A 56,548-nucleotide genomic window follows, 5' to 3' on the forward strand; every position below is an offset into this window, starting at 1 on the left:
GAGTGATAAAAGCAAAGAACGGCGTTCCGGTGGGGAACGCCGTTCTTTGCTTGAAAAAACTTACTTGTTCCAGATGCACATGCGGGCCGCGGTGTTGATCTCGCCCAGCACGCTCAGATCCATCTGAATGTTGCAGGTAACGGTGAGTGCCTTGTTCACATCGCTGCCGGTCAGCACCGAGGCGGGCATGTTCTTGATGGTGAGCACGCCGGTGCCCTTGGCAACATCGCCGGAGACGGTGCCGGTGTAGGTCACATCACCAATGGTCAGGCCGGACAGATAGCCGGTGACACCCATCTTGCTTACCTGCTGGATGGGCAGGGTGAGCGTGTAGGTGCCGTTGGACTGGCGGGTGAGGGTGACATCACGGCTGGCATCGATGCCGGTGTTGGCCATGGATTCCTTATCGGATCTTTCTTTCCAGAATTTAATGCCTACGTTCAGGCTGGAAGCAGCGCTTGCACCAAAGGTGAACATGCACAGCAGCAGCACTGAGAGCAGGGCGGCGCTTACGCGCTTATAAGTGTTCGTCATGAATGATCTGCCTTTCCTGCCACAGAGGCGGCGTTGAACAATTGCGGTAATACCGGTTTGTCAATGCTAAAATAGCATGGCTGTGCAAAATTGTCAATCCGCTTCGTGAAGCTTTCACAGAAATGTTGCACATTGATAAAATATGGTGGGCGAAAATGACGAAGAACCGCCCCTCCGGCAGGAGAAGCGGTTCTTGAAAAATCAGCGCTTAAAGTTCAAAGTCGGGGTCGTCCTTCAGCACATGGATCTCGCTCATAAAGGGGCTCTGCTCCGGGTCGGCGAAGGGAGCTTCCTTGACGTACTTGTTCAGCTGGATGGCCGTGCGTGCGGGGTCGGCAATGGTGCCTGCGCCGCCGATGCAGCCGCCCGGGCAGCCCATGCCTTCCAGCAGGTAGCCGTTGTACTTGCCAGCCTTGGCCAGCATGAGCAGCTTCTTGCATTCGGCAAGGCCCTGTGCAGATGCGATCTTGACATCCATATCCGGGTGCCATTCCTTGATCTTATCGGCAACAGCCTTGGCAACGCCGCCGGACTGTGCAAAGCCGCGGCCTGCTGCGGATGCAGCGTGCAGAGCTTCGGCCTCGTCCACTTCCAGCAGGCTGGTGTCCACATCCTTGGCCTCGATGATACCGGCCAGCTCTTCAAAGGTGAGCACGAAGTCCACATCGGAGCGGACGGTGCGGCGGGAAGCTTCCAGCTTCTTTGCGGCGCAGGGTCCAATGAAACACATACGGGCCTCGGGGTCCTTCTGCTTCATCATGCGGGCGGTGAACACCATGGGGGTCATGGTCATGGAGATATTCTTGGCAAGATCCGGGAAAGCGGTCTTTGCCATCATGCTCCATGCCGGGCAGCAGGAAGTTGCCATGAAGTTGAGCTTCTCGGGCACTTCCTCCAGGAAGTCGTGTGCTTCGTCCACGGTGCACAGGTCGGCACCAATGGCAACCTCCACCACATCGTAGAAGCCGACGGCCTTCAGGGCGGCCTTGAGCTTGCCGGTGGAAGCCAGACCCGGGAACTGGTTGATGAAGGCGGGAGCCACCAGCGCGTAGATGCGGTCGCCGCGGTTGAAGCCCTGGATCAGCTGATAGATCTGGCCCTTGTCAGCAATGGCACCGAAGGGGCAGTTGACCAGACACTGGCCGCAGGAAACGCACTTGCTGTAATCGATCTCGGCACGGCCCAGCTCATCGGAGTGGATGGCACCCATGCCGCAGGCTGCAGCGCAGGGACGCTCGGTCTTGACGATGGCGTTATAGGGGCACACGCCGACGCAGCGGCCGCACTTGATGCACTTGTCCTGATCGATGATGGAACGGCCGCTCTCCCATGTGATGGCCTTCTTGGGGCACACTTCCATACAGGGGTGGGCAAGGCAGCCCTGACACAGGTCGGAGACCTTGACCAGCTTTTCCGGGCAGCGGTTGCAGGCAAACTTGATCACGTTCACCAGCGGGGGATCATAATACTTATCGGCGATGGAAGCATCCTCCAGACCGGAGACGACGCTGTTGTGCTCGTCCATGCGGCGGGTGGGCAGACCCATGGCCAGACGCACGCGCTCCTCAACGATGGCGCGCTCCAGAAAGATGTCCTTGCGCAGCTTGCCTTCCTCGCCGGGGATGATGGTGTAGGGGATCTTGCGCATCAGGTGGTTGGCCTGCTCGCCCTTGACGTTGGCGTAAGCCATGCGTGCCACCTCGGTGAACACCTGACGGCGGATCTGGATGACCGTGGTATTGATTCCTCTGAAACTCATTCCAATTCTCTCCTTGCTTTGCTAAAAACAAACGGGCTGCACCCGGCTGCCGACAGCGTTCTGCCGCGCAGGGCGGGCGCGTTACAGGGCACATTGGTAACGCACTGCTGCAAACAGCGCTGTGCCCGGGATGATCCACCTTCATTTTAGCATAAAGCGTGCCGGATGAAAAGGGATAAAACGCAAAATTTGTTAAAAATTTGTTGTATTCGTCCTCGTGTACAGAATCAACAGTTTTAAGCGCAGAAACTCAGCAAAGTGCTGCACGCACACGCTCGCCGTCGTATTCGCCCAAGCGTACATGCACGATCTGCCCGCTTTCGTGGCCGGGGGCGGATACCACCACCGGAATGTACAGCCGGGTGTAGCCGGTGAACAGCGTGCCGGAAAGCGGGGTCTCCAGCAGCACATCGTCCTCGGTGCCCACATAGGCGGCCAGCACTTCGCGGCGCACCTCCTCGGCGATGCCGTTCATCACGCGGCTGCGCTCCTGCTTTTCCCGCTCGTGCACCTGCTCCGGAAAATCGTAGGCCGGGGTGCCGCTGCGGCGGGAGTAGGGGAACACATGCACCTTGAGAAAGCCGATCTTTTTCAAAAATTCGCAGCTCTCTTCAAAGTCGGCCTGCGTCTCGCCGGGGAAGCCGCAGATGCAGTCGGTGGTAAAGCTGACCGGGCGCTCCCCGTAGGCGGCGCGCAGCTGGTCCACCACCTGTGCATACTGCTCGGCAGTGTACACGCGGCGCATCCGGCGCAGGGTGGCAGTGCAGCCGCTCTGCAGGCTCAGGTGGAACTGCGGGCAGAGCTTTTCCACCGCGGCAAGGCGGGTGATGAACTCCGGCGTGAGCATATCCGGGTCCAGACTGCCCAGACGGATGCGCTGGATGCCCTCCACCTGAGCACAGTGCTCCACCAGCTCCACAAGGTTGGTGCCGGTATCCAGACCATAGCTGGGCAGGGAGATGGCACTGAGCACCACCTCGCGGTAGCCGGAAGCCGCCAGCTGGCGCAGTTCGGCTAGGATGCTGGCTTCGTCGCGGCTGCGCACCGGGCCGCGGGCCCGGGGGATGACGCAGTAGGCGCACTGGCGGTTGCAGCCGTCCTCTACCTTGATAAAGGCACGGGTGTGGGTCTCGAACCGCTCCACGGGCAGCTCTTCAAATTTTTCGCCGCGCTGGTGGGGCGTGATGGCCACAATGCGCTCATGGCCGTCCAGCAGCTTGAGAACGTTATCTAAAATGGCCTTGCGGTCGCCGTTGCCGCACACAAGGTCGGCCTCGGTGAACTGGGCGGCTTCCTCCGGGAAAGCCTGCGGGTAGCAGCCGGTAAGCACCGTGACCGCGCCGGGGTTCTCGCGCTTTTTGCGGCGCAGCCACTTGCGGCTTTTCTGGTCGCCAAAGTTGGTCACGGTGCAGCTGTTCACCACAAAAACATCCGCAGGCTCGTTCTCCTGCGCAATGGTAAAGCCGTTGGCGCGGAACATCTGTTCCAGCGCGCCGGTCTCGTTCAGGTTGACCTTGCAGCCAAGGGTATAAAAACAAACTCGCATGAGGGGGTATCCTTTCGACAAAAAACGGGGTGGTGTTTGCATTGCTCTTTATTATATATCACAGCGGCGGTGCGGCGCAAGACCGGATGCACAGCAGCAGGCATTTTTTGCTGGAAAGCGGGCAAAACAAAAAGAGACGGGCAAACGCCCGTCTCTCGAGAAAGCTTTTGGAAAATTATTTCGTCGATTCCTTCAGAGTTGCCTTGACGTAAGCAGCAGTCTTTTTGGTATCGTCTGCCTCAACATACTCAATATCAGCAACTTCGACGTTCTTGGCACCCTTCATAGCAATCTGAGTGTTCAGATTGGCGATGCAGGACTTCTTGTCCTTGTAAGCGTCAGCGGGCCACAGGACGGTCTTCTTGTTCTTCAGAATCTCCAGAGCGGCCTTGACCTTATCATTTTCAGCCTGACCTTCTACGGCCTCGAACTTGACCTCGGTAGTAGAAGTGAAAGCACAGCCGGTGAACATGGAAGCGCTTGCAGCAGCAACAACGGTCAGACCAGCCATCTTCAGGAAAGAACGACGAGACAGAATCATAATAGTATCCTCCTAAAAAATAATTCCACAAATTAAAGCAATACGGCCTTTTTGGGCCATCTCCAATTTACACTATAAGGTGGGCAAAAGTCAAGCCCTTTTGTAGAAAAAGACAAAATAAAAAATGCAGGCTGCGGTGCGGGCGCAGGATATTCTAAACAAAAAGGCCCCTGCATACTCTCTCAGCAAGAGACATTGCGCAGGGAGGGACCGAAATGGAGCGGAAAAACTTGGCGCTTTTGTGTGCAGGGGTGGTGTGCTTCTGGCTGTTTGCACTGGCCTTTGGCACGGCGCAGGGCAATGGGCTGCGGCAGCAAAACCCGGCGGTGCAGGCGGCTGCAGACCAGACCCGGCCGGTGCAGCCCGCGGCGGCACAGCCTGCCTTGGAGCTGCCCTGCCGCGCCGCCTGCCTGATCGACCAGCAGACGGGCACTATATTATATGAAAAGAACGCCGACCAGCAGATGCCCATTGCATCCATTACCAAGGTAATGACCCTGCTGCTCACCTTTGAAGCCGTGCACGACGGCCGCATTGCCATGGACACGCTGGTGCCGGTAAGTGAACACGCCTACCACATGGGCGGCAGTCAGATCTGGCTGGAGCCGGGGGAGCAGTTCACGCTGGACGAGATGATCAAAGCCATTTGTGTGTCCTCCGCCAATGATGCCGCTGTGGCTGTGGCAGAGCTGGTGGGCGGCAGCGAGCCGGGCTTTGTGCAGATGATGAACGCCCGCGCCGCAGAGCTGGGCATGGTGAACACCACCTTCCACAATGCCTGCGGGCTGGACACCGAAGGGCATCTTTCCACCGCCCACGATGTTGCCATCATGAGCCGCGAGATTTTGAACACCTGCCCGGAGGTGCTGCACTATACCGGCATCTGGACGGACACCCTGCGCGGCGGTGCCACCCAGCTGGTGAACACCAATAAGCTGCTCAAGCGCTACAACGGCATCACCGGCCTGAAAACCGGCACCACCAGCGGCGCGGGCGTGTGCATCAGCGCCAGCGCCACCCGCGACGGGCTGGACCTGATCGCCGTGGTGCTGGGGTCGCTCTCCAGCTCGGAGCGGTTCACAGCGGCCACCACCCTGCTGGACTACGGCTTTGCGGCCTACGCCGCTGTGCCGCTGCCCGCCATGGAGGACCGGCCTCTTCTTATAAAAGTAAAGGGCAGTGCAGAGGAAAGCGTACCGCTGGACTACACCGCTCTGCCCGAAACGCTGCTGATGCCAAAGGAAAGTGCCGCCGCCCTTACCGCGCAGCTGGATCTGCCGCAGGAGCTGGAAGCACCGGTGCAGCTGGGCCAGACCGTTGGCACGGTGCGCATCCTGAGCGGGGAGACTCAACTGGGCGAGTACGAGGTGCGCGCCGCTGCCGATGCTGAAAAAATGGACTTTGGCATCGCATTCGGCCTGTTGTGGGACGCTTTGACCGGCTGCGAAAGCTGAATGCACGCTTCAGCGTACAAAAGCGCGCTGCAGTAAGCTGCGTGGAACTGTCTGTGTGAACAATTCTGGATGAAGAAACAAAAAAACACTATTAAAATTGTATGAAATCCAAGGATTTTGACCTTGACTTTGCCCGGAGGGAACGGTACACTTATACCAAGATATTTCCTCGCAGGGCAAAGGCCCGGCAAATCGTTTGGAGGTTATAATAAAATGAGTGTCGCACTGAACACCAAACACCTCTCCAGCTTTATCAGCGAAGAGGAATATGCAGCCATCTATCCGCAGGTGGAAGCTGCCCATAACCAGCTGGAAGCAAAGTCCGGCCCGGGCAATGATTTCCTCGGCTGGATGTATCTGCCCCGTGATTATGATAAGGAAGAGTTCGCCCGCATCAAGGAAGCCGCCGCAAAGATCCGCGAGGATTCCGATGTGCTGGTGGTGGCCGGCATCGGCGGCAGCTATCTGGGCGCACGCGCTGTCATCGAGGCCGTCAAGGGCCAGTTCCACAACGAGCTGGAAAATGGCCCCAAGATCTACTTCTGTGGCAACAGCATCAGCCCCACCTACCTGAACAACATCATCAGCCTGTGCAAGGGCAAGCGCTTCTCCATCAACGTCATTTCCAAGTCCGGCACTACCACCGAGACTTCTCTGGCATTCCGCGTGCTGCGTGAACTGCTGGAAAAGGAGATGGGCGTGGAAGAAGCCAACAAGCGCATCTACGCCACCACCGACCGTGCCAAGGGCACCCTGAAGCAGCTGGCCGACGCACAGGGCTGGCCCACCTTCGTGGTCCCCGACGACGTGGGCGGCCGCTACTCCGTGCTGAGCGCTGTGGGCCTGCTGCCCATTGCTGCTGCCGGTATCAGCATTGACGACCTGATGAAGGGCGCTGCCGATTCCATGGAGCGCTTCTCCGTTCTGAGCAAGGACAACGACGCTTACAAGTATGCTGCCATCCGCAACATCCTGTACCGCAAGGGCAAGAGCGTTGAAATTCTGGAATGCTACGAGCCGGACTTCGCCCTGATGAACGAGTGGTACAAGCAGCTGTTCGGCGAGAGCGAGGGCAAGGACAACAAGGGCCTGTTCCCCGCAAGCTGCATCTTCTCCACCGATCTGCACTCTATGGGTCAGTTCATTCAGGAAGGCTCCCGCACCATGTTCGAGACCATCGTGGACGTGAAGAAGCCTGCACAGGATCTGTTCATCGACCCGCTGGAAGGCAACTTTGACGGCCTGAACTTCCTGGCAAACCAGAACATGAGCATTGTCAACCGCAAGGCCATGGAGGGTACCATTTTGGCACACACCGACGGCGGCGTGCCCGAGGTGCTGATCGAGGTGGACGACCTGACCGCTTACAATGTGGGCTACCTGATCTACTTCTTCTGGCGTGCATGTGCCTGCAGCGGTTATCTGCTCAGCGTTAATCCCTTCAACCAGCCGGGCGTTGAGAGCTATAAAAAGAATATGTTTGCTCTGCTGGGCAAGCCGGGCTACGAAGGCCTGACCGCCGAGCTGGAAGCAAAGCTGAAGTAAATAAAAATGATCTCCCGCCGCAAGGCGTGGAAAATACAGGAGGACTGAACTATGATTAAACTGATTGTTGGTACCAAGGGCTCCGGCAAGACCAAGGCTATGATCGACCAGATCAATGATGCGGTCAAGACCTCCAAGGGTAACGTGGTCGTCGTTGAAAAGGGCATGAAGCTCACCTACGACATCGCTCCTGCTGCACGTCTGATCGACCTGGACGAGTACAAGATCTCCGGCGGCGAAATGCTGTACGGCTTTGTTGCCGGCCTGATGGCAAGCAACTACGATATCACCGACCTGTACATCGACGGCATCCTGAAGGTGCTGGATCACGACATCAACCGTCTGGGTGTTGTGCTGGACGAGATGGCAGCCATTGCAGGCGACAGCGTGAAGGTGACGGTTACCGTCAGCGCTGACGAGGCTGCACTGCCCCACGATGTGAAGAAGTACCTGTAATTCCGGAAAATCGGGATCTGAACCACTTTGAACAGGCAGAGAACCGGGAAATTTAAATTTTTTCGGTTTTCTGCCTGTTTTGGTGTTGACAAAGGGCTGCGTTGGCGCTATACTAACAAAGCAGCCTTTTAGAGGTGTACTATGCAATTTGACCTGAGAAAGTTTATCGCCACCGGCAGACAACCCTATCATGCAGAGTTTCAGTGTGATTTATCTGCACATGATTATGCCGGGGCAAGGATCCCGCAGCCGGTCACCGTTGTTTTTGAAGCGGAGACGGACGGCGGCGAGGTCCGGATGACACTGCGGGCAAACGCATCGGTGCACGGAGAGTGCGCCCGCTGTCTGGACCCGGTCATTCGGGAGGAGACGGTCGATACGGAGTGGACGGTAAAGGAACGGGATCTGGATGACCCGGATTTTGACCTTCCGCTGGACGAAAAAGGACATCTGGATGTAGATGAATGGCTCAATCAGGAGTTTATGTTCCAGATCCCCACGGTGCTGCTTTGCAGTGCCGACTGCGCCGGGCTTTGCCCCGTGTGCGGCAAAAAGAAGGCGGAATGCACCTGCCAGCCGGCAGAGCATACCGAAGCTCCCGTAGACACAAGGCTCGCAATCCTTAAATCACTGCTGAACTGATAAACCCATCAAGGAGGTGCAAAAATATGGCAGTACCTAAGAGACATCTTTCCAAGGCCCGCCGCGACAAGCGTCGCAGCAATGTTTGGAAGCTGGAGGCCCCCGCACTGGTCAAGTGCAGCAACTGCGGCTCTCTGAAGCTCCCCCACCAGGCATGTGGCAACTGCGGTTACTACAAGGGCGAGGAAGTCATCAAGAAGGCCTAATTTGCGCGTAATTGGTGGCATAATGGTGTTATGTACAGAAGGGGAGGGCGCATGCCTTCCCCTTCTTGTTCTGTCTGAAAGGAGGTGGATGCGGTGGCAATGAAGATCGCACGGGTGGAACCCGGCAGCGAAGCGGAGGTGCTGGGCCTTGGCCCGGGTGACGAGCTTTTGAGCGTGGACGAAAACGAGCTGAACGACAGTCTGGACTACGATTTTTACACTGACAGCAAAAGCTTCCACCTGAAAGCAAGGGTGGCAGACGGCATCCGCGAGTGGGATGTGCAGCGCACGGAGCGCGGCCCCTTTGGCTGCGATTTCCAGACCTATCTGGGCGATCAGAAGCACTCCTGCTCCAACCACTGCATGTTCTGCTTCATCGACCAGCTGCCCCCCGGTATGCGCGAGAGCCTTTACTTCAAGGACGATGACGAGCGGCTTTCCTTTTTGTTCGGCAACTATATCACCATGACGAACATGCAGGACCACGAGATCGACCGCATCATCAAGATGCACATTTCGCCCATCAACATTTCAGTGCACACCACGAACCCGCAGCTCCGTGTGCGGATGCTGGCCAACAAGCGCGGCGGCGAGGTGCTCAAGTATCTGCCCCGTCTGGTGGAGGGCGGCATCGCCGTCAACTGTCAGCTGGTGCTGTGCCGCGGCATCAACGACGGCGACGAGCTGCGCCGTACCCTCTCCGACCTTTTGGAGCTGACCCCTATGGTGCAGAGCATCGCTGCGGTGCCCTGCGGTGTGACGGACTACCGCGAGAAGCTGTTCAAGCAGACACCGTATGATGCAAAGACCAGCGCCGAAGTCATCGACATCATGGAAGAATTCGGCGATGAGTGCAAGCGCCGCCACGGCAAGCGCATCATTTATCCCAGTGATGAATGGTACCTCAAGGCAGGCAGGCCCATCCCGCCGGAAGAGTTCTACGAGGACTTCGACCAGCTGGAAAACGGCGTGGGCATGATGCGCCTGTACGCCTCGGAATTTCTGGCGGAGTTGGAAAAGCCCCACCGCATCTACGGCACCAAAAAGATGGACGTGGTCACGGGCGAAATGGCTTCGCCGCTCATCCGCCAGATGATGGCTGAGCTGCACCGCCAGTACCCCATGGTCGAGGTGACGGTGCACACTATCAAGAACAAATTCTTCGGCGGCAATGTGGGTGTGGCCGGGCTTGTAACGGCGACCGATATCATTGCTCAGTGCGAGGGCAAGCTGACCAGCGGCACGCTGGGCGTGCCCGCCGTGATGCTGCGGGAGGAAAAAGACACCTTTCTGGACGACATCACCACCGACCAGCTGGCCCAGCGCCTTGGCGTGAAGGTGGAGGTGCTGCCGACCTCTGGCGGCGACGAAGCCCGCGCCCTGCTGCGCAGCGGCCTGCACATTGCAAGGAGAAGAAGAGCATAAAAGAAAACCCTCTCCGTCATCGCTGCGCGATGCCACCTCTCCCGAAGGGCGAGGTTTTATGCATCTTTCGGCAGAAGTGATAAAAGCTCCCCCTTTCGGGGGAGCTGGCGCGGCGTAAGCCGTGCCTGAGAGGGTTGTAAGAAAGGAGGAACCCCTATGAGCAAACCGATCGTAGCAGTGGTGGGCCGTCCCAACGTGGGCAAATCCACCCTGTTCAACAAGCTGTGCGGTCAGCGCCTTGCCATTGTGGAGGACACGCCGGGCATTACCCGCGACCGCATTTTTGCCAACTGCGAGTGGAACGGCCATGACTTCCTGCTGGTGGACACCGGCGGTATTGAGCCCAAGGCTACCGAGGGCATTCTGGCCCACATGCGGGAGCAGGCCCAGATCGCCATTGACACTGCAGACTGCATCATCATGGTGGTGGACGTGCGCGACGGCCTGACCGCCGCAGACGAGGATGTGGCCCACATGCTGCGCCGCAGCCACAAGCCCATCATTCTGGCCGTGAACAAGTGCGACAAGGTGGGCGATGCCCCCATGGAGATGTACGAGTTCTACAACCTCGGCTTTGACGAGGTGATGCCCATTTCGTCCGTGCACGGCCACGGCACCGGCGACCTGCTGGACGCTGTGTGCGCCCATCTGGACTTCAGCGAGACGGTGGTGGAAGAGGACCGCATCCCGGTTGCCATCATCGGCCGCCCGAATGTGGGCAAGTCCAGCCTGACCAACCGCATTCTGGGCGAGAACCGCATGATCGTGGCAAACGAGGCGGGCACCACCCGTGATGCCATTGACACCCCGGTGGACAACGCTTACGGCAAGTTCATCTTTACCGATACCGCCGGTCTGCGCAAGCGCAGCAACATCACCGACGGTCTGGAGCGTTATATGGTAGTGCGCGCACTGGCCGCTGTGGAGCGCAGCCGCGTGGCGCTGATCCTTGTGGATGCCACCGTCGGTTTTACCGAGCAGGACAGCAAGGTGGCCGGTTATGCCCACGATCAGGGCAAGGCGTGCATCATCGTCGTCAACAAGTGGGACGCGGTGGAAGGCAAGGAGACCAACACCATGGAGCTGCAGCGCCGCGATTATGCCGAGTGCTTCAGCTTTATGGGCTATGCTCCTATCATCTTCATCTCGGCTCAGACCGGCTACAACGTGAACAAGCTCATGCAGCTGATCCGCGATGTGGACAGCCAGAACGGTGCCCGCGTGCCCACCGGCGTGCTGAACGAGATGCTGGCCCGCGCCACAGCCCGGATGCAGCCGCCCAGCGACAAGGGCCGCCGCCTGAAGATCTTCTATCTGACTCAGGCATCCACCCGCCCGCCCACGTTCGTGGCCTTTGTGAATTCGAAGCAGCTGTTCCATTTCAGCTACCAGCGGTATCTGATCAACCAGATCCGCGAGAACTTTGGTCTGGAACACACTCCCATCCGTCTGGTGATCCGCGAGCGCGGCTCCGGCGAAGTGGGCGCAAAGGACGTGTAAGCGCCCGCAAAGGAGGCATCCGTTTCTATGATGAAAGCGATCCTGATCGCCGCAGCCACCATCCTGCAGGCGTACCTGCTGGGAAGTGTGGATACCGGCATCCTCGTCAGCAAATTCGTATATCATGACGACGTGCGCAATCATGGCAGCGGTGCGGCCGGCATGACCAACATGCTGCGCACCTTTGGCAAGAAGGCTGCCGCCATGACCGCGACAGGCGATGTGCTCAAGGGCGTGCTGGCCGTGTGCATCGGCCGGTGGCTGTTCCACATGCTGCCCGCCGATGCTGGTGTGTCGCCGTATCTGGGTGTCTATCTGGCCGCTATCTTTGCAGTGCTGGGCCATCTGTACCCGCTGTACTTCGGGTTCAAAGGCGGCAAGGGCGTGCTGGTGGCAGCTGGTGCCATTCTGGCCATCCAGCCGGTGCTGCTGCCGTTTCTGGCCATTATCTTTCTGGTGTGCCTGATCCCCACCGGCATGGTGTCGCTGGGCAGCGTGGCCATGGCAGCACTCTACCCGGTGCTGACCATCATTTACGGTTCCCTGCAGGGCTATGCCGCCGGTGATATGCTGGTGTGCGCCATTGGCTCCGGCTTTATGTCCGGCATGGTGATCTATATGCACCGCGCCAATATCCAGCGCATCCGTGAGGGCAAAGAGTACCGCTTCGGAAAGCACAATAAAAAATAAAAGCATTATAAAATGCCCCGCAGCCTGCTGGTTTTCCGGCAGTGCTGCGGGGCATTTTTGTTTATGTTATTTTGGTTCCGGGGCGGCCTGCTCAAAATCGTACTCGTCAAAAGTCTCTTCTTCGGAAGGAATGGCCTCGGCCACCTCGGCCTTGGCGCGCTCCTTCAGGCGGGAGAGAAACGCATCGGCGGGGATGCCGCTCTGGCGAGGTGAAAGATCCGGTGCCGGATGGCCGTCCGGCAGGTGGGCACCAAAGGCCGGCACAAAGAAGAACTTGCGCACAATAAAGATCAGGGCGATGGCTCCCACGCTGAGCAGGTTTTCCAGTGCGGAGTCGTGGCCCACTACCAGATGACGGGCAATGGCGTAGAGCAGCACTTCCAGACTGCTGCCGGGGCTGTGCTTGGCCAGCATTTTGATGAACTCGATGCCGATCACGATGTCAAGGCTCCGCTCCAGAAAAATGCGGATCTCCACTTCGTTACCGTCAAACAGCAGGCCGGGCATCCACTTGATGAGCGGCACAGCGCTGAGCAGCAGGCCGATGAGCACAAGGCCGGAGAGCAGGATTTCCAGCAGGCTGGATGCCTGAATGATGCGGTTGCGCAGCTGGGTGCGCCAGCAGCTTTCCACATGGGAGGAGGAATTGTCCATATTGAGCCTTCCTTTGCAAAAAAGTTTCAACATTCATGTGTAATATTGTAACAGAAATGCAGAAAGCTGTCAATTGCTGGAAGATTAAACGGCACTGTTCGCTGCAGTGGCGGGTGCCACCGCTACATAGCCGGATTTTTTGATGCAGTCCTGTCCGGCGGCGGTATCCAGCCAGTCGTAAAGCTGGCGTTCCGGGCTGTCGGCGGCAGCGTCCGCATGGAGAACGGCATAGAACTCGTTGCACAGCGGGTAGCTTTCGCTGGCGATGGTGTCGTTGGAAGGGGTCACGCCGTCCACGGCCAGCAGACGCAGGCCGGGCTGGGAGTACATCTGGTCGATGTAGTAGTAGACCGAGAAGCCGATGGCATTGGCGCTGTTGTTGTAGGCGGCGATGCTGTCCACCAGCTCACCCATGGCAGCGGGAGCCAGCTCGGTGGGCGGGTCCATCAGTTCGCCGCCCTGAATGAGCAGCTTGCGGAACAGGGTCTGGCTGCCGGAGTCTTCGCCCCGCTGGAAGGGCACGATGGCAAGATCCTCGCCGCCCACTTCTTTCCAGTTGGTGATCTTACCGGCATAGATATCCTTCAGCTGCTGCCGGGTCAGGCTCTTGACCGGATTGTTCTCGTTCACGATGAACACCAGTGCGTCCCGGCCAATGGGTTTCTGTTCCAGCTGGGCGTTTGCTTCTTTCAGCTCTTCCTTTACGTAGTCCGGCGCTTCGTAGACCACCAGCATCCTGGCAGTGTACTCCTCATCCGGGTACAGGCCGAAGTTTTCCCACGCATAGGCCGTGGTGCTGACCGAAATGCCGCTCTGGGCTACTTCCAGATCGATGCCGGTGGTATCGGCCATCATCTGGGCCATCAGCGGGATGCAGGCAGTGCTGCCATCCAGCTTGGGAAAATCTTCCACGGTAAACAGCCCGATGGGTTCAAGCTCGCTCACGGAAGAAGCGGGTGCTTCCGGCGAGGTGGAAGCGCTGCTGGCGGGGGTGTCATCCCCCTTGCAGGCAGTGAGAATGCCTGCGGCAGAGCAGGCGGCAAGGCCAAGCAGAAAGCTGCGGCGGGAAATTTTAGCATTTTTCATAAGGCGTTCCTCCTATTGGGTCAGTAGCCCATTTCATCGTCGGCGTTGATGGAAGAGAAGATGCTTTGGCAGTAAAGCCATTTGCCGTTCGTATCCATCCAGCCGTAGTAAAAGCCGCGTTTTGCAACGAACACGTGTTCTGGCAGCTGGTTCAGGCTGTTGTCGTAGTAGCTGTAGCAGCTGCCAAGGCCATAGAACACAATGTTGCCGTTTTCATCCAGCACGTCACACATTGAGCCGTTGCTGCTGGGCGCGTTGGCGTTGCCACAGTACAGCGGCCTGCCCTCCGGTGTGGTGATGAGATAGTTCAGGGCATAATACTTGTCCTGCAGATGGGTCAGGTCGGAGACAAGGCCCTCGGGGCCGTACACGCGGGTGGCGGTGGTCTCAAAGTTATCGTTATCCCGCAGCTCCAGCCAGACGTAGCCGTCACCCTTGTTATCCATCATCACGCTTTGCTGGCCCTCCACTGGCTCCACGGTGGTATCAGTGATCAAATCGCCGGTTTCGGTGTTGAACACCTTCAAGCGTCCGTCCTCATAGTAAAGGGCGATGGTGTCGCTCATGACGCTGGAGGCGTACAGCGGTGTCACCTCACCGGTAACAAGGTCGTGCAGATCATAGCCGAAGTCGCCGCTCGTGCGCCATGTGACCACATAGCCCGGGAAATAGCTGCTGGGCTGGTCGTCGAAGGTGCCAATGAGGGTGCGGTCCACGGTGGCGAGATCCCGCAGCTCGTAGCGGCCATCGCTGGTCTCGAAGCAGGCGGTGCCGCTGCCGCATACCTGTCGGAAGCCGGTGAAGCCTTCGCCTGTGGCGGGGTTATAGAGCGTTTCGTCCGTTGGCTCGCCGCTGGCGTGGCAGGTGTCCAACTCCACCCAGTCGGTCAGAACGTCCGGTGCATAGGGAAGGCTCAGGGCAGTAGTGGCATCTGCGCCGTAAGTCTGTGTACCGTCCTTCGTCTGTATAATGACCCAGCTGTGCAGGGCGGGTTCATCGTCCCATGCGTCCTCGGCAAGGTCTGCTGGGCGGGCATAGCAGGTGAACACCAGCCCGTCCCCGCACACGATGCAGCGGTATGCGCCATCCGGCACGGGCAGACGTTCGCCGGTGGAAAGGTCGATCACCTGACAGGTGCCGTAATCGTCGTAGCCGTTTTCGTAGCTGCCGTTCACGGCGTGGGCTTCCTGCAGCACCAGCAGACCGTTCTGCATGGAGGCGTTCTGCTCCCCCTCAAAGGTTATGACTTCATTGCCGTCTTTGTCAAACAGGCCGCTGCGCCGTCCGCAATAAGCGTCCGGGTCGGCCCAGGTGCGGAACCAGTAGTTGGTCTCACCGGTCACGGTGTCCTGCAGAAGGTTCACGTTCTCGCTGCGGAAGGACTGGTACAGCACCTTGCTGCCGCACAGAACGGTGCAGGCACCGCCGGAATTGTCGTAACCGTAAAGTATCCGCAGCTTTCCGTCGTCCAGCCGGGAGCTGTCGTAAAGCGGATCCCCATGTGCATCGGTGGGCACTGAGAAAGCAGGAGCAGCAGGCTTGCCGGAAGCGGGCGGCAGCACGCTGCAGCTGCAGCCAAGGGTAAGGCACAGGGCAGCGCATACAGCAGCGCTGCCTATGCGGCAAACGTTACGCTTCATAAAGATCACTCCTTACAGTATGGAAAGGAACAAAGTTTAAAAGAAAGCCGGAAAGGTTTTCCAGTTCAATTATAATACGAAACAGCCGCGCATTCCATTGCAGGAAAACGCGGCTGTTGATTACAGTTTTATGACAGACTTTCAGGACTGTGCTTTGGCTTTTTCAGCATCGTCCATCCGGTCCAGCTGCTTGAGGAAGGCCAGCAGGAACGGCAGGGAAACAATAAAGGTGAGCGCATCCGCAATGGGCTGGCAGATCTCTACGCCCACAAGGCCGAAAGTGCGAGGCAGAATGAGGATGAGCGGAATGAAGAACACGCCCTGACGGCAGCAGGCCAGAAAGGTGGCGCGCCCGGCTTTGCCCACGCTCTGGAAGGTCATGTTTGCCACCACAATGATCGGATGCAGCAGAATGGCAAGGCACTGATAGTGGAAGGCGGGCAGCGCCACGGCGGTAACTTCCGGGTCGTCGCGGAACAGGCGGATGAGGGCATCGCTGTTGACCCAGCACAGGCTCACCAGCACCACCAGCATACAAAAGGCTGCACCTATGGTAAAAACTGCGGCTTTTTGCACCCGGCGGAATTTGCGCGCACCGTAGTTGAACGCGGCCACCGGCTGAAGACCCTGCCCAACGCCAATGGCTACCGAGATGATGAACATGAAAATACGGGAAATGATGCTCATGCCGGCCACAGCGGCATCGCCATAGCTGCGGGCGGCAATGTTCAGCAGCATGCCGCCGATGCTCTGCAGGCCCTGACGGCCAAAGCTGGGAGCACCGCCGATCAGGATCATGCCGAACTCCCGCGCTTCACGGGTGACGGCAGTAATACGGAACTGACTGACGGTTTTGCCCCGCAGGAACATGGACAGCAGGATGCAGAAGCTGATGCTTTGGCTGAGAGCCGTAGCAATGCCTGCACCGGCGGTGCCAAGGCCCAAGCCGAACATAAAGATGGGGTCCAGCACAATGTTCAGCACGCCGCCGGTCACAAGGCCGATCATGGCAAAGTTCGCCTTGCCCTCATAGCGCAGGATGTTGTTCATCACAAGGCTGGAGATCATAAGCGGGGCTGCAATGAGGATGGGCCGTGCATAAGCGCAGGCGTGGGGCAGAATGGTCTCGGTGCTGCCCAGCAGCATCATGAAGCTGGGCAGAGTGGCAAGGCCCACAACGGCCAGCACCACGCCAACGGCCAGAGCAGTAAAAAAGCTGGTGGAAGCAAAGCGGGTGGCAGCCTCAGTGTTCCGGCTGCCAAGGCTGCGGCTGATGATGGTGCCGGAGCCGTGGCCCAGTGTAAAGCCAAGCGCCTGAATAATGGCCATCAGGCTGGAAACAATGCCCACCGCACCGGAAGCGCTGGTGGAGATCTGGCCCACAAAAAAGGTATCGGCCAAGTTGTAGATGCTGGTGATGAGCATACTTAAAATGGTAGGGGCGGCAAGACCGAGGATCAGCTTTGGAATGGGTGTCTCGGTCATTTTTTTGTATTGCTGAATGTTGAGCTCGTCTGCTGACATGAAAGAACCTCCTTTTATCATAAGGAATAGGTCAAGAAAAGCCGCCCAGCAGCAGAGCGGCGGATAATTTGAATGTGTGCACGGGATGCACGTTCCATAGTATAACGCAGCTGCGGCAAAAAGTCGAGAGCCGAACCGGTACAGAATGGTGCCTGAAATGCCCATGGAGCGGGAGAAAAACGGACGGAAAGCTTGACTGTTTTTGTCTGTTTTGCTAAAGGCTGGTCGAATTGCTTGTAGAAAATCACGATATGTGGTATCATTTACCATAAGGGAAACAAAAGAGCCTGTGCATCTGTACAGGCTGCATACAAAATACAAGCGGCAGCCGCAGGCAGAGCCGGGCGGCTGCAATCCATAGGAGGAACAAACCATGAAAACTGTTGCACAGACCGTGATCGAAGCCGATCACTTTTACACCATTGCCGCGCACACCGGAAACGTCATTCAGGCCGTGGAGGGCACCAAGGAAGCCGGTACCGTCCGTCTGGGCAAGTACGAGCATAAGCCTGAGCAGGAGTGGAGCTTTATCCGCGTGGGTGACGGCGTTTACCGCATCCGCAACCGCGCATCCGGCAAGCTGCTGGACCTGACCATGACCGGCACCGCCAACGGCACCTGGCTGCACCTGTGGGAGGATGTGGGCGGCACCTCTCAGATGTGGACTGTTCAGCCCACCCCGGAAGGAACTGTGCGCCTGCGCTCTTCCTGGGCCGGCGGCAAGTGCGTGGACACCGTTGGCATGGGCGCTGCGGTTGGCACTGTGCTGCAGATCTGGCAGGAGGTGTCCGGCGCAGATGACCAGCTGTGGACCATTGCCGAGGTGAAGGAGCGCGCAAAGCGTGCCGCAAAGAAGGCCGAGGCGCCTGCTGTGGAGGCTGCCGCTGAAGCTGCCCCCGCTGCAGAAAAGGCACCGGCCAAGAAGACTGCGGCCCGCAAGCCCCGCACCACCAAAAAGGCGGCTGCCGCCAAGGCAGAAGCTGCAGAAGAGGGGAAGGCAGAGACCGCAGCACCGGCAGAAAAGCCCGCAAAGCCTGCCCGTAAGACCGCCGCAAAAAAGACCGCCGCCAAGGCTGCCGAAAAAGCAGAGCCTGCAAAGGCAGAAGCACCTGCAGAGGAGAAGCCCGCTGCGGAGAAGCCCAAGCACAAGTGCGCACCCCGCAAGAAGAAGGAGACGGTCTGATCTCGTTCTGTTGATTTGTTAAAATGAAAGCGCCCGCCGGAGGTCCAGCCCTGCCCGGCGGGCGCTTTTGGTTATTCTGGAAGCTGCTTTAAAACAAAGCGGTTTTTATCAAATTCCAGCAAACCTTCGTCCCGCATTTTGCACAGCTCTTTGGAGAGGGCGCTGCGGTCCAGATTGAGGTAGTCGGCCATCTGCTGGCGGTTGAAGGGCACCTCGAACTCCATCCTGCCGCAGCGTGCTGCCTGTGCGGAAAAATAGGTCAGCAGCCGTCCGCGCACAGTCTTGGGCGTTGTGCAGAAGATGCGCTGCGAAAGGCTGAGGTTCTTGCGCATGGACACCGCCAGCAGGCGGCGCAGCAGCTTGTCTTTCAGCGCTGGCTCGATCCGCGCATCGGTAAGGGCGGCAGTGTGCAGGAACAGTATTTCGCAATGTTCGGCCGCAACAGCATCCACCATCAAGGCCTCGCCGCAAAAGGCGTAGGTCTCGGCAAAGGCCTGCCCGGCACCTACGCTGCTCAGGATGCTTTTGGTGCCCCAGAGATCCAGATTTTCAATGTGCACGGAACCACGCAGCACAATGCCGATCTCCCGCACGCAGCTTCCGGCGCGGAAGATGACCTCGTGCTTTGCAAACTGCCGGGTGCGCAGGTGCCCGGCAGCGGCAAGGGTATCCAGCTCGGCTTCTGAAAGATCCTGAAACAGGGGCGACGCGATCTTTTTCATAAAAATCCTCTTTCTGTGGTTATAACAACCGAAAGCACGGTCTGATTATAGTATACTCAGAACATCAAAGCAAGGAGGATTTTTCCATGATCCGCAAAATCATTCATATAGACGAAGAAAAATGCAACGGCTGCGGTGCCTGCGTCACCGCCTGCCACGAGGGTGCCATCGGCCTTGTGAACGGCAAGGCCAAGCTGATGCGGGACGACTACTGCGACGGCTTTGGCGACTGCCTGCCCGGATGCCCCACCGGTGCCATCACCTTTACCGAGCGCGAAGCCGCCGCTTATGACGAGCAGGCTGTGCTGGAAAACAAGCAGAAAAAGGCCGCTGCCGCTCAGCAGCAGGCACAGCCCGCCGCACCGGCGTTCCATGGCTGCCCGGGCAGCATGATGAAACAGTTCCACCGTGAGCAGACCGCACCTGCCGCAGCCGCAGTGCCCATGCAGTCCCAGCTGGCACAGTGGCCTTGCCAGATCAAGCTGGTGCCGGTGAACGCGCCCTACTTTGACGGTGCCAAGCTGCTGATCGCCGCCGACTGCACCGCCTATGCCTACGCCAATATCCACGAGGAGTTCATGAGGGGCCATGTGACCATCATCGGCTGCCCGAAGCTGGATGCTGTGGATTACAGCGAAAAGCTGACCGAGATCATCCGCAGCAATGATATCAAGAGCGTGACGGTGCTGCGCATGGAGGTGCCCTGCTGCGGCGGGCTGGAGCACGCTGCCATCACTGCTCTGAAGAACAGCGACAAGTTCATCCCGTGGAATGTAGTCACCTTCTCCACCGATGGCCGCATCCTCGACCGGTAAAATGACAGAACAAAAGCCAGAAACGACTGTTGCCGTTTCTGGCTTTTGATGTTTGCGGAAAGATCAGCCCGCGTTCTGTACACTGTTGGCAGCGGTCTGCACGAACTGCAGCACGCTCTGGATGGTATCGCGGATCTGCACCAGCGTCTGGATGTCTTCGTCCTTCATGCGGGATGTGGGCGCAGTGAGCACCACGGTCTGGGCACTCACGGTGCCAGTGAGCTGGATGCTGACCCCGTGTTCCGGGATGGTGAGCAGGATGTGCACCGGGATGGCATCCGCAAAGAATCTGCTCTTTTCCAGCCCGATAACAAGTACCGGTGCATTGGCGCTGGCATCACCGGTATCCAGCTGAAAATAAAGGTAGCCGTCCTTTGCGTTTTCCGGCTGTACGCGCTGCAGCTTTTTCTGCGGCAGCTCAAACTCGGTCATGTCCTGCAGGCTGGTGGCTGTGGTGTCCACACCCAGCAGGCTTGCCAGCTGGGCCTGCGAGATATAGCTGCCAAGGCTCCAGTCCGGCAGCAGAAGGCTCGCCAGCGGGTAGCTGTCGGTGATGGAAGAGCGGATATTTTTGTACAGCTGCCCGACATCGTATAAGGTCTCGCTGCTGCTGATATACACCCGGGTGAGCGGGCCTGCCGGGATAACGGCATCCGGGGATGAGATGCTCAGCTGCAGTGCGTCCGGCGTATACAGGCCGTTGACGGTGCCCTTGGTGGAGCCTGTCTTTTGCAGGATGGTGTAAAGGGCAGGGGAATCGGCTGTGGATGTGATCTCATAATCAAAGGTAAAGGCCGCGCCTGCCTGCAGCGCTTTCACCCGGCGGGCTACCAGACTGTACCCGGTTACAGCGGCCACGACTGCAAGCAGTACAAGGATGAGCACTGCGATCAGGATCACATAGCCCGCGCCGTGCTTTTTTCGTTTGGAAGATGCCATAAAAAATCCTCCCTCAGATGTTTTATTCAGCATAGCGGAACAGCGGACAAAAGTCAAGGCAGAACAGAGAAGCGCTGAAAAAACAAAAAATCCGAAACCGCAAGGTTTCGGATTTCTGGCGGAAAGATGGGGATTCGAACCCCAGAACGCTTTTGACACGTTACACGATTTCCAGTCGTGCGCCTTAGACCAACTCAGCCATCTTTCCATATTCAGTTGTGCGTCACAATGCTCTACTATAATACCTGAAAGGTGCGCATTTGTCAAGCACTTTTTTTTAAAATGAAAAATGAGAAGATAAAACAAAAAATCCGGGACCCAAAGGTTCCGGATTTCTGGCGGAAAGATGGGGATTCGAACCCCAGAACGCTTTTGACACGTTACACGATTTCCAGTCGTGCGCCTTAGACCAACTCAGCCATCTTTCCATATTCGGTTGTACGCCGTAGCGCCACACTATAATACCTGAAAGAACCGCTTTTGTCAAGGATTTTTTGAAAAAAATGGGTTTTTTTCAAAACGACATCTCTGTGCAGGCAAAAAACGGCAAAAAATTCAGGGATGCAGCAAAAACCCTTGACGAAGCGGTTGAACCGGACTATGATGAAGCAGGAGAGTACTGCGGCGGGAAATCTTTGCGGCCGCAGAGTGGAATAAAAAAGGAGGATGCTTTCTTATGACTTATCCTGAAGTGCTGGCCAATGCCCGTGAGTGCATTGGCAAATACTGCAAGGCCTGCCCGGTGTGCAACGGCGTGGCCTGCAAAAACCAGATCCCCGGCCCCGGTGCCAAGGGTGTGGGCGATACGGCCATCCGCAATTATAATAAGTGGGCCGAGATCCGCGTGAACATGGACACCCTGTGCGAGGGCGGTACCCCGGACACCCATATTGAGCTGTTTGGCAAGAGCTTCAAGTACCCGTTCTTTGCAGGCCCGGTGGGTGCTGTGAACCTGCACTACTCCGAAGCCTATACCGATATGACCTATAATGATGTGCTGGTGCGCGCCTGTGCAGAGAACGGCATCGCTGCCTTTACCGGCGACGGCACCAACCCCACCGTTATGGAGATGGCCACCAAGGCCATTGGCGCAGCAAACGGCTGCGGCGTGCCCACCATCAAGCCCTGGAACATTGATACCATTAAGGAAAAGATGGCCGAGGCCAAGGCCAGCGGCTGCTTTGCCGTGGCCATGGATGTGGACGCAGCCGGTCTGCCCTTCCTGAAGAACATGACTCCGCCCGCAGGCAGCAAGAGCGTGGCAGAGCTTGCCGAGATCGTCAAGCTGGCCGAACGCCCCTTCATCATCAAGGGCGTTATGACCGTTAAGGGTGCACTGAAGGCAAAGGAAGCCGGCGCGGCTGCTATCGTGGTGTCCAACCACGGCGGCCGCGTGCTGGATCAGTGCCCGGCTACTGCCGAGGTGCTGCCGGAGATCGCAGCAGCCCTCAAGGGCACCGGCGTGAAGATCCTGGTGGACGGCGGCATCCGCACCGGTGTGGATGTGTTCAAAGCACTGGCACTGGGTGCAGACGGCGTGCTGATCTGCCGCCCGTTCGTCACGGCTGTGTATGGCGGCGGCGAGGAAGGCGTGAAGTGCTACATTGATAAGCTGGCCGGTGAGCTGGCTGACACCATGCAGATGTGCGGTGCGCATTCTCTGACCGAGATCACCCCGGATATGGTGCGGGTATAAGAAAAAGAGTGAATAGAAAAGCGGTCTGTGCCTTTGCGGTGCGGGCCGCTTTTTCATCCTTGCAGCTGCGTGCCGGGGTAGTAGTGTGCCAGAATATCGGTATAGCTTTTGCCCTGCTCCGCCATGGCCTTTGTGCCCCACTGGCTCAGGCCCACACCGTGGCCGTAACCCCGGGTGGTAAAGCTGAAATTCCCGCTCTGGTACTGTACCGTAAAGCATGTGCTGCGCAGGCCCAGCGCCCGGCGCAGGGTCGTGCCGGTCACGGTCTGCCCGCAGACCGTGACGGTTTTTGTGTATCCGGCGCTGGTCAGCGCTGCCGGGCCGAACCAGCCCTCCGGCGCGGCGAGGTCGGCAGAAATGCCAAGGCCTGCAAGGGCCTGCTGCACCTGCTCTGCGGAAAAGGTGACGGTGTATTCGTAGTTGTCAGCGGAACGGTCGGTGCTGCTGTCCACTGAAATGAGGTAGGGCAGGGCGGAACCCCATACATTTTCGCTGGCCTCGGTCTGCCCATTGGAAATGGCAAAGTAGCTGGCGCAGGCAGGAGCATTCTCATAATAAAGTATCTCATCCAAGACCTCGTCCACAAGGGCGGAGAGGCGGGCGTAATTCTGCTCGTAGGCGGTGCCCCAGTAGCTGCGCAGCACCGGCTCGGTCAGGCAGCCCTGCCGCCGGGCTGGGTCGGCAGTGAGCCAAGCGCCGCTTTGCAGGGTGGTGTGGTCCCGGCAGTAGAGCGCATAGCTGTGGGCGGCAACGGCCTGTGCCTTGAGCGCTTCGTCCGGCCAGCTCACCGGCATCTCGGCGGCGACAGCACCCAGAACGTATTCCTGACGGGAAAGCTCCAGCACCTGTCCGGTGGCCTGATCCTCCACCAGAAAGGTCTCGGCATCCGCAGAAGGCACGGCACTTGGCGGCTGCGCAGATGCTGCAGGCGAAGATACGGCAGAAGATGCGGCAGAAGATGCGGGCTCTGCCCCGCTGAGCACGGCGCGTGTGACCCGGTAGGCAGCCAGCGGCAGAATGCTACCCAGCACCAGCAGGACCGCAAAGATTGGCAGAAAAAACTTTTTCATAGTCCCAAACCCTCCGACAGCGGTGTTTTTTTAATCAGAATACCGGATATACTCTGAAAAAAGATGCGAAACAGGGAAAAAGCCTTTTGCGATGCAAGCGCAAAAAAGCACCAAACCGGCTTTTTGTGCGCTGAACGGTGCAGTTAATGCTTGAATTTACTCGTCAAAAGCGATAATATAGAATTATACCCATCATTGAGGGTGGGCGGGAAAGTATATAAATAGGATGAAAGGAGAATTCCCCTTATGAATTTTGCACATTCGGAGGTGGCAACGCTGGACCCGAACACGATGCGGACTTTGTGTGAGGAATATGTTGCCAACAACTACATCGATCCGGAGACGAGCGAGCGTCTGGGGGTCAAGCGCGGCCTGCGCAACCCGGATGGCACCGGTGTGCTGGCCGGCCTGACCAACGTCTGCGACGTTGTGGGCTATAAAAAGGATCAGGAAGGCCATGTGATCCCCACTCCCGGCAAGCTGATCTACCGCGGTGTGAACATCAACGAGATCGTGGACGAGGCCTACCGCAACGACCGCTTTGTGTTTGAAGAGGTGATCTGGCTGCTGCTGTTCGGCAGTCTGCCCAACCAGGAGCAGCTGGACGATTTCTGTGAGATCCTGGCAGAGCACCGCGCCCTGCCGGAAGGCTTCATGGACACCATGAACGCCCCCTCGCCCAATATCATGAATAAGCTGCAGCGCTGCGTGCTGGGCCTTTACTCTTATGATGAGCACGCCGAGGATCTGAGTCTGGAGAATATCCTGAGCCAGAGCATCAATCTGATCGCCAGCATGCCCACCATGATGGTGAACGCTTACCAGATGAAGCGCCGCTACTACGATAAGCAGAGCATGTTCTTCCACCTGCCCAAGCCCGGCCAGAGCACGGCAGAGCACATCCTCAGCACCTACCGTCCGGACCAGAAGTTCACCCACGAGGAAGCAAAGCTGCTGGATATGTGCCTGCTGGTGCACGCCGACCACGGCGGCGGCAACTGCTCCACCTTTACCGCCCGTGTGCTGTCCTCCTCCGGCACCGATACCTACTCCGCAATCGCGGCGGCCATCGGTGCACTGAAGGGCCCCAAGCACGGCGGTGCTAACCTGATGGTGAACCGTCAGCTGAAGGATATCCTCAAGCATGTGGAAAACCCCGAGGACGACGATGAGGTGCGCGAGTATCTGCGCCGCATCCTGCGCAAGCAGGCGGGCGATGGCTCCGGCCTGATCTACGGCATGGGCCACGCGGTGTACACCATCAGCGACCCTCGTGAGGTGATCCTGAAGCAGCGCGCCCGCCATCTGGCCTACGACAAAGGCTTTGAGGAAGAGTATAATATGCTGTGCAGCATCGAACGGCTGGCCCCCGGCATCTTTGCCGAGGAAAAGGGCAGCACCAAGCCGGTGTGCGCCAACGTGGACCTGTTCAGCGGCCTGATCTACAACATGCTGGGCATCTCTGAGGATATCTACACCCCGCTGTTCGCCATTGCCCGTGTGCCCGGCTGGTGTGCACACCGCGTGGAAGAGGTGGTATTCGCCAACCGTATCATTCGTCCCGCTTACAAGTATCTGGGCGTGCGCCAGAAATATAAGCCGATCGAGGAACGCTGATGAATCCTTCTGTTTTGTTCGTTTTTATCCTGAGCATTCTGCTGGGCGTGCTGCGCGCGGCAGACCTTGCCTTTGGCACCGATGCCGTCACCGGTCTGTGCGTGGTCGGCTCGGTGTGGTGGCGCTATCTGGCACTGGGTATCGTGGTGCTGGCTGCAGTGCTTGTGGGCCGTACACAGCCTTCCCACTCGGAAGCGGTGCGTAGCCGCAGGCCGCTGGCCGGTATTCTGGCTTTTGTCGGTGCAGTATGTTTTCTGGCCGCAGCGGGTGCACAGATCGCGCTGGGCGCAGCTTCCGGTCTGGGCGGCTTTGTGCGGTGCATTCTGGAATGCCTGTGCTCCGCGTGGCTCAGCACCATGGGCCGCTGCTGGCTCAGCCCCAACGAGTGGAAAAAGCCCTTTGGTGGGCTGTATCTGGCCGTGGCGGGCAGTCTGCTGTTCTACTGGAACGTGCTGCTGCGCTTTATGGAGAACAGCTCCAGCTGGCACCGCGTGACCCCTACAGCGGCGGTGTGGCAGGCGCTTGCGGCACTGGTGTTTTTGGCAGCGCTGGCCCGGGCACTGCATGTCCCGCAGCCGGGCAATGGCAAAACACTGTGCGCAGCCGGGCTTGCCGCATTTGCACTTTGCCTGTGCTGGCAGCTGCCCTATGTACTGGTTTTGATGAGCGGCCTGAGCTGGGCCGCACCGGCTGTCTGGCCGGAGATCTTTGCCGGACTGGGCCTTTGCTGCGTGGGCGGCATTGGCGGAGCGTGCGTTACAGCCTGCTTGAACGGGGAGAGCTGACAAAAATATTGGCACTCTGTTGGCGCAATTGCCGAAAAGCAGGGAATGAAAGGAATTAAAATCGTACAAAAGCAAAAAATGCAGTGAATGTCTTGTTAATTTTTTGGCAGACACTTGAAACTTTCTGCGTTTTGGTCTAAAATAAAGATACCGTGATTTATCCGATTATGGGTAAAATAATTAGGAGGTACTATTAACATGGCTGTTAGAGTTGCTATCAATGGTTTCGGTCGTATTGGTCGTCTGGCTTTCCGTCAGATGTTTGATGCTGAGGGTTACGAGGTCGTCGCAATCAACGACCTGACCAGCCCCAAGATGCTGGCTCACCTGCTGAAGTACGATACTGCTCAGGGTTCTTTCTGCGGCAAGATCGGCGAGGGCAAGCACACCGTCGAGGCTACCGAGGACTCCATCATTGTTGACGGCAAGGAGATCAAGATCTACGCTGTTAAGGACGCAAAGGACGCTCCCTGGGGCGAACTGAACGTTGATGTCGTTCTGGAGTGCACCGGCTTCTACACCAGCAAGGAGAAGAGCATGGCTCACATTCAGGCTGGCGCAAAGAAGGTCGTTATCTCTGCTCCCGCAGGCAACGATCTGAAGACCATTGTCTTCTCCGTCAACGAGAAGACCCTGACCGCTGAGGATCAGGTCATTTCTGCTGCTTCCTGCACCACCAACTGCCTGGCTCCCATGGCTAACACCCTGAACAAGACCTACCCCATCGTCTCCGGCATCATGACCACTGTTCATGCTTACACCGGCGACCAGATGATCCTGGATGGTCCTCAGCGCAAGGGCGATCTGCGCCGTGCTCGTGCTGGCGCACAGAACATCGTTCCCAACACCACCGGCGCTGCTAAGGCTATCGGCCTGGTCATCCCCGAGCTGAACGGCAAGCTGATCGGTTCTGCTCAGCGTGTGCCTGTTCCCACCGGCTCTACCACCATTCTGGTTGCTGTCGTCAAGGGCAAGGATGTCACCAAGGAGTCCATCAATGCTGCTATGAAGGCTGCTACTTCTGAGTCCTTCGGCTACAACGAGGATCAGATCGTTTCTTCCGATGTCATCGGCATGCGTTACGGCTCTCTGTTCGATGCTACCCAGACCATGGTCGCTAAGATCGACGACGACACTTATCAGGTTCAGGTCGTGTCTTGGTACGACAACGAGAACTCCTACACCTCTCAGATGGTCCGTACCATTAAGTACTTCGCTGAGAACTGCTAATCACAGTTCTACGCTCAAAAGTGCTTGAGGTGCCGTGCTGAATGACAACTAGTATTGGCTTTGCTGATACGAACATGCTGTGATTGGTACGACAACAGGATATTGAGTTCAACACCCTTCCTTTTGCGGGTCTCCGTGAGAGGAAGGGTGTTTTTTTGCTGCAAAAAAGCAATGGAACGAGTTCCTTTCTAAAATGAATAGGTTGCAACAAAAAGACGGAATAAAGTACGGAAATCTTAGCCATGATGCAGGCAATGATACAGCTGCAAAGTATTGTACCCCAGAGGAAAAAATGGCAAAATATTTTTAGTGTCAATAAATACATTTACGAAATTGATATTGATGATTCTGGAAATAAAATGTCAATGAATTGCGGCGTAAATCTGTCAAAAACCTGGGCGTAGATGCGTCCGGGCTTTTTCTGATGTAAAGGAAACCGGGCCGGAGTTTGGCACGGTATGGGGATGAGATCCCTAAATGGGGAAAGCGACGGGAAAGGGAAAATGAAGGAGAAATTGAGGCTTGCTGTTTTTGGCCACAAAAGGTGGTCGAGAGAGGGCGGCGTGGAGATCGTGGTAAAAGAGCTGTGCACACGGATGGCGCAGCAGGGCTGTCAGGTGACATGCTACAACAGAGCAGGCCATCATGTGAGCGGTGCGGAATATGACGATGCTGGTAAAACGGAGTACGAGGGAATCCGTCAGAAGTCTGTTCCGACCATTGAACGGCGCGGGGCTAGAGATATAATACGCGGCTGTCATAATAGGGACAAGGGTACGGCAGAGAATGAAAGGCTCCGCAACCCGAAGTTCATATTTTCTTACCCGAAGAATGAACGACTGATCTTTTTGGGTGGCAGCAATGCCATCCAGAAAGAAATCTCGACCATGAGGGTGGGGTGACAGCCAGCGGACAGGCAAGTGAGCCTATCCGCTCTTTGTGTTGGCCGAGATATTGATGAAGAAATTGAGTGGGATTGTGGGAAAGATTTATGAGTAAAAAACTTGCAATTGCAATGTTCGGACAGAAGCGATTATCGAGAGAAGGTGGAGTAGAGATCGTTGTCAAAGAGCTCTGCACCCGAATGGCACAGAATGGTTGTGACGTGACCTGTTACAACAGAGCAGGCCATCATGTGAGTGGTGCAGAATATGACGATGCTGGTAAAACGGAGTACGAGGGAATCCGTCAGAAGTCTGTTCCGACTATTGAACGGCGCGGACTTGCTGCAGTCAGCTCCTCCGCATTTGCGGCACTTTATAGTGCATTTGGAAAATACGATGTGGTGCACATCCACGCCGAAGGACCGGCGTTCTTTGCATGGCTGCCGAAGATGTTTGGGAAAAGAGTTGTTGTTACCGTCCATGGCATTGATTGGCAGCGCGAGAAATGGCAATCAGGACTTGGCTCTAAGTTTATCCACCAAGGCGAAAAAAATGCTGCGAAATATGCGGACGAGGTCATTGTTCTGAGCAAAGGAGTGCAGAAGTATTTCTTGGAGACCTATGGAAGGGAGACGCATTTTATCCCTAATGGTGTCAATCGGCCAGAGGTTCGGGAGGCAAGGCTGATCAAGGATCATTTTGGACTGGAAAAGGATTCCTACATATTGTTCCTCGGTCGTCTGGTGCCAGAAAAGGGTATTCGATATCTGGTTGAGGCCTTCAAGAATGTCAAGACGGATAAAAAACTGGTCATCGCAGGCGGCTCCAGCGATACGGATTCCTTTATGGAGGAAGTGAAAGACCTAGCGAAGGGTGACGATCGGATTCTCTTTACCGGGTTTGTACAGGGAGCAATGCTAGATGAACTATACAGCAATGCTTACATTTACACGCTGCCGTCTGATCTGGAGGGAATGCCATTAAGTCTGCTGGAGGCAATGAGCTACGGCAATTGCTGTCTGGTATCCGACATTCCAGAGTGCGCAGAGGTTGTGGAAGATAAGGCATTGATTTTCAAAAAGTCGGATGTAGAGGACTTGCAAAAAAAACTGCAAGAGGCCTGTGACCATCCAGAAATGGTTATAAGAATGAAGAATCAGGCAGCTGACTTTATCTGCGAGAAATACAACTGGGATAAAGTTGTAAAGGAAACGATGAAATTGTACAGGAGAAAATAATAGATGAGAGTATTGATAATAAATAAATTTCTATATCCAAACGGTGGATCAGAAACCTACATATTTAAGCTGGGTGAGGCGCTAGAGCAGCACGGACATGAGGTTCAGTACTTCGGTATGGAGCATGAAGGCCGCTGCGTGGGCAACCGGGTCAATGCTTATACATCTGGTATGGACTTCCACGGCGGCAGCAAACTGAGCAAGCTGACCTACCCGATCAAGACCATCTACAGCAAGGAAGCACGGGTGCAGCTGAGAAAAGTTCTGGACGACTTCAAGCCGGATGTCTGTCACCTGAATAATTTTAACTACCAGCTGACACCTTCCATCATTCTGGAAATCGTGAGGTGGCGCAAGGAGAACGGAAGAGATTGTAAGATCATCTTCACGGCACATGACTACCAGCTGGTCTGCCCGAACCACATGCTGAACAATCCGAACACCCACCAGAACTGTGAGAAGTGCCTCGGCGGCCATTTCGTGAACTGCATGAAAGGCAAGTGCATCCACGGTTCCACTGCGAAGTCGGCCATCGGCATGATGGAGGCTGAGTTCTGGAAGTGGAAGGGCACCTACAAGTACATTGACACCATGATTTGCTGCTCGGAGTTCATGAAGAGCAAAATGGACAGCAATCCGCTGTTTGCAACGAAGACTGTGGCAATGCACAACTTCATCGACAAGGTGGAGTGGAAAGAGACGGAGAAGAAGGATTACGTCCTCTACTTCGGTCGCTTCTCGGAGGAAAAGGGCATCGGCACACTTATTAAGGTCTGTAAGGAACTGCCGGATGTGCAATTCATCTTTGCCGGTACTGGCCCGCTGGAAGAGACAGTAAATGGTATTAAGAACATCAAAAACGTTGGCTTCCAGAAAGGCGAGGCACTGGAGAAGCTGATCCGTGAGGCACGGTTCTCCATTTACCCTTCTGAGTGGTATGAGAACTGCCCGTTCTCCGTGATGGAATCCCAGATGTACGGCACGCCGGTGCTGGGAGCTGAGATAGGTGGTATCCCGGAGCTGATTCAGGTTGGCAAGACCGGCGAGTTGTTTGAGAGCGGTAATGCCGAAGATCTGAAGAAGAAGATCGAGAAGCTCTGGGGTGATAAGAAGCTGTGTGAGCAGTATAGCAAGAACTGCAAGGACATCAGCTTCGATACCATTGATGAGTATTACGAGAAAATTATGAAGGTGTATCAGTAAGACTGGTATGTGAGGAGAGAATTTGTGGCTACAAAAGCGGATCGATATGAGGGAATAGATGGATTGAAGGCGTATGCCATTATTGGCATTGCGTTGATGCATGTCCTCGCAAATGGAGAATATGGAATGAGAGGATTTGTGTTTGAACGGCTTATTCCGTCTTTCACTAACCTCGTTTTCCTTTTTATGATGGTCAGCGGTTTTGGCATGTGCTGTGGCTATTACCAGAAAATTGTTGACCAGAAGATCAGCGTAGAGGATTTCTACAAGAAACGGTACATCAAAATCTGGCCGTATTTTGCACTGCTTTGTGCGTTGGATTTTGTGATTTCACCAAGCAAGGAATCCTTGTTTGAGGTTTTCGCAAACTTGACATTATGCCAAGGGCTTCTGCCGAACGCCAAGATTTCGGTCATTGGTGTGAGTTGGACACTGGCAGTCATCTTTGTGTTCTACATGCTGTTCCCGTTCTTCTGCTTTCTGATTGGAAACAAGAAGAGAGCGTGGGGGGGTGGCGGTTGCGGCACTGGTGTTTAACTGGCTGTGTAGCAATTACTTTAATGCTGGAAGAACGAACATCGTCTACGATGCGATTTACTTTATCGCTGGTGGCTTGATCTTCCTCTATCGGAAAGAGCTGGCCGAGTTCACATCGAAGCACAAGGTTATCGCTGGAGCGATTTTGTTGATTGCCACGGTTGCATATTTTGCAGTAGGCGGCAATACACTCACAATGCTGTTTTTCTGTGTGGCAGCACTGGTCTATACCCTCGGATGTAAGCGGGGGGGGGTACTGGTCAATCCAGTCGCCAAGTTCCTCGGAGGTATCAGCTTCGAGATTTACCTGTGCCACATGGTAATTTATCGTGTGCTTGAGAAGCTACACCTTGTACATCTATTTGGAAATGGCCTATTGGCATATATTTTCACAACGGTTGCAGTCATCTGCGGTTCGGTTGTGTTCTCAGTATGTGCCAAGTGGTTCTTAAATAAAATCGAAACATTCTTTAAAGAGAGAGTAAACAATAGGAGAGTTAATCATGTCTGAAGAAAAGAAATTAAATGGTACGGTCATCGTTACTTATCGCTGCAACGCTCGTTGCTCTATGTGTAACCGTTATAAAGCCCCTTCCAAGCCGGAAGAGGAAATCAGCATCGAAACCATCAAGAAACTGCCGAAGATGTATTTCACCAACATCACCGGCGGTGAGCCGTTCATCCGTACTGATCTGAAGGATATTGTGCGTGAACTGTATAAGAAGTCTGACCGTATTGTTATTTCCACGAACGGTTTCTTCACTGACCGTATCGTTGACCTGTGCAAGGAGTTCCCGCAGATCGGTATCCGTATCTCTATCGAGGGTCTGGAGCAGACCAACAACGAGATCCGTGGTTTGCAGAATGGTTACCAGCGTGGTTACGGCACGCTGAAGAAGCTGCGTGAGATGGGTATGAAGGATGTCGGCTTCGGCATGACTGTTCAGGACAAGAACGCTCCTGACCTGGTTCCTTTGTACAAGATCTCCGATGAGATGGGCATGGAGTTTGCAACTGCTTCTCTGCACAACAGCTTCTACTTTGTTGAGGCAAAGAATATCATCCACGACCGTCCGATGGTTGCCAAGAACTTCGAGAACCTGGTCAATGAACTGCTCCGCAGCAACAGCCCGAAGAAATGGTTCCGTGCATACTTCAACCACGGTCTGATCAACTATATCTACGGTCAGAAGCGCCTGCTTCCTTGCGACATGAGTTTTGACACCTTCTTCATCGATCCGTACGGCGATGTTATGCCTTGCAATGGTACCAAGGATAAGGAAGTCATGGGCAACCTGAATAATCAGACCTGGGATGAGCTGTGGAACAGCCCGGAAGCAGAGAAGGTTCGTGCAAAGGTTCGCTGCTGCGACCGTGACTGCTGGATGATTGGTTCTGTCAGCCCGGCTATGCATAAGTACATCTGGAAGCCTGCTACCTGGGTTCTGGTTCACAAGTTCAAGGCTCTGTTCACTAAACATCCGTACAGCATGTACGAGCTGAAGATCTGCCGTGACTACCGTGATGGCAAGGTCACCAAGGAAGAACTGGATAAGTGCAGCACCTGCGATATGAACTGTGTGATTAACAATGGTCTGAGTGAGGCGAGCAAGGAGCAGCTGAAGCATAAGACCGGCGAGGAAATTGTGGACGCTGATATCGCACAGCAGATGGAGACGAAGTGATGAATATTCTGTATATAGCTTATTCATGTAACCCTTTTGCTGGAAGTGAAGATAAAATTGGTTGGTGCGTTCCTTATGAAAGTTCAAAAACAAATAAAGTTTATGTGATCACAAAAGAAGAGCAACGTGAGCCAGTCGAAAAATATTTGCAGAGTCACCCACTTGAAAATATAAAGTTTTACTATGTTGACATCCCAAATTTTTACAAGAAAATCTTCAAGGGATTCATGTATTCCGGAAGACTTAATGTGTGGAATAGACGGGTGCTTCCTCTTGCAAAAAAGATTTGTGAGGACAAAAAAATTGATGTTATTCACCAAATTACACCGATTGAATTCCGTGCTATCGGAGACTATGGAAAGATAGCAAATATCAAATTCGTCTGTGGGCCACTTGGCGGAGGAGAGTCTTTGCCTAATGGGTTAAAAGATTACGCAAAGGGACATGAAATCATTGAGGTCGTTCGTTCAGGGATAAATCGTTGGTATCGTTTTAAGCTGAGAATCACAGGCAAACTAAATCGTTGCGATTATATTATGTTTGCAAATAAAGAGACTCAAGAATTCCTCGTGGGGGGGGGCAGAACTAAACTGTCCATATGAATTAGTCTTTGATAATGGATTAAGACCGGACGAATTAAGTGAACTGGACAGAAAAGGAAAAATTGAATGAAGAATTACAATGTAAGTGACGAGCCAGTGACTGAGGTTGCGGTAGATATAAATGATATTAAAGATACTTGCAAAGAAAAGAGCAGAAATGAAGAATGCATTTTTCTGGTTGCAGGAAGAATGATTTATCGAAAGGGCTTGGATTTCCTTTTTGATGCATTGATGAGAATTCCACAGGAAACTAGATATCAGGTTAGGGTTATAGGCGATGGCCCGGAACTTGAGCATCTACGTAAACGCTGTAAGGAAGACCTGAACTTGTCTGAGCATGTGCACTGCATGGGTTCTATTCCCTATATGGAAATGGAAAAGGAATATGCAGGTGCAAATGTTTTTATTATGCCAAGTATTCGAGAGACAACAGGCACAGTCTTACTGGAGGCAATGTCAAAAGGTATTCCGGTTATTACCATTAATAAGTTTGGCGGAGCAACTCTTTTTGATAAAGACACGGGTTGGCTTTATGAAGGAAACTCGAAAGAAGAATACGTTGAGAATTTGAAAAAGGCAATTCTTGAATGTATTGCTAATCCTGATGAAGTAACAAGACGTGGAAAAAACGCACGAAAGAAAGCAGAAAAGTATACTTGGCAGGAAAAAAATAAGAAGTATCAGGCAATATATGAGGAACTGCTGAGAGGTTAGATAATATAATGACCAATATATTGTTGGGTCATTTATTGAATAAGAGAGCAAAATATGAGGAAAATATTATTTGTAATGCCAGCATTGTATGGTGGTGGAGCGGAAAAAAGTCTTGTGAATTTATTAAATCTTATTGACTATAAAAAGTATGCTGTCGATTTGTTGTTATTTAAACAAGAAGGTCTGTTTTTGACTCAAATTCCCAAGGAGGTACGATTGTTACCGCTTACGTCCTCACTACGGTATGCCTATAAAATTGATATGGGCATGTTTGGTTCTCTTTCGGGGTTTAAAACAGGAATGCTTAGGCTGATGGGTACAGTGGTATGTAAAGTGCTTTATAAGGAAAAGGCAGGACAGCAAAGATGGATGAAATGTTATAAACACTGCTTACCAAATCTGGAAGGAAAGTATGATATTGCTGTTGGATTCTTGGAGGGAGAAGCATCATATTATGTTATAGATAAGGTTAATGCGGAGAAAAAAATACTTTGGATTCATAACGATTTCAATGAAATAAAAAAGAATGAAGATGCAAAGATTTATGAGAATTATTTTCAAAAGGCAGACAGTGTTGTAAGTATTTCTGATAAATGCGTGCAGATATTAAAACAGAATTACCCTAACCTGATAAACAAATTTTATTGTTTACCTAATTTAACATCAAGCACCTTGTTAAAAAAAATGTCGGAAGAGTTCGCAGTATCAGAGTATGAAAATAATAAGTTCAATATTTTGTCAATAGGTCGTTTGACAAGGCAAAAAGGCTATGATATTGCGATTGATGCGTTAAAAATCTTGAAGGAAAAGTATTCAGATATTCATTGGTGGATTATAGGTGCAGGGGAACTGGAAGAGCAACTCAAGAAACAGGTAAAAGATAATGAGCTAGAGGAGTATATTACATTTTTAGGATTAAAAGCTAACCCATATCCGTATATTAGAGGTTGCGATTTATTAGTACAGCCTTCCAGATGGGAAGGAAAATCAGTTGTTTTGGATGAAGCAAAAATACTGGCAAAACCAATACTTGCAACTAATTATTCTACAATCAAGGATCAGTTAAGGGATAAGAAAGAAGGACTGATTACTGATATAAGTCCTAATGCAATAGCAGAAGGAATAGCTAAACTTAGAGAGAATCCTCAATTGTATAATTCCATTCAGCATTATCTTGATGCACATGAGTACGGAAATGAAAAGGAAATTTTACAGTATTATGAATTACTGGATAAACAAAGTGACTAGTTACAGATAAAAATATAAAAAGAGGGACCATAGTATGAGGGTTTTGTTTGTATCAAAAAGCATTCATGATGTATCAGGTGCAGGCGTAGGATCAAGAATGCATTTGAATGTATTGAAAAAGTTAGTTGGAAAAGAAAATGTATATGTAGTAGATGTTGGGGTATCGGAGACTGCACGAAAAGAAGAAAAATATATTGCGTATGGAAAATATCACAATAAATTAGATCGACTACATAGATGCTTAGAAGGAAATACGTATTTATTCAGTAATAAAATTATAAATGATATATGCCAATTGATAAAAAGTGAAGGAATTTCCTTTGTTTTCGTGGACGATTCTTATTTTGGAAATTTAGTGAAAACCGTAAAAAAAGAGTGCGATGCAGTAACAGTGGTCACTTTTTTTCATGATATTAAAGCCTCACTATTTCGAATTTGGATGAAAACTGAACCCTGGTACGGTAAAATTGACCTTAGAATTGGGATTGCACAGGAAAAAATTAGTACGACATATACAGATGCAAATATTGTTTTAAATCAAAATGAAAATAGGTTATTAAGAAACTATTATAATGTGAATACAGATTATTATTTTCCAGTTTGTGTATCTAAGGAAAATATAAAGCAGATAGCAGAAAATCCATTTTGTGGAAATAAAAGGCATATTTTATTTGTTGGAACATATTATTTGCCAAACATCCAGGGCTTACATTGGTTTTGTGATACGGTATTTGATAATGTCAAAGAGAATTATGATATATGGGTAATCGGAAAAGGATTAGAAAAAGTACGAGATGAGTTTGATGACGATGATATCCATGTGATTGGGTTTGTTGACAGTTTATCAGAATACTATAGCTACGCAGATATGGTAATAGCACCCTTAACAGATGGTGGAGGTATGAAAATAAAAACTGCAGAGGCAATCTCCTATGGAAAGATGTTTTTAGGGTCTTCAGAAAGCCTATATGGATACTGGGAGGAAATTCCCGATGATTTGAAAGGTAAAGTTGTGTTTAAATGTGATACAGCGGAAGAATATCTGAATGCTTTCAACAAGATAGATGAGAAGCCAATCTGTAAGAAAAATGAGGAACTGATCACGCTTTATGATCGACTTTATTCTGAAAATGCAGCTTATAATATCATGAAAGATATTGTCGAAAAAACAACAGGAGTAAAACTATGATTATCACAAAAACACCATTCCGTATGTCTTTTTTTGGCGGCGGAACAGATATGGAAAGTTTTTTTAGAGAAAACGGTGGAGCTGTTTTATCTACCACATTTGACAAATATTGTTATGTAAATGTACGCCATTTACCAAGGTTTTTTGACTATTCTACAGAGTTATCTTATTCAAAGACGGAGCGCGTGACAAACATTGACGATATTCAGCACCCTGCAATCCGCAACGCAATGAAAATGTTAGATATGCATGAGATTCGTCTTACATATGAAGCAGACCTTCCGGCACGATCTGGCTTAGGAACATCAAGTTCCTTTGCAGTTGGAATGTTAAATGCTTTTTATGCTTTGAAGGGCAAGTACGCAGACAAGAAGAAACTGGCAGATGAAGCAATTTATTTGGAACGGAATCTTTGCCAGGAAGCTGGTGGTTGGCAGGATCAAATTGCTGCAGCTTTCGGTGGGTTCAATCGTATCAACTTTAATGCAGACGGATATGAAGTTCTGCCTGTTATTATTTCACCAGAAAAAAAGAAGCAGCTTAATCAGAATTTAATGATGTTCTTTACTGGGTTTACCCGTTTTTCTTCTGATGTGCAGAAAGCAAATGCAGCAGGAAAACAAGATAAGACTGCTCAGTTGAAAGAGATGCTTGCTCTAGTTGATGATGCTGAACGTGTTTTGACGGATAAGAATGCGGATCTTGATGATTTTGGCAGAATGCTGGATCACACCTGGAGACTAAAGCGTCAAACTGGATCGGCTGTTTCGACGAACAGTATTGATGATTTGTATGCCAAAGGCGTGGCTGCTGGTGCGTTGGGTGGAAAACTTCTCGGCGCCGGCGGTGGTGGATTCCTCGTATTCTATGTTCAGCCTGAACGTCAGGATGCGGTGCGTTGGGCGATGCGTGACCTGATGCATATTCCGTTTGCGTTTGAAGATGGCGGTACGAGGGTAATCCATTATACGCCGGAGACATATATTCCGAAGGAGTAAGAATGAAAAGATTAAGAGTTTTACAGATATTGAATTTCTGGCGCTTAATACCAGCCTACATGTGTATTTATATGGCACCAAAAGAAGTAAAGAATATAGTGATAGAGGAATTGTATCATTGGAAGAAATGTGATAAGAGAAATGAAGTTTCTAGATTTGATATTTTTTCTGGCTTAATGTTGGAACGGAAAGAGTATCGTTCGTTGCTACAGTATCGATTCAATCGGGGGGGCAAAACTTCTGCTGAAGGTATTGTTTCCTGGGATGGAAACGCTTTATATTAATACACCTGAGATTGGTCCTAGACTGTTTATTCAGCATGGATTTGCAACAAACATTAGCGCAAAAAAAATTGGGAGTGATTGCTGGATTAACCAGCAGGTTACAATAGGGTATACATTTGCACCGGAGCCCCCAATCATTGGAAATGGCGTGAGAATATCAGCGGGTGCAAAAGTACTTGGTCAAATTGAAATTGGAGACAATGCGATTATTGCTGCAAATGCAGCAGTAGTAAAGGATGTCGGAGAAAACGAAGTAGTTGGTGGTGTCCCAGCAAAAACCATTGGTGAAAATGTGAAACATAAATTGTATTTTGGTGAGAACGAAGGCGTTCTGAAATGATGCTTTATGGTGGTACATGAGTAATCTACTATACACCGGAAACCTACGAACCAAAGAACTAATTTTGAGTGAGGAATGAAGAGATGAAAGTAGTAATAATGGCAGGAGGCAAGGGAACGCGTATTTCTTCAGTTGCCAGTGATATCCCGAAGCCTATGATTAAAATTGAAGGGAAACCAGTACTGGAACATGAGCTGGAGTGTCTGCGTGACCAAGGGTTTACTGACATTATTATTACGGTGAGTCATCTTGGTAATATTATTATGGACTATTTTGGGGATGGATCTGGTACATCCCCTGTGACGGGAAAACCGTTTGGCGTACATATTGAGTACTATTTTGAAAAAGAACCGTTAGGCAACGCAGGTGCCTTGTTCAAAATTAAAGATAATCTGACATCTGATTTTCTACTTTTAAATGCAGATGCAGTGTTTGATGTTGATTTTAATCGTTTTGTTGGCTTCCATCAGGAACATGGTGGAATGGTTACACTTTTTACCCACCCGAATAGCCATCCATATGATAGCGGGTTAATCATTGCAGATAAAAATGGAGAGGTAGAAAAGTGGCTTGCAAAAGAAGACGAGCGGCCGCAGTATTACAGAAACCGAGTGAATGCAGGATTGCATGTTATCAGCCCGAAAGTGCTGGAACTGGTTGATATTGATGCGGATTCAATAGGCAAGATCGGTGCAAACGGTAAACCGGTAAAAGTTGATTTGGATCGGCAGTTATTAAAACCTTTAGCCGGAACAGGAAAGATGTTCTGTTATGACAGCCCAGAATATGTGAAAGATATGGGTACCCCGGAACGGTATTACTCCGTATGCGCGGATTATAAAGAAGGAAGAGTATCCGGGAAAAATCTAAAAAATAAGCAAAAAGCAGTATTTCTTGATAGAGATGGAACTATTAATAAATATGTTGGTTTTCTTCGAAATATAGATGATTTTGAACTGATAGATGGTGTGGCTGAGGCAGTTCGTAAAATCAATGAATCTGGCTATCTTGCAGTTGTTGTAACGAATCAGCCGGTAATTGCTCGCGGTGAAGTGTCTTTTGAAGAGCTGGAAGAAATTCACAATAAGATGGAGACACTTCTTGGAAAAGAAGGAGCATATTTGGATGCCATTTACTATTGCCCTCATCATCCTCATAAGGGATACGAAGGGGAGAGACCAGAGCTAAAAATTGATTGTACTTGTCGCAAACCGAAGCCTGGTATGCTGTTGAAGGCGGCAGAAGATTTCAATATCGATCTTTCACAGTCGTGGATGGTTGGTGATGGAGAAAACGATATCAAAGCCGGTTATAATGCAGGATGCAGAACAGCTTTGATTGGTCGTGAATCTTATGGTCAGACAGTGACAATACCGACATTAAAAGAGTTTGTAGAACAGTGTCTGAAATAAAAGAAAGGGTATCGAAATGAGTGAGTTGGAAAAAAGATTGATGAAGCATATTGATTTATTAGTGGAACGGTACCCTTCACTTGAATCAGAAAAGAACAGTATTATTTCTGCATATCTGCTTTTGGAAGAGTGCTATGTAAATGGTGGAAAGCTGCTTGTGGCAGGTAATGGAGGTTCGGCAGCAGATGCAGAGCATATTGTCGGTGAACTAATGAAAGGCTTTAAAATGCCGAGAAAGCCCAGAGCTGATTTTGCGGAAAAGCTTATGGCAGAAAATCAGGAATTAGGAACTGTTCTGGCAGAGAATTTACAAGGAGCACTTCCGGCAATTGCTTTGGATGGACACCCGGCATTATCTACGGCATATATGAATGACTGCGAGCCGTTGCTTTGCTTTGCACAGCAGGTTAATGGTTACGGTAAAGCGGGGGATGTGTTTCTTGGCATTTCTACAAGTGGAAACAGTAAAAATGTTTTGTATGCGGCAACGACTGCCCATGCCAAAGGAATGAAGGTCATTGGCTTGACTGGCGCAAAGAGTAGCAAATTGGAACAGATGAGCGACGTTTGCATCAAAGTGCCGCAGACAGAAACTTATATGATTCAGGAATTTCATCTTCCAGTGTATCACTGCTTGTGCTTGATGCTGGAGGATAGATTTTTTGGTGAATGCTGATGAAGGAACGGATTAAGGATAAGCAGCCAAGTGTTGCAATTATCATTGTTAATTATAACGGAGCTGAAGATACGATAGAGTGTGTAAAGAGCTTGAATAAAATTAATTATGATAATTATAAAATATTTGTAATAGAAAATGGTTCGAGCAAAAAGCCTACGAAAGAGCAAATTGATTATTTGAAAGGACAGACAGTATATATTGAGTCAGCTGAAAACTTAGGATTTTCGGGTGGAAATAATATTGGGATCAGAAAGGCAATAGAAAATGAGTTCGACTATGTGTTGTTGCTGAACAATGACACGACAGTTGAACCTGATTTTTTGAGTATTCTTATTGATGCAGCGACTAAAAAAAACAATGTTGGCATTGTAGGTGGTAAAATAGCTTTTTATAGCAAGCCAAGCCATTTGTGGTACGGCGGTGGACATATGGATGAAAAGTTTGGTGGCGGCGCGCATGAAAGATGGAATGACCTGAATCCAGAAGATACAGGTGAAATTCGAGAGGTGACATTTATTACTGGATGTCTGATGCTGATTCCAACCGAGGTAGTGAAAAAAGTTGGATTGCTTTCAGAAGAGTATTTCCTTTATGCAGAAGATACGGATTTTTGCTATAAAGTGCTTGAAGCAGGATATAAACTCTGGTTTTGCGAAAATACCTTGATCTATCATAAGGTAAGTGCATCTACCGGAGCAACCAGTGCAATGACTCAATATTATATGGTGAGAAATGTATTGTATTTGACAAAAAAATATAGAACGGATTATCACAAAGTGAATGCAAGGTTTACTTATCAAACCATGAAAGATGTTATTCGAGGAAGAAAACAGTTTGCTCCAGTCAGATGTGCATATCGAGATTACCTGAAAGGAAATATGGGAAAATGGGGAATATAAGAGAAAGTGCCAGGAAATACACACTTAAAGTATTAACTAAAATATTTAGAAAGCCGTACAACGATTTAACAGAAGGATTTGTTGAGTTGAGAGATCAGCAAGCCAATGATTATGTAAGAGACCAGATTCATCAAGCAAAAAATGGTTTGATGGTTTCTAAATGGGGTACGACGGAACTTGGTACTGTATGTTCTTTATTGTCAGATGATTTGCACATTCCTTTGAAAGATATTTACGAAGGAAAAGTTAGTTACGATAGAACTGGAAGCGTAGCATGGCTTGTTAATAATTCGGGCTTTTTTCCAAACTCACTTCCAGCAGGTGAAAAGTTTGCACATCTGGCACTTGAGGATGCACGTGAAATAGATATTCTTGGCTCTTATGCAAAGTTGGAATATTATGTTAGGAACTATACAGAAAAAGCAAGAAAAATCAATTTGAACGGTTATTATGCGCCGTTCCTTTGGGAAAATCCATGGACGAAAGAGCTTAAAGGAAAAAAGGTATTGGTAGTTCATCCTTTTGCGGAAACAATAAAAAAGCAGTATGATAAGAGAGAGCATCTATTCGAGAATCCGGATGTTCTGCCTGAGTTTAAAAAATTGACTGTGATTAAAGCAGTTCAAAGCATTGCTGGAAATAGTAGTGAAACAGGGTTCAAGGATTGGTTTGAAGCTCTTGATTTTATGAAAAATCAGATGGATCAGTCAGATTATGAAATTGCATTGATTGGCTGTGGTGCATATGGAATGTCATTAGCTGCACATGCAAAGCGTCATGGGAAAATTGCAATTCATATGGCAGGATGGACACAGATGCTTTTTGGTATTTACGGAAATCGTTGGATTAAAGATCAACCAGAATTTAAAAAGTACATAAACGAGTATTGGACTCGTCCTAGTATCGATGAACGGCCTAAAAATGTTGAAAAAGTTGAGGGAGGATGTTACTGGTAAAAATGAATCGAAATAAAGCATTAGCATTGAATAGTGTGGCTTCCCTGCTTCAGCAGATAGTTGCTCTTGTTTGCGGTTTGATTGTACCGCGTTTAATATTATCTACCTTTGGCTCAGCTGCAAATGGAACTGTTGCATCGATTAGCCAGTTTATTAGCATCACATCCTTGATTCAGGGGGGTGTAACTGGTGCAACGAGAGTTGCTTTCTATGGACCTGTAGCAACGGGTGATATGAAAAAAGCCAGTGTAGTATATAAAACAAGTCAATCGTTTTATACGAAGTTTGCGTTGGCGCTCACTGGCTATGTTGCGGTTTTAGCCGTAGTTTACCCGAAGTTTGTGGATACACCGTTCGGTTACATAGACGCTCTTTTGCTGGTGTTGGTTCTGGGAATGAATGCGATTTTTGAAAGCATGTTTGGCATTCCCAGTCAGCTGTTAATGTTTGCGGACCAAAAAGCATATTTTAATACTTTCCTTCAAATTTTTTGCACCATTGGAAATGCTTTTGTCAGTGTCATTTTAATCAAACTAGGTTGTTCGCTGCTTGTTGTCAAATTTGTAGCGGCATTGATTTTTATCCTAAGACCAATCATTTTGAATGTATATGTGCGTAGCCATTACGCAATTGATACAAGTGTAGAAAAAGATAAGAGTGTCCTTTCGCAAAGTAATGCTGCGCTTGCCAAGAGTATTGCATTTTATGTTCATAGCAGTACAGATAATCTTGTGATTACAGCTTGTCTGAACGTAATGTGGGTGTCAGTGTATTCGGTGCATCGGTATGTTGTCAGTAGCATATCGAATCTTGTTGCCGCTATTCTGGGCAACACGGAAGCTCTTTTTGGTCAGATGATTGCAAGAGATGAGCAAGATGCAATTAAGCATGATGTCCCTATGTATGATCTTATGTCAAAGATGCTGTCTACGGTATTCTTCTTCACATGTATCATCTTGATTACGCCATTCGTAAGTCTTTATACAGGTGGAATTAGTGATATAGATTACTACCAGCCTCTTTTTGCAACGCTGCTTTGCCTTGCAGAATATGTTTACTGTACTAGCTTGACCTATAACAATATGATTATGGCAGCTGGTCATATTAAACAGACACAGTGGATCTCTGTAACGGAGGCAATTATTAATATTGTCCTTTCATTAATACTTGTGAAATGGATTGGTATTATTGGTGTGGCATTAGGAACATTGATTGCATTTGCGTTTAATACAGTTGCTAATATTGTTTATATGAAAAAGTATATTTTTGATATGTCACTCGGGTGGATTATTAAGGTATATCTGGCAAATCTGGTGGCTGGTGTTCTAGCTATGTGTTTGTTTGGAAACATTGTAAATGCACATATAACTGGTTTTATATCCTTTTTTATTTGGGCGGCGGTTGTTTTTGCGGGGGTTTGCTTGATAGATGTTGTACTCAATTACTTTTTCTTCAAAAATGAGACAAAAACTGTCCTGTATAAAATCGGAAAAAAATTTGCAAGGTAAGAATAAGGACTGATAGTGGGAGGACAGAAAATTGAAAATTCGCAAAAATATAATATGGTGTGTGACGTGGATTGTTCTGCTGCTTCAGTTGGATATCCTCGGAGGAGTTATTCCATTTCTGGATGATTCAATAGCATGGAAGATAGAGATGCTGCTTGTTCTATTTGACAGTATCTATGCAATACTTATCCTAAGCAAAAATGGGCTACTGTCAAAATATAAAGCACTAAATGCGTATATTATAATTTATACAGCTTGCTTATTTGGCATCAGTTTCTTTACAGTGCATGAGGGAGTGGCAAGTGTTAATCACACTATCATGTATGCGCGTTATTATTTTTCGACCTTTTTAGTTTATCCATTACTATATCTTGAGCAAAGATATGGAACTGAAAAATCTTTTATGGAAAGTTGGCTACCGGTAGCAGGAATTGCATTATGCTTACGAATGTTAAATTGTTTGGTGTATGATGTCACAGGAACTGCACTTTTTCCGACTCTTATTGCGGGACAGATTCGAGGCGGACATAGTACGAGTATTTGTGGCGCAATAGAAAATATATATTTGATTTATTCTTTTTATTTACTATTAAAATGTGGGAAGGGATTGACAAAAACTAAAACTAAATATCTGATTTATGTGGTTATCGGTTTAGTGTATTCAATCCGATTTGTTGGTTCAAGAATCATGATAATGTCGTTAATAGCGTCTATGGCTGTCTTATGGTATGGAAAGCAAAAGCAAGGCGCAAAAAAGATGCTTGCTTTTTCAATTGGTGTAATTGCAATTGCGGTATTTATGCAGACACCATTTTACGAAGATTTATTACAAACCATAAAGGGCGCTTCTTCATCTGCCAATGATATATATAATGGAAATACGATGTCGGTAAGATTATATTCTCTTGAAACACTTAGAAGAAACTGGAATGGAAAGCCAATGGGGTTGGCTTTCTACGGAACATCGGCATTTAAACATTATTTTGTAATCGGCTCAAATGATGATCTTGGATACTTAGGGAATTGGTATACAATGGGATGGTACTGTGTTCCAATAATTGTATTGCTGATTATTGGATATCTGTATACTTCTATTCGAAATTTTGGAAAAAATAATGCAGAGATTATTTATTCCATGATTATTTATTTACTGATCACTGGTGTGAGTCTTAGTTTCTTAGATATTGCAAGAATTGATGTCGTTCCGTTCTTATTGCTTTTTCTTCAAACTTGGAAATGGGATGGGGACAATCTGGAGGAATTAGGGTATGACGGTTGATGCAAGAAAGGAACGAAACCACTATTTCGATTTGCTGAAATATCTGTTATTTATATTTGTGGTTTTGATACATAATCCATTGCCTGAGAATTTATGGGGGGGTATGGACAGCGATTGCTCGCTGTACAGTTCCTACTTATTTTGCTATTTCAGGTTATTTCAACAAGGAAGCAGGAAAAAAGCAGCTTGAAAAGGGCATAAACTTTTTGAGAATCTTTCTTGTATTGAATCTGGTGTGGTTTGGAATTTATACGTTGATTTCTTATAGTCCATACAAAGAGCTTGCAAGATGGGCAAAGCTTGATGTGAATTCTAAGAACATATTGAAATGCTTATTGTTTGGAAGTGCTTTTGGAAACGAATACCTTTGGTATCTTCATGCGATTGGTATGGTTTATGTCGTAGTTTACTTTGCAGCCAAATCCCAATTAGATAAGATCATCCATAGATGTTTTCCGTGTTTAGTAATACTCTATTGGATTATGAGTGAGGGTACATTACTTGCATTCGGAAAAAGCGTTCAACCCTTCATGTATCGAAATTGGCTCGTTGAGGGCGTTGGATTTTATTATATGGGTAAATGGATACGAAAGCATGAATGCCAGCGGAAGACTCTTTCCATAGGGATACTTATAATTGGAAGCATAGTTACGACTGCTGAATACCGTATCTGCGGGAGATTGGAGTTTTATTTTGGCAACCTACCTATGGTGTATGGGATGCTTGCATTAGGAAAAACTGTTCATATTAAAGATAATATTCTCTCAATGATTGGAAGCAAACATAGTTTACATTTATATCTGTATTCTCCGTTTGTTGCATGTGTATTTTCGCTTCTTCAGATGATTTTGTTTCAGACAACCAGACATCAGGAAGTTATTACAGTAGTGGTTGTTTTAGGAACGACTTGGCTTGTCATGCAGGGGTGGTTCATAAGGGCAATAGAGAAACTTAAAATAGCATAAGAAAGCGAGAGTAGAAATGATAAATAATAAAAGTGATTTGATTGAATATTTGAATGAAGATAAACGTATCATGAATACCGACAGAAAAAACCGTCTTTACATCAGGTGTGCTGGAAATATTTGATTCTATTGCGTAAAGCTGAGTACTATACAAATGTGTGTGTGGGGGGCAATCATCCTTATTGTCCTGTGGCATTTAAATTCGGTTTTTTCAAACTGTTTGCCTGCATTTGGTGATCGGGGCGTAGAGTTCTTTTTTCTTATATCAGGGTTGCTGATAGGAATAAAATATTATGATTCGAATAAGATGAAAACTCTGGGTCAAACAGCAAAATATGCTGTGGAGAAAGAGAAAAAAGTTGTTCTAAGAGCAATACCTTTTGGGCAGCTTAAAGCAAATCAAATAATGATGTGGGAGGAATGAGATATGCAATTATTGAGTGTTATTGTCCCTGTTTATAACGTTGAAAAGTTTATAAACGACTGTATTGATTCGATTTTAGGACAAAGCTATAAAAATATTGAATTGATTTTAGTCGATGATGGCTCAACCGATTCATCCGGTGAAATATGTGATAAATATTGCAGTGTTGATAAAAGAGTAAAAGTAATCCACCAGAATAATAAAGGCTGCTCAGCAGCAAGAAATGCCGGAATAGCTAACGCAAAAGGAAATTTGATTGCTTTTATGGATGCGGATGATTTAATTGATCAAGATATGTATGAGGTGCTAATCAAGAATCTTGACATGACAAACTCAGATGTATCAGCGTGTTCTTATGTAAAGGAGTACAATCTTGATAGAGGTAAAATTATTGGATTGCATAAAATAATACCAGACCCGATTGTCTTTATAGGGAAAAGTGCGATATATGAAAGCGTAACACGTAATGAAAAGTCAGTAGAAGGATATCTTTGGAACAAGGTTTGGAAAAGGGAAGTAATTGGAAATCATTTGTTCCGTGAAGATATTGTAATGTGTGAGGATTCCATTTTTTCGTGGGAGGTTCTAAAATCTGTAAACAGAGTTTGCTACTGCGATTTGCCAATGTATCATTATAGAATTCTTACTACAAGTGCAACAAGGAATTCATCTCTTGAAAAAATGAGTGGGGCGTTAGTATCTTATGAATTGATGCTGGATGATGCGTCACTGCTACCAAAAGATGTGGTGAAAAATTTAGCGATACAATATCTTGGATGGAATTATACAATTTTTCAGCATATGATAAGAGAAAAAGAACGAACCTCCTCTCTTTATGAAAAAGTTAAATCAAACTGTGTCTGTTATCAGGAGTATAGTTGCTACTTAGGACTAGCAGATAGAATAGGAATCAATGCTATAGCAAAACATAATTATACTTGTGCGAAACTTTCAGTGCAAGCCGTTGGAATTATGCAATTAATAAAAAAGAAGATATGCAGAATTGTGAAAAAACAAGTATGATTCTAATATGGTTTTTGCATGAATGTTTGATTGATGAATTTACGGTGAGAAAATCGAGAATAAGGTTATTATCGATGTTATTATAATGAACATATTGTAGGCATAATGAAAGGAATACATAATGATGTCTCATACAATTAACTCTGGGGGGCAAGAAACAGAAATGTTGATTGCTTTAAAATATTTCTAATGGTTTTGATTGTTACTCATCATGGAATAGTGCATGGACTTGGGCTTAAGAACAAAGTTGACGTAACAACGAGTGGACGATTTGAATTGATTGTTTTTTTTTTTACCATTATGTTTTTTAGAATCAATAGGTGTTTGTTGGAAATTGTTTTTTATTCTTTTGTATGCTACTCTGCTAAGTTTGACTTGTATGGGAATTGATAGTATTCGTAAAAAAATATATGATTGCGTAAAAATGTATTTGGATGTATTGAGGGCGCAAAGCGTCAAGCATTGTTAGACTATCGAGCTTTTATTAACAGAGAAATATGAAAAAACCTGGAGGAAAAAGAGAGATGAAAACAACATTACTTATTATGGCAGCCGGTATTGGCAGTCGCTTCGGAACAGGAATCAAGCAGTTAGAGCCGGTGGATGATGCTGGACATATTATCATGGACTACTCGATCCATGATGCAATCGAGGCAGGTTTCAATCATGTAGTATTTATTATCCGCAAGGATATCGAAAAGGAATTCAAAGAGGTCATCGGTGATCGCATTGCCTCCATTTGCTCTTCTCATAATGTAACTGTTGACTATGCTTTCCAGGATATTAACGATATTCCGGGTACTCTGCCGGAAGGTCGTACAAAACCTTGGGGAACCGGTCAGGCTGTGCTTGCTGCAAAGAAGGTTCTTGATACACCGTTCATTGTGATCAATGCAGATGATTACTATGGCAAGGAAGGCTTCAAGGCCGTCCATGAGTATCTGGTGAATGGCGGAAAGTCCTGCATGGCGGGTTTTGTGCTGAAGAACACGCTGTCTGATAACGGTGGCGTGACTCGTGGCATCTGCAAGATGGATGAGCAGAACAACCTGACCGAGGTTGTGGAAACCAAGAATATTGTAAAAACTGCAACTGGGGCAGAAGCAGACGGCATGGCTGTGGATGTGAATTCTCTGGTATCCATGAATATGTGGGGCCTGACTCCAGAGTTCTTGGATGTGCTGGAGGAAGGTTTCAAAAAATTCTTCGAGAAAGAGGTTCCGGGCAATCCTCTGAAGGCGGAGTATTGGATTCCTATCTTCATCGGTGAACTGTTGGAACAGGGAAAAATGTCCGTAAAGGTTCTGAGAACCAATGACACTTGGTATGGTATGACATATCATGAGGATGTCGCAGCCGTAAAGGACAGCTTCAAGAAGATGCTGGAAAACGGCGTGTACAAGGCTGACCTGTTCAGTGATTTCTAAACAATGATGAAAGAAACTATTGATTTATTCGGGAAGATCCTCACAAACATCATGACTGTGCTATATGAGCCGTTTGGCTTTTCGCTTCTTCTTTCCTTTTTGGCCATGTTTTTCTATCTGTATGCGTATGAGCCTACCGCAGCAGGCAAAGGATGGAAGAGCGCCATAGTGACTTGGTATCAGAAATTTAAAGAGAGCGTGTTCTTTCGGAAGATGTTCTTACTAGTTTTCGTGACATCGATGATCTTGTTCCGAACGCTACTGAATCGGAACCTGTGGCTAAATCCTCTGTCAAATGTCATGGGTGGCTGGGGCATCTGGGAGACCATGAACGGTGAGCAGAAACTTACAACTGAGTGCATTGAGAACGTGATCATGATGGTGCCGTTCACCAGCATGGTTATATGGACATTTCAAGAGAAAGTGGGCAGTAGCTGGAAGAAGATACTGTGGTATAGCGGAAAGATAGCGTTCATTTTTTCGATAAGCATTGAGATGCTACAGCTGTTTTTAAGGCTCGGTACATTCCAACTGTCTGATTTGTTCTATAACACAGTCGGTGGAGTGGTAGGCGGTTTAGTGTACTACGGAATCGTGAAGGCAAGAAAGCATCTGTAAAACTGGATGAAATTGTGATATACTGGGAGCGGTAGCTTCCATGCTGCTCTGATAATCACACACCTCTTCGTGGTGAGCAGCAGGCAACGATTTATGATCGGCTGAGATGTGATGAACTATAATAAGATGATGAAGGAGCAAGAGCTATGGATGCTAAAGAGTATAATAATATTATGGAACGTTTGGACTTTATTGAGTTCCGTCAGCAATTGCTTTTTGATAACGATGATGTGAGCCGTAGTATTTTTGAGTACGGTTTAACCAGAGAACAGTACAAAAGAATCATGGCTCTTATGCAAGATTACAGAGAACGCATTGAGCGAGGAGAAAAGTGTGATCATAGGGGGTTTGAACAGGCAATGTATGAAATTGTTCCAGACCATAGAGGCGATTATCACATGTGTGAGGAACTTGCAAAAGGATTCAGAGACGAGAATAGATGGGAAGAGGTTTTTGATAATTTATATGGAGAAATGCCCAAGTATTCTTATTTAAAGTCAAAAGAAGAGTAAAATTATGTGGAGTGCTGTTGGAAATTTAGCAAGTATTGTCACGATTGTTGGATTTGTAATTACGATTTGGCAATTATTTGCATTAAAAAAATCAGTGAAAAAATCTGAACAAGCCATACGAGAAGTACTTGATGATAAAGAGTATGAAAAACTAAAACATATTTTAGAAGTCACGGAAAATCAGCTCAAAGAAGTCAGTAGTTTATTGATCAAAGTAGATAAACAAGGAGTTAACCAAAAATCAATAAGAGAACGCTGTGTTAATGTTTGCAGCGAACTTAATAAGTGTTATATTTCATTACCAAGTGGAGATAGCTATAGTAATATTAAGAATCAGTTTCTGGAAGCAAGAAATTATATGGAATCTTTTATTGAACTAAATAGTAAATCAGAAATGAAGGAGGCACGAGCATTTCTTGAAAATGCAATGGAAGGAATAAAGAAAGCCGAAGAAAAATTTGCGGAGAAAAAAGTTCAAGCGGCTACACATAGAAATTGATTCTGATTGCATAGGCTGTAGTCATATTGCCCGTACTCCAACACAGTGCTATACTTAAACAACTAAAAAAGGAAAGAGGTTATCACCTATGCCCAGAACTAAAGGTAGCAAGAATAGACCCAAAACTGTGACTGCTGATTTTGCGACACAGATTGCAGAAAAGCAGTCCGCAAAGGAAGCACTCACAGCTGAGATTGCATCCATCACCGCGAACATTGACACTTTAAAGTCTGATCTGAAAGCAAAAAAGACTGCTTTGAAGAAGGCCGAAAAGGAAGTAGCAACCCTGGAAGCAAAGAAGGCAAAGGCAGATGCTAAGGCAGCTGAAGAAGCTAAAAAGGCTGAAGCAGAGGCTGTGCTGAAGAAGCTGCTGGCAAACGGTATGAGTGCAGATGAGATCCTTGAAAAGCTGAAATAAACAAGAATCCAAGAAAAAAATAAATGCCGTGTGGACAAACTGAACTCCAGGAGTTCACACGGTATATTTTGAAGATCATTATATAGTTTATAACGAAAATAAAAGAAGAACAAAATTAAAAGAAACGGGGCGGAGAAAATATGAACTTATCTAAAATACACCACATTGCAATCATTGTATCTGATTACGAAGCAGCTAAGGATTTTTATGTGAACAAGTTGGGATTCTCTATCATCAGAGAAAACTACCGCCCGGAGCGCAAGGACTGGAAGCTGGATCTGCGTGTCAATGAACACACAGAGCTTGAGATTTTCGCTGAGGAAAATCCTCCGAAGCGTTTGAACCGACCGGAAGCCTGTGGGCTGCGTCATCTTGCGTTCTGCGTGGATAGCGTGGAGCAGACAGTCAGAGAACTGGCAGAAGTTGGCATTGAATGTGAGCTGATCCGTGTGGATGATTATACCGGCAAGAAGATGACTTTCTTCCATGACCCGGACGGACTGCCACTGGAGCTGCACGAATAATTATGGGAGAGAAAAGAGCATATAAAGCCAGAAAGTCCGGTGGAGGCCGGAAGAAGCTGAAGCCGGAGTATGATGCCGGGAAGAATATGAAAGAGCAGATAAGCCAGATTATGACATCCAAGTCGCCTGTCCGTGCCTGCGATGATGTAGATGACACCGCACTGTCTTATGCCGAAATCAAGGCACTGGCAACGGGCAATCCCTACATCAAGGAAAAGATGGACTTGGATATTCAGGTCAGCAAACTGAAATTGCTGAAAGCCAATCACACCAGCCAGATTTATAGCTTGGAATCGGATATTGCGCGCCGCTATCCGCGAGAAATCGCTGTGGCACAGGGTCAGATTGGAGCACTGAAAACCGATATGGAAGCGGCAAAACTGCTTCTGGCGCAGGACAAAGACCACTTCTCTATGGAGATCAGCGGCAAGGTGTACACCGAACGCAAGGAAGCGGGTGCAGCCATCATTGAGGCTTGCAAGGCTTTGAAAGCGGCTGGCACCGAGGGAAGGATCGGCAGCTACGGTGCGTTTGAACTGCATTCCCGGTTTGACAACTTCGATAAGGTGTTCCGCTTATCCATCAAGGGCGCATAGAAGCACTTCAAATGCTGATTGGTGGATTTGTGATTTTTATGATTCCGCAGGTGGTCGGCAGTGTGGTGGTATTTTTGGAACTGGCAGCAGCAACGATTCGGCAAGTATGGTACATATAAGGAGAGGGGAAACCTAGAAAATGAAATTAGCAGCGATTCATCATGTGGCAATCATCGTTTCAGATTATGAGAAATCGAAAGACTTCTATGTGAATAAGCTGGGATTTGAGATTGTACGAGAAAACTTCCGTGAAGAACGGAATGACTGGAAACTGGATTTGCGTGTTGGTGAGGGTGCTGATGCGATTGAGCTGGAGATCTTCGCAGAGCCGAACCCACCTAAGCGCGTGAATCGACCGGAAGCCTGCGGACTGCGGCATTTGGCGTTCCGGGTGGATGATGCGGAAGCCACTGTAGCAGAACTGGAACAGATGGGGATAGGATGCGAACCGATTCGATTTGACAGCTACACCCAAAAGAAGATGACATTTTTCTTTGATCCAGATGGGTTGCCGTTGGAACTGCATGAATAAAAAACAACGCCCTCATAGTTGAGAGGATTCGTAAATCTTCTCGGCTATGAGGGTGTTTCATTCCATAGGAATGGGAAAGTTATAGATTGAAGGGCTTAACTAGCTACTGAGCAGCTATGCAGAAAAGTGATTGCAGCGACTTCTTGATCTAAGGTGGATACCGAATTTCAGCTACCACAAACGAAGGCTCGCATAAACCACAGACAGCACCCAGGAGGATTCGAGGGTGCGTCTGCGACTTATGCGGGTTTTATTTTGCGATTTTACGGATAGGTGTTAAATTCCAAGGCTGACAAGAGTGGCCTTTAACTCTTTTGCCATGCGAATAATGACAGTCTGTTCAGTTTCATTACAGTCCAGCAGCAAGCGGTGAAATTCGGAGTTTGCAGAGGAAGAATGTTCAAGACAGTCGAGCAAAAGCTCATCCGCGGAAACGGATAACGTGTTGGCAATTTTGACAAGAACAGAAAGGCTTGGAACCTTTGTGCCATTTTCGATTTGGACAATGTATTCACGACTGCAGTTGACTTTTGCGGCAAGAACTTCTTGCGTCAGATTCGATTTTGAACGGTAGAAGCTGATTCGTTTTCCTAGAGAAGTACGATTTACGGACATATAGTGATCTTCCTTTCAAATGCCCGCATAAGATACTTTAATTATTTGACTTATGGAGAAATGAATCAAGAGGAACCAAAGAGGCAATCTGCATAGAAGTCAGAATTCTTATTTTTCCCCTCTAGCGGAGATGGCTTCTGAGGCCAAAATGTGAACCAGCAGTTCACATTTTGAGCAACAAGTGAACTGCTGGTTCACAGAAAAATATATCTGACAAGTGTATAATAAAAGCGTGAAATCAAACTGCAAAAAAGTGAGGAAAACGAAATGGAAAGGCTGCTGACACTGTATAGCGAAGTTCAGTCAACGGATGTACGGTGGCTGTGGTATCCCTTTATTGCAATCGGGAAAATCACACTGCTGCAGGGTGATCCCGGCGATGGGAAATCCACCATGATGATGAATCTGATTGCAGAACTTTCAACGGGTGGTAAGACCCCGGATGGCTGTAAGATCGGTGCGCCGCAAAAGGTGATTTATCAGTGCTCCGAGGATGGCGTTTCAGACACAATAAAGCCCCGGCTGGAACGCTACGGAGCAGACTGCCGGAAGATTGCCTTCATCAATGAAGAGGTTTATAACGGCCTTACATTGGATGATGAGCGCATCCGTCAGGCAATCATTGAATTTCGGCCTCGATTGGTCGTGATCGATCCGATTCAGGCTTATCTTGGCAGCGATTCGGATTTGCAAATCGCAGGCAGAGCGCGGAAACTCATGCGCCGCCTTGGAATGTGGGCTGCTGGTTACGACTGCGCTATCATTCTGATTGGACACCTTAACAAAAAAGAAGGCTCCAAAGGGCTGTACTGCAGCCTTGGCAGCATTGATGTTGTGGCAGCAGCACGAAGCGTCCTGCAGGTGGAGCGAGATACCGAGAATCCTGATATAAGAATCGTACATCAAATCAAAAACAGTCTTGCGCCTACGGCAGAAGACATCCGCTTTTCCATTTCTGCCGACAAGGGCTTTCGATGGCTGGAATGCAGGCCACAGCTCTTTGAAAAACAACAGCCGGACGCCGAACCTAAATTTGATACAGAGCAACAGAAAGCTGCCTACTGGATCAAGCATTTCCTTGAAAAAGGCGATATGAGCGCAAATGAAATTTATTGCCGTCTGGACAATGAGGGTGTCAGCAAACGAGTGGCACGGATGGTAAAAACGGAAATGGGAATCCACTGTTACCAGAAGAAGCGGAGATGGTATTGGAGTGTTCAGCTGGAAGAAGGTGCTATGAATGGACCGCAAGTATAAGGTTGGTGGCTATGTGAAACTTGCAAAACTGTGGGAACGCTCTAAGGATGCAGCAGTAGCCTATCACAGTTCCTACTATGCTGAAAGGTTCAGAGATGATGTGGATAAAAGGCTGGTTGGTGTCTATATTGACATCACAGGGAATAAGAAAATTTACAAACGCCCAGAAATGGTACATCTGCTTCAGGACTGTAAAAAAGGAATAGTTAATCTGATTTTCTCGCAAACAAGAGCCTACCTTGCGGCGAATACCTGTGATTTCTGTTTCCTGTTGAAATATCTGTTTGACATACCGATGCGAGTGGACGTTGTTACGGATGATGATGACCAGAGAATCGACACCATTCTTGATGTTGATAACCAACGGCAAAGTCTGAAAGAATTAGCCGAAAAATACACATCAATCCGTGAGAAAGAATATCTTGCATGGAAAGCACGACTAGAACATGAAATGGAAAAGGCAGATGGAAAATGAATGAAGGACAGTATGATTCAAAAAATGTAGAACATATTTCAATAGAAAATATCGAAGTTGTGTCCAATGGAATGGATTGGAAAAGCAGGCATTTGGAAGTTGAAAAGAGAAAAGCCGAAATCCGCGACAGAATCCATAAGCAGACTGAACAGGGTCAGAAATCAGCAAAAGATTATTTCCGCCCTGCAAAGCCGACCCCATCAATTTATGACAGTGACCTAAAACGTGTGGCCGTTTATGCCCGTGTCAGCACATCTAGCGAAGAACAGATTTCCTCTATTGAAAATCAAACTCTATACTACACCAAAAAGATTGCAGAAACGGAAAACTGGAATCTGCAGGATATTTACAGTGACGAGGGAAAATCGGGTACTTCACTGCGGAAACGAGATGCGTTTAAGCGAATGATGCGAGATGCCAAAGACCAGAAAATGGATTTGATTATCTGTGCCAGCATTTCGCGTTTTGCTCGGAATTTTTCAGATTGCATGACGCAGATCGCGGCCCTGAAAACCATGCATCCTGCACATCCCATCGGTGTGTACTTTGAAACAGAGAATATCTACACGCTGAATCCAAGCAGCCAATACAGCCTTGACATTCAGGCACTTCTGGCAGATTGGGAATCGGGCAACAAGAGCCGCCGGATGATCCTTTCGTATGACCAGCGTATTATGACAGGTCAGTACCCGGTGACCGACCTGATGGGGTATCGGCATACCAAAGATGGACAGTTGGTAATTGAGCCGGAAGAAGCAAAGACGGTGCGTTTTATCTTTCTGGCGTTTATCTATGGTTATAACTACGATCAGATTGCAATGATCCTGACGCAGAAAAAGCGCAGCACCCTGCGCGGCAGGCAGGAGTGGAACGGTGTGATGGTAGCAAACATCATGAAAAATGAACGCCGCTGGGGTGATCTGGAAGCGCGGAAGAGCATTGTGGTGGACTACAAGTTGGGCAAGGTCACAAAGAATAACGGAAATCGCTGCTCTGCCTACGTTCCAGAACATCACGAAGCGATTGTTTCGCCGGAAATTGCACGGGCTGCACATCTTGTGGCGTCCAGCAAAAAGAAGTGCGGGGTGCAGGATATTGTAGTAATCCAGCAGGGAGCATTGAAAGGATTCGTGGGCATCCATCCGAACTGGAGTGGCATCAATGCCGAAAGCATCCGCAGCCTTTGCCTGAATGCCTATCTGCCGGAAGAAGTGGTCGAACTGAACGATATGACGGAAATGAGGTCTGGGAAGAAGTCGGATATGGCATTGTTATCTGATTATCTGACGGTTTCAGGTACTTGCTTTATCAACCAGAGCAGCCCGGTCATAACAATCTCAAAAAATGGAATCCGTTTCAGCAAAGCGTGTCATACCCGCTTGGACGACTGCGAGCATGTGGAACTGCTCTATCATCCGATTCTGCAGGTCGTGATTTTGCGAAAGAGCGATCAGGGCTCTTCAACGGCGATGCACTGGCAAGATGACAATGACGTTCATAGTGCCTTTTCAGCCAGAGCGTTTTCTGGCCTGATTCTTCAAACGTTGAACTGGAAAATGAATTGCCGTTACCAGTGCCGTGGTATCTGCCGGGGTCAGGGAAATGCAAAGTTCCTAATTTTTGAATTGGATGAGTCCCGGATTTTGACTGGGAAAAATCAGTATGAACAAGAAAATTGTTCGATGAATCTGAAATGCCGGTTATATCGGAGTAAATGGGTTCAGAGCATTACAGTTAGTGATGTGATGG

The 56,548-nt window shown here is 49.3% G+C and carries 59 protein-coding genes and 2 tRNA genes (1 of these 61 cut by a window edge); 47 read left to right on the forward strand and 14 right to left on the reverse strand.

Annotated features, from left to right (window positions below):
- Nucleotides 1–60 precede the first annotated feature (60 nt).
- The 4 genes from QZL71_RS02020 to QZL71_RS02035 form a co-directional block, all read right to left on the reverse strand.
- Nucleotides 61–534: a pilin gene (locus tag QZL71_RS02020; protein ID WP_097775281.1), complete on the reverse strand. Its 474-nt coding sequence runs from the start codon at nucleotides 532–534 to the stop codon at nucleotides 61–63.
- A gap of 208 nt (nucleotides 535–742) precedes the next feature.
- Entirely contained in the window at nucleotides 743–2,293 is a 1,551-nt protein-coding gene (locus QZL71_RS02025; protein WP_223389356.1) for a 4Fe-4S dicluster domain-containing protein, read from the reverse strand.
- 250 nt (nucleotides 2,294–2,543) lie between these two features.
- Entirely contained in the window at nucleotides 2,544–3,839 is a 1,296-nt protein-coding gene (gene mtaB / locus QZL71_RS02030; protein ID WP_097775282.1) for a tRNA (N(6)-L-threonylcarbamoyladenosine(37)-C(2))-methylthiotransferase MtaB, read from the reverse strand.
- 175 nt (nucleotides 3,840–4,014) lie between these two features.
- A complete protein-coding gene (locus QZL71_RS02035; protein WP_294647523.1) occupies nucleotides 4,015–4,380 on the reverse strand; it encodes a twin-arginine translocation signal domain-containing protein in 366 nt (121 codons plus the stop codon).
- Between the two features lie 215 nt (nucleotides 4,381–4,595).
- On the opposite strand from QZL71_RS02035, the gene QZL71_RS02040 reads away from it, so the two are divergent.
- The 8 genes from QZL71_RS02040 to plsY all read left to right on the forward strand — a co-directional run bounded on the left by QZL71_RS02040 (nucleotide 4,596) and on the right by plsY (nucleotide 12,298).
- On the forward strand, nucleotides 4,596–5,834 hold the full coding sequence (locus tag QZL71_RS02040; protein ID WP_294647524.1) for a D-alanyl-D-alanine carboxypeptidase family protein: 1,239 nt from the start codon (nucleotides 4,596–4,598) through the stop codon (nucleotides 5,832–5,834).
- Nucleotides 5,835–6,047: 213 nt separating this feature from the next.
- Nucleotides 6,048–7,379 carry a glucose-6-phosphate isomerase gene (locus QZL71_RS02045; RefSeq protein ID WP_005944264.1) on the forward strand — a complete coding sequence of 444 codons (1,332 nt, stop codon included), beginning with the start codon at nucleotides 6,048–6,050 and terminating at the stop codon, nucleotides 7,377–7,379.
- A 51-nt stretch (nucleotides 7,380–7,430) separates the two neighbouring features.
- A complete protein-coding gene (locus tag QZL71_RS02050) occupies nucleotides 7,431–7,835 on the forward strand; it encodes a hypothetical protein (protein WP_005944262.1) in 405 nt (134 codons plus the stop codon).
- 141 nt (nucleotides 7,836–7,976) lie between these two features.
- Complete coding sequence (locus tag QZL71_RS02055) at nucleotides 7,977–8,477, forward strand: YceD family protein (protein WP_294647525.1); 501 nt, start codon at nucleotides 7,977–7,979, stop codon at nucleotides 8,475–8,477.
- Nucleotides 8,478–8,503: 26 nt separating this feature from the next.
- The gene (rpmF, locus tag QZL71_RS02060) at nucleotides 8,504–8,683 is read left to right on the forward strand and encodes a 50S ribosomal protein L32 (protein WP_005920250.1); all 180 of its coding nucleotides are present in this window, start codon (nucleotides 8,504–8,506) and stop codon (nucleotides 8,681–8,683) included.
- Nucleotides 8,684–8,776: 93 nt separating this feature from the next.
- Nucleotides 8,777–10,108, forward strand: a complete 1,332-nt coding sequence (locus QZL71_RS02065; protein WP_044954006.1) for a radical SAM protein — start codon at nucleotides 8,777–8,779, stop codon at nucleotides 10,106–10,108.
- A gap of 156 nt (nucleotides 10,109–10,264) precedes the next feature.
- On the forward strand, nucleotides 10,265–11,608 hold the full coding sequence (gene der / locus QZL71_RS02070) for a ribosome biogenesis GTPase Der (RefSeq protein WP_005944256.1): 1,344 nt from the start codon (nucleotides 10,265–10,267) through the stop codon (nucleotides 11,606–11,608).
- A 27-nt stretch (nucleotides 11,609–11,635) separates the two neighbouring features.
- A complete protein-coding gene (gene plsY, locus QZL71_RS02075) occupies nucleotides 11,636–12,298 on the forward strand; it encodes a glycerol-3-phosphate 1-O-acyltransferase PlsY (protein WP_005944253.1) in 663 nt (220 codons plus the stop codon).
- 66 nt (nucleotides 12,299–12,364) lie between these two features.
- Here plsY and QZL71_RS02080 read toward each other — a convergent pair whose 3' ends face one another.
- The 4 genes from QZL71_RS02080 to QZL71_RS02095 all read right to left on the reverse strand — a co-directional run bounded on the left by QZL71_RS02080 (nucleotide 12,365) and on the right by QZL71_RS02095 (nucleotide 17,202).
- Entirely contained in the window at nucleotides 12,365–12,952 is a 588-nt protein-coding gene (locus QZL71_RS02080; protein WP_294647526.1) for a transporter, read from the reverse strand.
- 84 nt (nucleotides 12,953–13,036) lie between these two features.
- Nucleotides 13,037–14,038, reverse strand: coding sequence for a substrate-binding domain-containing protein (locus tag QZL71_RS02085; RefSeq protein WP_097775289.1), 1,002 nt, complete (start codon nucleotides 14,036–14,038; stop codon nucleotides 13,037–13,039).
- A 20-nt stretch (nucleotides 14,039–14,058) separates the two neighbouring features.
- Nucleotides 14,059–15,678, reverse strand: coding sequence for a DUF5046 domain-containing protein (locus QZL71_RS02090; RefSeq protein WP_294647527.1), 1,620 nt, complete (start codon nucleotides 15,676–15,678; stop codon nucleotides 14,059–14,061).
- Between the two features lie 141 nt (nucleotides 15,679–15,819).
- Nucleotides 15,820–17,202 (reverse strand): MATE family efflux transporter, encoded by a 1,383-nt coding sequence (locus tag QZL71_RS02095; RefSeq protein ID WP_294647528.1) that lies wholly within the window; start codon nucleotides 17,200–17,202, stop codon nucleotides 15,820–15,822.
- Nucleotides 17,203–17,575: 373 nt separating this feature from the next.
- Here QZL71_RS02095 and QZL71_RS02100 point away from each other — a divergent pair, with 373 nt between their 5' ends.
- The gene (locus QZL71_RS02100; protein WP_294647530.1) at nucleotides 17,576–18,385 is read left to right on the forward strand and encodes an RICIN domain-containing protein; all 810 of its coding nucleotides are present in this window, start codon (nucleotides 17,576–17,578) and stop codon (nucleotides 18,383–18,385) included.
- Between the two features lie 71 nt (nucleotides 18,386–18,456).
- On the opposite strand, the gene QZL71_RS02105 is transcribed toward QZL71_RS02100, so the two are convergent.
- Nucleotides 18,457–19,107: a Crp/Fnr family transcriptional regulator gene (locus tag QZL71_RS02105; RefSeq protein ID WP_294647532.1), complete on the reverse strand. Its 651-nt coding sequence runs from the start codon at nucleotides 19,105–19,107 to the stop codon at nucleotides 18,457–18,459.
- Between the two features lie 86 nt (nucleotides 19,108–19,193).
- Between QZL71_RS02105 and QZL71_RS02110 the strand changes: the two genes are divergently transcribed.
- The gene (locus QZL71_RS02110; RefSeq protein WP_294647534.1) at nucleotides 19,194–19,922 is read left to right on the forward strand and encodes an ATP-binding protein; all 729 of its coding nucleotides are present in this window, start codon (nucleotides 19,194–19,196) and stop codon (nucleotides 19,920–19,922) included.
- Between the two features lie 63 nt (nucleotides 19,923–19,985).
- Here the strand turns inward: QZL71_RS02110 and QZL71_RS02115 are convergent, their stop codons facing one another.
- The 3 genes from QZL71_RS02115 to QZL71_RS02125 all read right to left on the reverse strand — a co-directional run bounded on the left by QZL71_RS02115 (nucleotide 19,986) and on the right by QZL71_RS02125 (nucleotide 21,289).
- The gene (locus QZL71_RS02115) at nucleotides 19,986–20,861 is read right to left on the reverse strand and encodes a hypothetical protein (RefSeq protein WP_294647535.1); all 876 of its coding nucleotides are present in this window, start codon (nucleotides 20,859–20,861) and stop codon (nucleotides 19,986–19,988) included.
- Nucleotides 20,862–20,977: 116 nt separating this feature from the next.
- Nucleotides 20,978–21,069: transfer RNA gene (locus QZL71_RS02120), tRNA-Ser, on the reverse strand.
- Between the two features lie 128 nt (nucleotides 21,070–21,197).
- A tRNA-Ser gene (locus QZL71_RS02125) sits at nucleotides 21,198–21,289 on the reverse strand.
- A gap of 75 nt (nucleotides 21,290–21,364) precedes the next feature.
- Between QZL71_RS02125 and QZL71_RS02130 the strand changes: the two genes are divergently transcribed.
- A complete protein-coding gene (locus tag QZL71_RS02130) occupies nucleotides 21,365–21,541 on the forward strand; it encodes a hypothetical protein (protein WP_294647537.1) in 177 nt (58 codons plus the stop codon).
- Nucleotides 21,538–22,557, forward strand: coding sequence for an alpha-hydroxy-acid oxidizing protein (locus QZL71_RS02135; protein WP_294647539.1), 1,020 nt, complete (start codon nucleotides 21,538–21,540; stop codon nucleotides 22,555–22,557). The genes QZL71_RS02130 and QZL71_RS02135 overlap by 4 nt, the downstream gene beginning before the upstream one ends.
- 53 nt (nucleotides 22,558–22,610) lie before the next feature.
- Here QZL71_RS02135 and spoIID read toward each other — a convergent pair whose 3' ends face one another.
- Nucleotides 22,611–23,627, reverse strand: coding sequence for a stage II sporulation protein D (gene spoIID / locus QZL71_RS02140; RefSeq protein ID WP_294647541.1), 1,017 nt, complete (start codon nucleotides 23,625–23,627; stop codon nucleotides 22,611–22,613).
- Nucleotides 23,628–23,873: 246 nt separating this feature from the next.
- On the opposite strand from spoIID, the gene QZL71_RS02145 reads away from it, so the two are divergent.
- From QZL71_RS02145 to QZL71_RS02300, 32 genes are all read left to right on the forward strand, one after another.
- Complete coding sequence (locus tag QZL71_RS02145; protein WP_005945598.1) at nucleotides 23,874–25,244, forward strand: citrate synthase; 1,371 nt, start codon at nucleotides 23,874–23,876, stop codon at nucleotides 25,242–25,244.
- A complete protein-coding gene (locus tag QZL71_RS02150) occupies nucleotides 25,244–26,029 on the forward strand; it encodes a hypothetical protein (protein WP_294647543.1) in 786 nt (261 codons plus the stop codon). Before QZL71_RS02145 ends, QZL71_RS02150 begins: the two co-directional genes overlap by 1 nt.
- 198 nt (nucleotides 26,030–26,227) lie before the next feature.
- Nucleotides 26,228–27,259, forward strand: a complete 1,032-nt coding sequence (gap, locus tag QZL71_RS02155) for a type I glyceraldehyde-3-phosphate dehydrogenase (RefSeq protein ID WP_005945602.1) — start codon at nucleotides 26,228–26,230, stop codon at nucleotides 27,257–27,259.
- Between the two features lie 503 nt (nucleotides 27,260–27,762).
- Complete coding sequence (locus QZL71_RS13270) at nucleotides 27,763–28,161, forward strand: hypothetical protein (protein ID WP_363912592.1); 399 nt, start codon at nucleotides 27,763–27,765, stop codon at nucleotides 28,159–28,161.
- A gap of 89 nt (nucleotides 28,162–28,250) precedes the next feature.
- Nucleotides 28,251–29,381: a glycosyltransferase family 4 protein gene (locus tag QZL71_RS02165; protein WP_294647545.1), complete on the forward strand. Its 1,131-nt coding sequence runs from the start codon at nucleotides 28,251–28,253 to the stop codon at nucleotides 29,379–29,381.
- Between the two features lie 3 nt (nucleotides 29,382–29,384).
- Nucleotides 29,385–30,584, forward strand: coding sequence for a glycosyltransferase (locus QZL71_RS02170; RefSeq protein ID WP_294647546.1), 1,200 nt, complete (start codon nucleotides 29,385–29,387; stop codon nucleotides 30,582–30,584).
- Nucleotides 30,585–30,608: 24 nt separating this feature from the next.
- A complete protein-coding gene (locus QZL71_RS02175) occupies nucleotides 30,609–31,121 on the forward strand; it encodes an acyltransferase family protein (RefSeq protein WP_294647548.1) in 513 nt (170 codons plus the stop codon).
- Nucleotides 31,096–31,632, forward strand: coding sequence for an acyltransferase family protein (locus tag QZL71_RS02180; protein ID WP_294647550.1), 537 nt, complete (start codon nucleotides 31,096–31,098; stop codon nucleotides 31,630–31,632). The genes QZL71_RS02175 and QZL71_RS02180 overlap by 26 nt, the downstream gene beginning before the upstream one ends.
- On the forward strand, nucleotides 31,625–32,806 hold the full coding sequence (locus tag QZL71_RS02185; protein ID WP_055260470.1) for a radical SAM protein: 1,182 nt from the start codon (nucleotides 31,625–31,627) through the stop codon (nucleotides 32,804–32,806). Before QZL71_RS02180 ends, QZL71_RS02185 begins: the two co-directional genes overlap by 8 nt.
- The gene (locus QZL71_RS02190) at nucleotides 32,806–33,408 is read left to right on the forward strand and encodes a hypothetical protein (RefSeq protein ID WP_294647552.1); all 603 of its coding nucleotides are present in this window, start codon (nucleotides 32,806–32,808) and stop codon (nucleotides 33,406–33,408) included. Before QZL71_RS02185 ends, QZL71_RS02190 begins: the two co-directional genes overlap by 1 nt.
- A gap of 66 nt (nucleotides 33,409–33,474) precedes the next feature.
- Nucleotides 33,475–34,122 carry a glycosyltransferase family 4 protein gene (locus tag QZL71_RS02195; protein WP_294647554.1) on the forward strand — a complete coding sequence of 216 codons (648 nt, stop codon included), beginning with the start codon at nucleotides 33,475–33,477 and terminating at the stop codon, nucleotides 34,120–34,122.
- Between the two features lie 75 nt (nucleotides 34,123–34,197).
- On the forward strand, nucleotides 34,198–35,370 hold the full coding sequence (locus QZL71_RS02200) for a glycosyltransferase (RefSeq protein WP_294647555.1): 1,173 nt from the start codon (nucleotides 34,198–34,200) through the stop codon (nucleotides 35,368–35,370).
- A 34-nt stretch (nucleotides 35,371–35,404) separates the two neighbouring features.
- Nucleotides 35,405–36,559: a glycosyltransferase family 4 protein gene (locus tag QZL71_RS02205; protein ID WP_294647557.1), complete on the forward strand. Its 1,155-nt coding sequence runs from the start codon at nucleotides 35,405–35,407 to the stop codon at nucleotides 36,557–36,559.
- Complete coding sequence (locus QZL71_RS02210; protein WP_294647559.1) at nucleotides 36,556–37,557, forward strand: GHMP family kinase ATP-binding protein; 1,002 nt, start codon at nucleotides 36,556–36,558, stop codon at nucleotides 37,555–37,557. Before QZL71_RS02205 ends, QZL71_RS02210 begins: the two co-directional genes overlap by 4 nt.
- Before the next feature lie 2 nt (nucleotides 37,558–37,559).
- Nucleotides 37,560–37,841, forward strand: coding sequence for a hypothetical protein (locus QZL71_RS02215; protein ID WP_294647561.1), 282 nt, complete (start codon nucleotides 37,560–37,562; stop codon nucleotides 37,839–37,841).
- Entirely contained in the window at nucleotides 37,822–38,181 is a 360-nt protein-coding gene (locus tag QZL71_RS02220) for a hypothetical protein (RefSeq protein WP_294647563.1), read from the forward strand. The genes QZL71_RS02215 and QZL71_RS02220 overlap by 20 nt, the downstream gene beginning before the upstream one ends.
- An 83-nt stretch (nucleotides 38,182–38,264) precedes the next feature.
- Nucleotides 38,265–39,593, forward strand: a complete 1,329-nt coding sequence (gmhB, locus tag QZL71_RS02225) for a D-glycero-beta-D-manno-heptose 1,7-bisphosphate 7-phosphatase (RefSeq protein ID WP_294647565.1) — start codon at nucleotides 38,265–38,267, stop codon at nucleotides 39,591–39,593.
- 16 nt (nucleotides 39,594–39,609) lie between these two features.
- Complete coding sequence (locus tag QZL71_RS02230) at nucleotides 39,610–40,269, forward strand: D-sedoheptulose-7-phosphate isomerase (RefSeq protein ID WP_294647566.1); 660 nt, start codon at nucleotides 39,610–39,612, stop codon at nucleotides 40,267–40,269.
- Nucleotides 40,269–41,171 (forward strand): glycosyltransferase family 2 protein, encoded by a 903-nt coding sequence (locus QZL71_RS02235; protein ID WP_294647568.1) that lies wholly within the window; start codon nucleotides 40,269–40,271, stop codon nucleotides 41,169–41,171. The genes QZL71_RS02230 and QZL71_RS02235 overlap by 1 nt, the downstream gene beginning before the upstream one ends.
- Nucleotides 41,159–42,127, forward strand: coding sequence for a hypothetical protein (locus QZL71_RS02240; RefSeq protein ID WP_294647570.1), 969 nt, complete (start codon nucleotides 41,159–41,161; stop codon nucleotides 42,125–42,127). The genes QZL71_RS02235 and QZL71_RS02240 overlap by 13 nt, the downstream gene beginning before the upstream one ends.
- Entirely contained in the window at nucleotides 42,115–43,635 is a 1,521-nt protein-coding gene (locus tag QZL71_RS02245) for a polysaccharide biosynthesis C-terminal domain-containing protein (protein ID WP_294647571.1), read from the forward strand. The genes QZL71_RS02240 and QZL71_RS02245 overlap by 13 nt, the downstream gene beginning before the upstream one ends.
- 31 nt (nucleotides 43,636–43,666) lie before the next feature.
- Nucleotides 43,667–44,914 (forward strand): hypothetical protein, encoded by a 1,248-nt coding sequence (locus QZL71_RS02250; protein WP_294647572.1) that lies wholly within the window; start codon nucleotides 43,667–43,669, stop codon nucleotides 44,912–44,914.
- 206 nt (nucleotides 44,915–45,120) lie between these two features.
- On the forward strand, nucleotides 45,121–45,879 hold the full coding sequence (locus tag QZL71_RS02255; RefSeq protein ID WP_294647574.1) for a hypothetical protein: 759 nt from the start codon (nucleotides 45,121–45,123) through the stop codon (nucleotides 45,877–45,879).
- Nucleotides 45,880–46,306: 427 nt separating this feature from the next.
- A complete protein-coding gene (locus QZL71_RS02260; RefSeq protein WP_294647576.1) occupies nucleotides 46,307–47,326 on the forward strand; it encodes a glycosyltransferase in 1,020 nt (339 codons plus the stop codon).
- Nucleotides 47,327–47,850: 524 nt separating this feature from the next.
- On the forward strand, nucleotides 47,851–48,753 hold the full coding sequence (locus QZL71_RS02265) for a sugar phosphate nucleotidyltransferase (protein ID WP_294647577.1): 903 nt from the start codon (nucleotides 47,851–47,853) through the stop codon (nucleotides 48,751–48,753).
- Between the two features lie 3 nt (nucleotides 48,754–48,756).
- A complete protein-coding gene (locus tag QZL71_RS02270) occupies nucleotides 48,757–49,371 on the forward strand; it encodes a VanZ family protein (RefSeq protein ID WP_363912595.1) in 615 nt (204 codons plus the stop codon).
- 146 nt (nucleotides 49,372–49,517) lie between these two features.
- Complete coding sequence (locus QZL71_RS02275) at nucleotides 49,518–49,883, forward strand: DUF1878 domain-containing protein (protein WP_294647578.1); 366 nt, start codon at nucleotides 49,518–49,520, stop codon at nucleotides 49,881–49,883.
- Between the two features lie 4 nt (nucleotides 49,884–49,887).
- Entirely contained in the window at nucleotides 49,888–50,382 is a 495-nt protein-coding gene (locus QZL71_RS02280; protein WP_294647579.1) for a hypothetical protein, read from the forward strand.
- Between the two features lie 88 nt (nucleotides 50,383–50,470).
- A complete protein-coding gene (locus tag QZL71_RS02285; protein ID WP_294647580.1) occupies nucleotides 50,471–50,800 on the forward strand; it encodes a hypothetical protein in 330 nt (109 codons plus the stop codon).
- A gap of 140 nt (nucleotides 50,801–50,940) precedes the next feature.
- Nucleotides 50,941–51,324, forward strand: a complete 384-nt coding sequence (locus tag QZL71_RS02290; protein WP_294647581.1) for an SMU1112c/YaeR family gloxylase I-like metalloprotein — start codon at nucleotides 50,941–50,943, stop codon at nucleotides 51,322–51,324.
- Between the two features lie 110 nt (nucleotides 51,325–51,434).
- Complete coding sequence (locus QZL71_RS02295) at nucleotides 51,435–51,920, forward strand: hypothetical protein (RefSeq protein WP_294647582.1); 486 nt, start codon at nucleotides 51,435–51,437, stop codon at nucleotides 51,918–51,920.
- Between the two features lie 139 nt (nucleotides 51,921–52,059).
- Nucleotides 52,060–52,452 carry an SMU1112c/YaeR family gloxylase I-like metalloprotein gene (locus QZL71_RS02300; protein WP_294647583.1) on the forward strand — a complete coding sequence of 131 codons (393 nt, stop codon included), beginning with the start codon at nucleotides 52,060–52,062 and terminating at the stop codon, nucleotides 52,450–52,452.
- Nucleotides 52,453–52,728: 276 nt separating this feature from the next.
- On the opposite strand, the gene QZL71_RS02305 is transcribed toward QZL71_RS02300, so the two are convergent.
- Nucleotides 52,729–53,067 carry a helix-turn-helix domain-containing protein gene (locus QZL71_RS02305; protein ID WP_294647584.1) on the reverse strand — a complete coding sequence of 113 codons (339 nt, stop codon included), beginning with the start codon at nucleotides 53,065–53,067 and terminating at the stop codon, nucleotides 52,729–52,731.
- 267 nt (nucleotides 53,068–53,334) lie between these two features.
- On the opposite strand from QZL71_RS02305, the gene QZL71_RS02310 reads away from it, so the two are divergent.
- The 3 genes in view from QZL71_RS02310 to QZL71_RS02320 are tightly spaced (each overlapping or abutting the next) and all read left to right on the forward strand, a layout consistent with a single transcriptional unit that may run on beyond the window.
- A complete protein-coding gene (locus QZL71_RS02310; protein ID WP_294647585.1) occupies nucleotides 53,335–54,324 on the forward strand; it encodes an AAA family ATPase in 990 nt (329 codons plus the stop codon).
- Nucleotides 54,308–54,799 (forward strand): hypothetical protein, encoded by a 492-nt coding sequence (locus tag QZL71_RS02315; protein ID WP_294647588.1) that lies wholly within the window; start codon nucleotides 54,308–54,310, stop codon nucleotides 54,797–54,799. The genes QZL71_RS02310 and QZL71_RS02315 overlap by 17 nt, the downstream gene beginning before the upstream one ends.
- Nucleotides 54,796–56,548, forward strand: partial view of a recombinase family protein gene (locus tag QZL71_RS02320; RefSeq protein WP_294647589.1) — the 5' portion only. Its footprint extends 95 nt past the window's final position; 1,753 of the gene's 1,848 nt are visible here — the first part of the coding sequence; the start codon lies at nucleotides 54,796–54,798; the stop codon falls past the right edge of the window. The genes QZL71_RS02315 and QZL71_RS02320 overlap by 4 nt, the downstream gene beginning before the upstream one ends.

It is taken from the genome of uncultured Faecalibacterium sp. (assembly GCF_900066275.1).
Classification (GTDB): Bacteria; Bacillota; Clostridia; order Oscillospirales; family Ruminococcaceae; genus Faecalibacterium; species Faecalibacterium taiwanense.

Bases quoted from the DNA above. Each gene is read 5' to 3' on its own strand.
- QZL71_RS02045 (WP_005944264.1), top strand. From the start codon at position 6,048: ATGAGTGTCGCACTGAACACCAAACACCTCTCCAGCTTTATCAGCGAA.
- QZL71_RS02310 (WP_294647585.1), top strand. From the start codon at position 53,335: ATGGAAAGGCTGCTGACACTGTATAGCGAAGTTCAGTCAACGGATGTA.
- QZL71_RS02285 (WP_294647580.1), top strand. From the start codon at position 50,471: ATGCCCAGAACTAAAGGTAGCAAGAATAGACCCAAAACTGTGACTGCT.
- QZL71_RS02055 (WP_294647525.1), top strand. From the start codon at position 7,977: ATGCAATTTGACCTGAGAAAGTTTATCGCCACCGGCAGACAACCCTAT.
- QZL71_RS02260 (WP_294647576.1), top strand. From the start codon at position 46,307: ATGCAATTATTGAGTGTTATTGTCCCTGTTTATAACGTTGAAAAGTTT.
- QZL71_RS02105 (WP_294647532.1), bottom strand. From the start codon at position 19,107: ATGAAAAAGATCGCGTCGCCCCTGTTTCAGGATCTTTCAGAAGCCGAG.
- QZL71_RS02095 (WP_294647528.1), bottom strand. From the start codon at position 17,202: ATGTCAGCAGACGAGCTCAACATTCAGCAATACAAAAAAATGACCGAG.
- QZL71_RS02265 (WP_294647577.1), top strand. From the start codon at position 47,851: ATGAAAACAACATTACTTATTATGGCAGCCGGTATTGGCAGTCGCTTC.
- QZL71_RS13270 (WP_363912592.1), top strand. From the start codon at position 27,763: ATGAAGGAGAAATTGAGGCTTGCTGTTTTTGGCCACAAAAGGTGGTCG.
- QZL71_RS02315 (WP_294647588.1), top strand. From the start codon at position 54,308: ATGGACCGCAAGTATAAGGTTGGTGGCTATGTGAAACTTGCAAAACTG.
- spoIID (WP_294647541.1), bottom strand. From the start codon at position 23,627: ATGAAAAAGTTTTTTCTGCCAATCTTTGCGGTCCTGCTGGTGCTGGGT.
- QZL71_RS02210 (WP_294647559.1), top strand. From the start codon at position 36,556: ATGATTATCACAAAAACACCATTCCGTATGTCTTTTTTTGGCGGCGGA.
- QZL71_RS02050 (WP_005944262.1), top strand. From the start codon at position 7,431: ATGATTAAACTGATTGTTGGTACCAAGGGCTCCGGCAAGACCAAGGCT.
- QZL71_RS02205 (WP_294647557.1), top strand. From the start codon at position 35,405: ATGAGGGTTTTGTTTGTATCAAAAAGCATTCATGATGTATCAGGTGCA.
- QZL71_RS02115 (WP_294647535.1), bottom strand. From the start codon at position 20,861: ATGGCATCTTCCAAACGAAAAAAGCACGGCGCGGGCTATGTGATCCTG.
- QZL71_RS02215 (WP_294647561.1), top strand. From the start codon at position 37,560: ATGAAAAGATTAAGAGTTTTACAGATATTGAATTTCTGGCGCTTAATA.
- QZL71_RS02085 (WP_097775289.1), bottom strand. From the start codon at position 14,038: ATGAAAAATGCTAAAATTTCCCGCCGCAGCTTTCTGCTTGGCCTTGCC.
- QZL71_RS02165 (WP_294647545.1), top strand. From the start codon at position 28,251: ATGAGTAAAAAACTTGCAATTGCAATGTTCGGACAGAAGCGATTATCG.
- QZL71_RS02200 (WP_294647555.1), top strand. From the start codon at position 34,198: ATGCCAGCATTGTATGGTGGTGGAGCGGAAAAAAGTCTTGTGAATTTA.
- QZL71_RS02245 (WP_294647571.1), top strand. From the start codon at position 42,115: ATGTTACTGGTAAAAATGAATCGAAATAAAGCATTAGCATTGAATAGT.
- QZL71_RS02190 (WP_294647552.1), top strand. From the start codon at position 32,806: ATGAATATTCTGTATATAGCTTATTCATGTAACCCTTTTGCTGGAAGT.
- QZL71_RS02090 (WP_294647527.1), bottom strand. From the start codon at position 15,678: ATGAAGCGTAACGTTTGCCGCATAGGCAGCGCTGCTGTATGCGCTGCC.
- QZL71_RS02185 (WP_055260470.1), top strand. From the start codon at position 31,625: ATGTCTGAAGAAAAGAAATTAAATGGTACGGTCATCGTTACTTATCGC.
- QZL71_RS02150 (WP_294647543.1), top strand. From the start codon at position 25,244: ATGAATCCTTCTGTTTTGTTCGTTTTTATCCTGAGCATTCTGCTGGGC.
- QZL71_RS02040 (WP_294647524.1), top strand. From the start codon at position 4,596: ATGGAGCGGAAAAACTTGGCGCTTTTGTGTGCAGGGGTGGTGTGCTTC.
- QZL71_RS02100 (WP_294647530.1), top strand. From the start codon at position 17,576: ATGAAAACTGTTGCACAGACCGTGATCGAAGCCGATCACTTTTACACC.
- der (WP_005944256.1), top strand. From the start codon at position 10,265: ATGAGCAAACCGATCGTAGCAGTGGTGGGCCGTCCCAACGTGGGCAAA.
- QZL71_RS02110 (WP_294647534.1), top strand. From the start codon at position 19,194: ATGATCCGCAAAATCATTCATATAGACGAAGAAAAATGCAACGGCTGC.
- QZL71_RS02080 (WP_294647526.1), bottom strand. From the start codon at position 12,952: ATGGACAATTCCTCCTCCCATGTGGAAAGCTGCTGGCGCACCCAGCTG.
- gap (WP_005945602.1), top strand. From the start codon at position 26,228: ATGGCTGTTAGAGTTGCTATCAATGGTTTCGGTCGTATTGGTCGTCTG.
- QZL71_RS02135 (WP_294647539.1), top strand. From the start codon at position 21,538: ATGACTTATCCTGAAGTGCTGGCCAATGCCCGTGAGTGCATTGGCAAA.
- QZL71_RS02270 (WP_363912595.1), top strand. From the start codon at position 48,757: ATGATGAAAGAAACTATTGATTTATTCGGGAAGATCCTCACAAACATC.
- rpmF (WP_005920250.1), top strand. From the start codon at position 8,504: ATGGCAGTACCTAAGAGACATCTTTCCAAGGCCCGCCGCGACAAGCGT.
- QZL71_RS02235 (WP_294647568.1), top strand. From the start codon at position 40,269: ATGAAGGAACGGATTAAGGATAAGCAGCCAAGTGTTGCAATTATCATT.
- QZL71_RS02230 (WP_294647566.1), top strand. From the start codon at position 39,610: ATGAGTGAGTTGGAAAAAAGATTGATGAAGCATATTGATTTATTAGTG.
- QZL71_RS02290 (WP_294647581.1), top strand. From the start codon at position 50,941: ATGAACTTATCTAAAATACACCACATTGCAATCATTGTATCTGATTAC.
- QZL71_RS02195 (WP_294647554.1), top strand. From the start codon at position 33,475: ATGAAGAATTACAATGTAAGTGACGAGCCAGTGACTGAGGTTGCGGTA.
- QZL71_RS02220 (WP_294647563.1), top strand. From the start codon at position 37,822: ATGGAAACGCTTTATATTAATACACCTGAGATTGGTCCTAGACTGTTT.
- gmhB (WP_294647565.1), top strand. From the start codon at position 38,265: ATGAAAGTAGTAATAATGGCAGGAGGCAAGGGAACGCGTATTTCTTCA.
- QZL71_RS02025 (WP_223389356.1), bottom strand. From the start codon at position 2,293: ATGAGTTTCAGAGGAATCAATACCACGGTCATCCAGATCCGCCGTCAG.
- QZL71_RS02295 (WP_294647582.1), top strand. From the start codon at position 51,435: ATGACATCCAAGTCGCCTGTCCGTGCCTGCGATGATGTAGATGACACC.
- QZL71_RS02035 (WP_294647523.1), bottom strand. From the start codon at position 4,380: ATGATTCTGTCTCGTCGTTCTTTCCTGAAGATGGCTGGTCTGACCGTT.
- QZL71_RS02305 (WP_294647584.1), bottom strand. From the start codon at position 53,067: ATGTCCGTAAATCGTACTTCTCTAGGAAAACGAATCAGCTTCTACCGT.
- QZL71_RS02300 (WP_294647583.1), top strand. From the start codon at position 52,060: ATGAAATTAGCAGCGATTCATCATGTGGCAATCATCGTTTCAGATTAT.
- QZL71_RS02170 (WP_294647546.1), top strand. From the start codon at position 29,385: ATGAGAGTATTGATAATAAATAAATTTCTATATCCAAACGGTGGATCA.
- QZL71_RS02280 (WP_294647579.1), top strand. From the start codon at position 49,888: ATGTGGAGTGCTGTTGGAAATTTAGCAAGTATTGTCACGATTGTTGGA.
- QZL71_RS02020 (WP_097775281.1), bottom strand. From the start codon at position 534: ATGACGAACACTTATAAGCGCGTAAGCGCCGCCCTGCTCTCAGTGCTG.
- QZL71_RS02275 (WP_294647578.1), top strand. From the start codon at position 49,518: ATGGATGCTAAAGAGTATAATAATATTATGGAACGTTTGGACTTTATT.
- QZL71_RS02240 (WP_294647570.1), top strand. From the start codon at position 41,159: ATGGGGAATATAAGAGAAAGTGCCAGGAAATACACACTTAAAGTATTA.
- QZL71_RS02145 (WP_005945598.1), top strand. From the start codon at position 23,874: ATGAATTTTGCACATTCGGAGGTGGCAACGCTGGACCCGAACACGATG.
- plsY (WP_005944253.1), top strand. From the start codon at position 11,636: ATGATGAAAGCGATCCTGATCGCCGCAGCCACCATCCTGCAGGCGTAC.
- QZL71_RS02130 (WP_294647537.1), top strand. From the start codon at position 21,365: ATGGGTTTTTTTCAAAACGACATCTCTGTGCAGGCAAAAAACGGCAAA.
- mtaB (WP_097775282.1), bottom strand. From the start codon at position 3,839: ATGCGAGTTTGTTTTTATACCCTTGGCTGCAAGGTCAACCTGAACGAG.